This window comes from Sphaerisporangium album, from assembly GCF_003323745.1.
Classification (GTDB): domain Bacteria; phylum Actinomycetota; class Actinomycetes; order Streptosporangiales; family Streptosporangiaceae; genus Sphaerisporangium; species Sphaerisporangium album.
In genome coordinates this window covers 1-57,671 of the sequence record NZ_QOIL01000021.1, presented here as the reverse complement: position 1 = coordinate 57,671, position 57,671 = coordinate 1, and the positions used below count along the sequence as shown (strand labels likewise).

Annotated in this window: 41 protein-coding genes (1 of these 41 running past the window's edge); 13 read left to right on the top strand and 28 right to left on the bottom strand. The window is 70.3% G+C overall.

Annotated elements, in window-relative coordinates:
* Positions 1-197 carry the 3' portion of an aminopeptidase N gene (gene pepN, locus DQ384_RS30585; protein WP_114032358.1) on the top strand. 2,305 nt of this gene lie to the left of the window's left edge, so 197 of the gene's 2,502 nt are visible here — the last part of the coding sequence; its start codon lies beyond the left edge, outside the window; its stop codon occupies positions 195-197.
* Between the two features lie 1,385 nt (positions 198-1,582).
* Here the strand turns inward: pepN and DQ384_RS30580 are convergent.
* The 10 genes from DQ384_RS30580 to DQ384_RS30535 form a co-directional block, all read right to left on the bottom strand.
* Positions 1,583-2,806 carry an NAD(P)/FAD-dependent oxidoreductase gene (locus DQ384_RS30580; protein ID WP_114032357.1) on the bottom strand — a complete coding sequence of 408 codons (1,224 nt, stop codon included), beginning with the start codon at positions 2,804-2,806 and terminating at the stop codon, positions 1,583-1,585.
* A gap of 15 nt (positions 2,807-2,821) precedes the next feature.
* Entirely contained in the window at positions 2,822-4,159 is a 1,338-nt protein-coding gene (locus DQ384_RS30575; RefSeq protein ID WP_181871508.1) for a metallopeptidase TldD-related protein, read from the bottom strand.
* Complete coding sequence (locus DQ384_RS30570) at positions 4,143-5,522, bottom strand: TldD/PmbA family protein (RefSeq protein WP_181871507.1); 1,380 nt, start codon at positions 5,520-5,522, stop codon at positions 4,143-4,145. Before DQ384_RS30570 ends, DQ384_RS30575 begins: the two co-directional genes overlap by 17 nt.
* A complete protein-coding gene (locus DQ384_RS30565; RefSeq protein WP_147268948.1) occupies positions 5,513-6,406 on the bottom strand; it encodes a methyltransferase domain-containing protein in 894 nt (297 codons plus the stop codon). Before DQ384_RS30565 ends, DQ384_RS30570 begins: the two co-directional genes overlap by 10 nt.
* Complete coding sequence (locus DQ384_RS30560; protein WP_114032353.1) at positions 6,361-7,884, bottom strand: radical SAM/SPASM domain-containing protein; 1,524 nt, start codon at positions 7,882-7,884, stop codon at positions 6,361-6,363. The genes DQ384_RS30565 and DQ384_RS30560 overlap by 46 nt, the downstream gene beginning before the upstream one ends.
* A 100-nt stretch (positions 7,885-7,984) precedes the next feature.
* A complete protein-coding gene (locus DQ384_RS43785) occupies positions 7,985-8,119 on the bottom strand; it encodes a hypothetical protein (protein WP_281274132.1) in 135 nt (44 codons plus the stop codon).
* Between the two features lie 111 nt (positions 8,120-8,230).
* Entirely contained in the window at positions 8,231-9,931 is a 1,701-nt protein-coding gene (locus tag DQ384_RS30550; RefSeq protein WP_114032351.1) for an OPT/YSL family transporter, read from the bottom strand.
* 237 nt (positions 9,932-10,168) lie between these two features.
* Positions 10,169-10,900, bottom strand: a complete 732-nt coding sequence (locus tag DQ384_RS30545) for an aquaporin (protein ID WP_114032350.1) — start codon at positions 10,898-10,900, stop codon at positions 10,169-10,171.
* Positions 10,901-11,553: 653 nt separating this feature from the next.
* Complete coding sequence (locus DQ384_RS43255) at positions 11,554-11,724, bottom strand: DUF2637 domain-containing protein (protein WP_281274131.1); 171 nt, start codon at positions 11,722-11,724, stop codon at positions 11,554-11,556.
* A gap of 202 nt (positions 11,725-11,926) precedes the next feature.
* Positions 11,927-12,919, bottom strand: coding sequence for an aldo/keto reductase (locus tag DQ384_RS30535; RefSeq protein WP_114032349.1), 993 nt, complete (start codon positions 12,917-12,919; stop codon positions 11,927-11,929).
* A 645-nt stretch (positions 12,920-13,564) separates the two neighbouring features.
* Between DQ384_RS30535 and DQ384_RS30530 the strand changes: the two genes are divergently transcribed.
* The 4 genes from DQ384_RS30530 (at position 13,565) to DQ384_RS30510 (ending at position 18,148) form a co-directional block, all read left to right on the top strand.
* A complete protein-coding gene (locus DQ384_RS30530; RefSeq protein ID WP_147268947.1) occupies positions 13,565-15,100 on the top strand; it encodes an SWIM zinc finger family protein in 1,536 nt (511 codons plus the stop codon).
* Positions 15,034-15,606: a hypothetical protein gene (locus DQ384_RS40565; RefSeq protein ID WP_147268946.1), complete on the top strand. Its 573-nt coding sequence runs from the start codon at positions 15,034-15,036 to the stop codon at positions 15,604-15,606. Before DQ384_RS30530 ends, DQ384_RS40565 begins: the two co-directional genes overlap by 67 nt.
* 518 nt (positions 15,607-16,124) lie before the next feature.
* Positions 16,125-17,711 carry a GMC family oxidoreductase gene (locus tag DQ384_RS30515; protein WP_114032346.1) on the top strand — a complete coding sequence of 529 codons (1,587 nt, stop codon included), beginning with the start codon at positions 16,125-16,127 and terminating at the stop codon, positions 17,709-17,711.
* Positions 17,708-18,148, top strand: coding sequence for a hypothetical protein (locus tag DQ384_RS30510; protein ID WP_114032345.1), 441 nt, complete (start codon positions 17,708-17,710; stop codon positions 18,146-18,148). Before DQ384_RS30515 ends, DQ384_RS30510 begins: the two co-directional genes overlap by 4 nt.
* 174 nt (positions 18,149-18,322) lie before the next feature.
* Here DQ384_RS30510 and DQ384_RS30505 read toward each other — a convergent pair whose 3' ends face one another.
* From DQ384_RS30505 to DQ384_RS30450, 12 genes are all read right to left on the bottom strand, one after another.
* Positions 18,323-19,033 carry an SDR family oxidoreductase gene (locus tag DQ384_RS30505; RefSeq protein WP_114032344.1) on the bottom strand — a complete coding sequence of 237 codons (711 nt, stop codon included), beginning with the start codon at positions 19,031-19,033 and terminating at the stop codon, positions 18,323-18,325.
* Between the two features lie 45 nt (positions 19,034-19,078).
* Positions 19,079-20,215, bottom strand: coding sequence for a Gfo/Idh/MocA family protein (locus DQ384_RS30500; RefSeq protein ID WP_220183229.1), 1,137 nt, complete (start codon positions 20,213-20,215; stop codon positions 19,079-19,081).
* Positions 20,216-20,256: 41 nt separating this feature from the next.
* Positions 20,257-21,261, bottom strand: coding sequence for an alcohol dehydrogenase catalytic domain-containing protein (locus tag DQ384_RS30495; protein ID WP_114032343.1), 1,005 nt, complete (start codon positions 21,259-21,261; stop codon positions 20,257-20,259).
* Between the two features lie 203 nt (positions 21,262-21,464).
* Complete coding sequence (locus DQ384_RS30490; RefSeq protein WP_220183228.1) at positions 21,465-22,502, bottom strand: nitrilase-related carbon-nitrogen hydrolase; 1,038 nt, start codon at positions 22,500-22,502, stop codon at positions 21,465-21,467.
* A gap of 496 nt (positions 22,503-22,998) precedes the next feature.
* The gene (locus DQ384_RS30485) at positions 22,999-24,027 is read right to left on the bottom strand and encodes a LacI family DNA-binding transcriptional regulator (protein WP_114032341.1); all 1,029 of its coding nucleotides are present in this window, start codon (positions 24,025-24,027) and stop codon (positions 22,999-23,001) included.
* Positions 24,028-24,152: 125 nt separating this feature from the next.
* Positions 24,153-24,848, bottom strand: coding sequence for a gluconate 2-dehydrogenase subunit 3 family protein (locus tag DQ384_RS30480; RefSeq protein WP_114032340.1), 696 nt, complete (start codon positions 24,846-24,848; stop codon positions 24,153-24,155).
* A gap of 19 nt (positions 24,849-24,867) precedes the next feature.
* Entirely contained in the window at positions 24,868-26,565 is a 1,698-nt protein-coding gene (locus DQ384_RS30475; RefSeq protein WP_114032339.1) for a GMC family oxidoreductase, read from the bottom strand.
* Between the two features lie 55 nt (positions 26,566-26,620).
* The gene (locus DQ384_RS30470) at positions 26,621-27,697 is read right to left on the bottom strand and encodes an ABC transporter permease (RefSeq protein ID WP_114032338.1); all 1,077 of its coding nucleotides are present in this window, start codon (positions 27,695-27,697) and stop codon (positions 26,621-26,623) included.
* Positions 27,698-27,747: 50 nt separating this feature from the next.
* Entirely contained in the window at positions 27,748-28,788 is a 1,041-nt protein-coding gene (locus tag DQ384_RS30465; protein ID WP_220183226.1) for an ABC transporter permease, read from the bottom strand.
* Positions 28,785-30,353, bottom strand: coding sequence for a sugar ABC transporter ATP-binding protein (locus DQ384_RS30460; protein ID WP_114032337.1), 1,569 nt, complete (start codon positions 30,351-30,353; stop codon positions 28,785-28,787). The genes DQ384_RS30465 and DQ384_RS30460 overlap by 4 nt, the downstream gene beginning before the upstream one ends.
* A gap of 111 nt (positions 30,354-30,464) precedes the next feature.
* Positions 30,465-31,466, bottom strand: a complete 1,002-nt coding sequence (locus DQ384_RS30455) for a substrate-binding domain-containing protein (protein WP_220183225.1) — start codon at positions 31,464-31,466, stop codon at positions 30,465-30,467.
* A 519-nt stretch (positions 31,467-31,985) separates the two neighbouring features.
* Positions 31,986-32,843, bottom strand: a complete 858-nt coding sequence (locus tag DQ384_RS30450) for a class II fructose-bisphosphate aldolase (RefSeq protein ID WP_114032335.1) — start codon at positions 32,841-32,843, stop codon at positions 31,986-31,988.
* A gap of 151 nt (positions 32,844-32,994) precedes the next feature.
* On the opposite strand from DQ384_RS30450, the gene DQ384_RS30445 reads away from it, so the two are divergent.
* From DQ384_RS30445 to pfkB, 3 genes are read left to right on the top strand one after another with little or no spacing between them, the layout of a single operon-like run.
* The gene (locus tag DQ384_RS30445; RefSeq protein ID WP_114032334.1) at positions 32,995-34,347 is read left to right on the top strand and encodes an FGGY-family carbohydrate kinase; all 1,353 of its coding nucleotides are present in this window, start codon (positions 32,995-32,997) and stop codon (positions 34,345-34,347) included.
* Positions 34,344-35,132 (top strand): DeoR/GlpR family DNA-binding transcription regulator, encoded by a 789-nt coding sequence (locus tag DQ384_RS30440; RefSeq protein WP_181871506.1) that lies wholly within the window; start codon positions 34,344-34,346, stop codon positions 35,130-35,132. The genes DQ384_RS30445 and DQ384_RS30440 overlap by 4 nt, the downstream gene beginning before the upstream one ends.
* On the top strand, positions 35,129-36,067 hold the full coding sequence (pfkB, locus tag DQ384_RS30435; protein WP_114032333.1) for a 1-phosphofructokinase: 939 nt from the start codon (positions 35,129-35,131) through the stop codon (positions 36,065-36,067). Before DQ384_RS30440 ends, pfkB begins: the two co-directional genes overlap by 4 nt.
* 240 nt (positions 36,068-36,307) lie before the next feature.
* Here pfkB and DQ384_RS30430 read toward each other — a convergent pair whose 3' ends face one another.
* Positions 36,308-37,720 (bottom strand): non-reducing end alpha-L-arabinofuranosidase family hydrolase, encoded by a 1,413-nt coding sequence (locus DQ384_RS30430; protein ID WP_245966898.1) that lies wholly within the window; start codon positions 37,718-37,720, stop codon positions 36,308-36,310.
* Positions 37,721-38,622: 902 nt separating this feature from the next.
* Between DQ384_RS30430 and DQ384_RS30425 the strand changes: the two genes are divergently transcribed.
* The 3 genes from DQ384_RS30425 (at position 38,623) to DQ384_RS30415 (ending at position 41,016) form a co-directional block, all read left to right on the top strand.
* Positions 38,623-39,654, top strand: coding sequence for a hypothetical protein (locus tag DQ384_RS30425; protein ID WP_114032331.1), 1,032 nt, complete (start codon positions 38,623-38,625; stop codon positions 39,652-39,654).
* Positions 39,655-39,917: 263 nt separating this feature from the next.
* Positions 39,918-40,559 (top strand): response regulator transcription factor, encoded by a 642-nt coding sequence (locus tag DQ384_RS30420; RefSeq protein ID WP_114032330.1) that lies wholly within the window; start codon positions 39,918-39,920, stop codon positions 40,557-40,559.
* Between the two features lie 52 nt (positions 40,560-40,611).
* Complete coding sequence (locus tag DQ384_RS30415) at positions 40,612-41,016, top strand: pyridoxamine 5'-phosphate oxidase family protein (protein ID WP_114032329.1); 405 nt, start codon at positions 40,612-40,614, stop codon at positions 41,014-41,016.
* Here DQ384_RS30415 and DQ384_RS30410 read toward each other — a convergent pair.
* The 3 genes from DQ384_RS30410 to DQ384_RS30400 all read right to left on the bottom strand — a co-directional run bounded on the left by DQ384_RS30410 (position 41,009) and on the right by DQ384_RS30400 (position 50,150).
* Complete coding sequence (locus tag DQ384_RS30410; protein WP_114032328.1) at positions 41,009-42,715, bottom strand: sensor histidine kinase; 1,707 nt, start codon at positions 42,713-42,715, stop codon at positions 41,009-41,011. The two genes, DQ384_RS30415 and DQ384_RS30410, sit on opposite strands and share 8 nt — an antisense overlap.
* Before the next feature lie 77 nt (positions 42,716-42,792).
* On the bottom strand, positions 42,793-43,347 hold the full coding sequence (locus DQ384_RS30405; protein ID WP_245966897.1) for a hypothetical protein: 555 nt from the start codon (positions 43,345-43,347) through the stop codon (positions 42,793-42,795).
* A 560-nt stretch (positions 43,348-43,907) separates the two neighbouring features.
* A complete protein-coding gene (locus tag DQ384_RS30400; RefSeq protein ID WP_181871505.1) occupies positions 43,908-50,150 on the bottom strand; it encodes an Ig-like domain-containing protein in 6,243 nt (2,080 codons plus the stop codon).
* Between the two features lie 256 nt (positions 50,151-50,406).
* Here DQ384_RS30400 and DQ384_RS30395 point away from each other — a divergent pair, with 256 nt between their 5' ends.
* Together DQ384_RS30395 and DQ384_RS30390 are read left to right on the top strand one after the other, a co-directional pair.
* Positions 50,407-53,685, top strand: coding sequence for an ATP-binding protein (locus DQ384_RS30395; protein WP_114032326.1), 3,279 nt, complete (start codon positions 50,407-50,409; stop codon positions 53,683-53,685).
* 168 nt (positions 53,686-53,853) lie between these two features.
* Entirely contained in the window at positions 53,854-54,486 is a 633-nt protein-coding gene (locus DQ384_RS30390) for a hemerythrin domain-containing protein (protein ID WP_114032325.1), read from the top strand.
* Positions 54,487-54,937: 451 nt separating this feature from the next.
* Here DQ384_RS30390 and DQ384_RS30385 read toward each other — a convergent pair whose 3' ends face one another.
* Both DQ384_RS30385 and DQ384_RS43780 read right to left on the bottom strand, forming a co-directional pair.
* Positions 54,938-56,854: a multicopper oxidase family protein gene (locus DQ384_RS30385; protein WP_114032324.1), complete on the bottom strand. Its 1,917-nt coding sequence runs from the start codon at positions 56,852-56,854 to the stop codon at positions 54,938-54,940.
* A gap of 323 nt (positions 56,855-57,177) precedes the next feature.
* The coding region (locus DQ384_RS43780; RefSeq protein ID WP_181871504.1) for a cellulose binding domain-containing protein at positions 57,178-57,671 on the bottom strand (494 nt) is incomplete at its 5' end.

Genomic DNA, 57,671 nt, shown 5'->3' with positions numbered 1-57,671 from the left:
CCGATGCCGGCGACGCGGAGCCGGCCCGGACCATCGCGATCCGGATGTTCCCCGCCTGGTCGGTCTCACCCCGGACGCTGACCGAGGTCGACCGCCTTCTGGACGGCGGCCCGCCCGTGCTGCCCAGGCTGATCGGCCCGGCCAGGGCCGAACTCACCCTCGCCGTGGACCTGACCGCGCTCGACCGCGCAGGGTGAGCGATCGAACCACTCCCACACATCGGCGGTGGCGCCGAACCGGCCGAACAGCGTCCGCAGAGCGGGGCCCGCGTCCGCTCCCAGGTACCAGCGCTCCCCCGCGAGCTGCACCAGATCATCCTGCAATACCCCCGCCAGCGCGAACGCCTGGTGGTACACCAGCGGGTAGCAGGGCTTGCCCTCCAGGTACGTCTGCAGTCGATCCCACGCGGCCCGGCCGTCGACCGTAACCCCGAACTCGGTCTCGTACACGCGCACGTACTCGGCGGCCGGATCGAGGTGGCCGTCGTGCACGGTCATCTCGTAGCAAAGGCTTGCCGCGACCACGCGCCGCACGTGCTCCCGGGCGAACGAGGCGCGCTCGACGGCCTCGGCGCCCACCATGACCCCGAGGTGGTGCCTCTGCCAGTCCGGCCGCCGCACCACCGGTTCCACGGCGAAGCCGAACGCCTCGGTCAGCGCCGGGGGAGTGCGCCACAGGTCGGCGGGGTGCCGGGTGCCCGCGGTGAAGTGGAGGGCGTGACCCATCTCGTGCAGCACCGTGACGTAGTGTCCGAGCGTCCTGCCCGGAGCGATGGACACCCGCACGTCGGCCGGCGGCGCCACCGGCGAGCAGAAGGCGGTCCCCGACTTGCCCGGCCGTACGGCGTCGTCGACGCGGATGCGCGCTAGGAGCTCGCCCAGCCCCCACGCGCGGACGGCCGAGCGGACGCTTTCGAGCGGTCCGGCCGCGCCTTCGGGCACGATGGCGCGGGCGGCGACCAGGCGGGCATCGCCCAGTGCCGGCGCGGACAGCCCGTCGTGCTCGCGCCAGCCGCGCGACCGCTCCAGGAACCCGGCGCGGGTGGCGTCCAGCCAGTTCCGGGCGTGCGCGACGAACCGGTCCACCTCCGGATGCAGCGCCCGGACCAGCGCGGCGTGCGTCGCGAAGCCCAGCCCGGCGCGCGCCTCGGCGTAGTCGTCGAGCCATCGCCGCCGGGCGTCGCGGAGCCGCTCACCGACGTCCGCCAGCGCGGATCGCACCTGGCCGCGGAGCCGCCTGTCGGTGGCGGTCCGGGAAAGCGCGGCCAGCTCTCCGTGTGTGAGCGCCCGGCCGCCGACGTCGGCGGTGACGGTGCGCTGGAGCGCCCGCAGGCGCGCGGTCGCGCCGATCAGCCGAACCCGGAAGTACCACAGGACGAGTTCCTCGGCGTAGTGCAGATCTCCGCACTCCAGCGCCCGCGCGACGAGCTCGCCGCCGGTCAGCCAGGCGTGACCCTCCTCGGACGGGATCGGGTCGTCCGCGCTCTGCCCCGTGGCGGCCAGCCAGCGGGCGTGCGCCACCCACGCCTGCAGGGCCACGAGGTCGTCGACGTGGCCGGACAGGTAACCGGGCACGGCCAGGTTCACGACGGGTCCACCCGGGCCGCGGGCGGCAGGTCCAGAATGTCGGCGGCGCCGTCGGCGACCCGCTGCCAAAAGGCCCGGCGGTCCTCCGGCAGCCCGGCGAACAGCTCCGAGCAGCGGCGGGCCATCTCCAGGGCCAGGCCGGGGTGGGCGAGCACTCCGCGGATCCAGGCGAGCTGGCCAGGCTGGGGCGGGTCGACACGCAGTCCCGCCAGGCCTGTGCGGACTTTCTGTCCCACGTGGTCGTCCAGGGCTGCCGCGTAGCTCTCCCGCGCCTCCCGCGAGTCGCCGTCGGGCGGCATCGTGTCGGCCAGGGCCCGCGCCGCCGCGCACCCGTCGGCGATACCTGCGCCGAACAGCGGATCCTTGTGGCAGTAGGCGTCACCGGCCAGGCGCCACCCTGGCCCCGCGGGATCGCGATGGAAGTTGCGCAGGGTCTTGGACCCGTACACGGGCGAGACCCGGCGCGCGCCGCGCAGCCGGTCGGCCATGGCGGGGATCGCACGGAGCCGGGCTTCGTACCCGGTGCTCGCGCCGCTGCGGAGCATGTCGTACTGCTCGATGGGGGCGGACAGCATCACCACCCAGCGGCCGCCGTCGCACGGGCCGACCTGGAGCACGTGCCCGCCGTCGTGCCACAGCTCCAGGGCCGGCGCGGGCAACGGGACGACGCCTTCCCAGTAGGCGTGGAAGGTGCAGCGCATGACCCCGGCGTCGAAGGTGGTGGCGGCCCCGGTCCGGCGGGCGACCTGGGACCCGCGTCCGTCGGCGCCGACGACGATCCTGGCCTTCTCCGACCAGCCGTCCCCCTCCACCCCGGTGACCTGGTCGCCGTCCCGGCGCAGCGACCGGACCGGGCTGCGTTCCCTGATCTCGGCTCCGTGCCGGCTCGCGGCGCGCAGCAGGATCGCGCTCAGCGTCTCGCGGCGCACGCACAGGTTGTAGTGGTACGGCGAGCGGGGCAGCATGGGCGCCCCGTAGTAGCCGCCCTCGACCTCCAGATGCCAGCGCCGCAGCGGTGGCGCCCCGGTCGCGAGCACCTCGTCCAGCACCCCGAGGCCGTGCAGGAAGGACAGCACGGAGGGGCCGAAGAAGTGGGTGGAAACGGCGGGCGCGGGCAGGCCGGTGCGGTCGCAGAGCATGACCCGCAGACCTTGCCGAGCCAGCAGGGCGGCGCTCGCGGCACCGGTCACGCCGCCACCGACCACGATGACGTCATACATCGGTCCCTCCTCGCCTCATGCTCCGCCGGCCAGCACGAACGGCAGTCGGCCCGTCCAGACACGGCTCACGGCCCATGGGCGGTCGCCGGCCGCGCGGAAGCGGGTGCCGAGCACTTCGCGCAGGTCCAGGGCGATCGGATACGGACGCAGGACGCCGGCCACCCGGCCGTTCCTGATCAGGAAGCCGAGCCGCACCCTGGCCTCGACGACCGGGGACGACCCGGCGCGCTGCTGGCCGCCCATGAGCGATTCGATCAGCACCCCCTCGCGCACGCCGCCGAGCAATTCGTCGAAGGAGCCGGTGTCGGCGGGTCCGGCGGACAGCGTGGCCCCGTTCAGCACTGGTGTCACCGGTTTCAGCACCGTGCGGCGCAGCGCGTTCCCACGGAAACCGTGCCCGGTGGGCGCCTCCCCGCACGCGGCCGCCGTCCGGCGGCTGTGGTAGATCCCGACCGGGACGCCTCGGTCGACCAGCGTCAGCCCGGCGCAGGGCACGCCGTCGTCGTCGCCGACCGGCCAGGCCAGCCCTCCCGTTCCCTCCGCGTCTCCGTCTCCGTCCGCGGAGGGGTGGTCGCACAGGCTGATCGAGGGGTGCAGGAGGCGCTCCCCCAGGCGCCCGGCGGCGAAGGACCGGCCGGCCGTGACGGCGGTGCCGCTCAGCGCGGTGACCAGCGGAGTGAGCAGGGTGTGCACCGCCGAGGGCGCCAGCAGCACATCGTGACCCCGCTGCGGCGCCTCGGCGGACGGCAGTCCATCCCACTCGGCCGCCGCGCGCAACCACGCGGTGAGCGCGGCCGGCAGCGTCGCAGAGCGGGTCCAACCGGTCCAGGGCAACTGCGCGACGGCGCCTTCGGCCAAGGCGGCGATGTGGAAGAAGCCGTCGCCGGTCTCCGTCCGTCCCTCCGGAGCCGCGCGGTGGACCGTTTGCTCGGTCCTCGTGACCGTGCCGTGCACCATCAGCCCCACGGCGTGTTGCAGCGCTCCCAATCGCTCGGCGAGCAGACGAACGGATCGCACGTCGCCGTCGAAGACGGTGGCGGGCATTGCGGGTGGCGCGAAGCCGGGCGGGGCGATATCCGTGGGCGCGGGGGGCCCGTGCGCCGCGTTCCGCACCGCATCGCCGACCAGTTCCTCCACGTCGCCGGGACGCGTCGTGCAGGCGGTGCCCACCCTGCCGTCGCGGTACACGCGCAGGCACAGCGCGGTCTCATGGGACGACCTGACCGCGTCCGGGACACCCGAGCCGACCTCCACCACGGTGTCGTCGCGCTCGACGCCGAGCACTACCCAGCGCTCGGCGTGCGCCGCGACGGCCTCGCCGATCCGTTCCACCCCCTCAGCCAGGGTGGACACGTATACCTCGCAACCGGAGCGGAGGCGCCCAGGAGCTGACCGGCAAGGGATGCTGCCCCTGCTTGCCGCAGCTCGCCGAGGTGTCGCCGCGCCACTGCTCCCCGCCGACCGCGTCGATGGCCTCGAAGGCGCCGAGCACCTCTCCGGACAGCACCACGCCTCTGACCAGCCGGCCGACCTCACCGTCACGGATCTCCCGGCATTCGGCCGGCATGAACGTGAACCCGGCCCGGTCGGTTTGGCCGCCGAGGACGCCGCGCGCCAGCAGCCCGCGGCCCACTCCGCCGATCAGTTCCTCTTCGGACGCGGCACCCGGGGCGATCGCGATGGTCCGCAGCCGGGGCAGCGGCGGGTGGCGGAAGCTCAGGGCGCGCGCGTTCCCGGTGGGCGTCTCACCGAAGGCCGCGGCGGTCGAGCGGTCGTGCAGCCGGGGACGGGCCACGACTCCCTCGCGCAGCAGGGCGACCGGCTCTCCACCGGTTCCCTCGTCGTCCACGGGGACGAACCCCCGCGCGCCCGGCCGTCCCGGGTGATCGGTGATGGTGAGGACGGGCGGGCCGAGCCTGCAGCCGGCGGCCAGCGACCGCTGCAGGCCGGCGTCCCCGAGATGATGGTCGGCCTCGGCCAGGTGCCCGATCGTCTCGTGCGCCCAGATGCCGGACAGCGGGCCGTCGCAGACGACGTCGTAGGTCCCGGCTTCGAGGACGGGCGCGTCGCGCAGGTCCACGGCGGTCGCGACGGCCGACTCCACGCGGGCGGCGAGGTCGCGCACCACGGAGAAGTCGCCGCCGCTGCCCACGGACACCGACCCCGCGGTCCGCGCGGCGCCTCCGTCGGCGTAGACCGTGATCTGCAGGGTCAGGTCCCTGCGCCGGTAGCCGATGCCGGTTCCCTCGCTGGTGACGAGCTCGACGTCCGCCACGCGTTCCCGGTAGTAGACCAGCGCCCCGGTGACGGACGGGTGCGCGGCCAATGCCATCGCGTGGTAGGAACCGAGCAGTTCGGTCTTCTCCGCCACGCCGACCCGCTCCGCCGGCTCGCCGAACTCCACGACGGGTTCTTCCCGGTAGGGCCGGTGTCCGGCGAGGCGTCCCGTCGCGGCACCCAGCGCGGAGGCGTCGCGTTTGGCCCGGCGCAGCACCGCCGCCGCGTCCAGCACGGTGGACGACGCGAACGAGGACCCGGCCGGGCCGATCACCCGGGCGCAGCAGCCCTCGTCCCGGCTGGTCACGCTGCTTTCCAGGCCGTCGCCGCGCCACACCAGGTCGGTCATCCGGGCCCGTTCGACACGGATCTCCGCGTAGTCGGCGGCGCGTAGACCCGCGACCCGGAAGGCCGCGGGCGAGCCGTCGGTCAGCAGCACGGTTGCGCGGGGCTGTCGTCCCGGTAGGCGAAGATCATCGCGCTGGTGACCTCCGCGCCGTCCCGGTAGGGAACGAGCCCGTCGCTGCGCATCTCCACACGCCCGAACCCCGCGCCGAGGACCAGGTCCCGGTACTGGCTTTCGGTCATGCCGACCACGCATCTGGCGAAGTCCTCGGCCCCAGCCGACTCGCCGACCGCCACGTCCGGCGGGGGCGGGCCGCCGTCGGAGTAGACGACGTCGGAGATCACGGCGACGCCGCCCGGGCGCAGGACCCCGGCAACGGCCCTCAGCACCTCCTGCTTGTCCGGGAACATGCCGAGGACGCAGTTGCTCATCACCACGTCCACGGTGGCCTCGCGCACCGGCGGCCGGCGGATGTCGCCGACGCGCACGTCGACGTTGGACAGCCCCATTTCCCTGGCCGCGCGGCGTGCCGTTCTGACCATCTGCATCGACGCGTCGACCCCGATGACCCGGCCCGTCTCGCCCACCCTGCGCGCGGCGATCAGCAGATCCAGCCCGGCGCCGCAGCCGAAGTCCACGACCGTCTGGCCCGGCCGCAGAGCGATCGCGTTCATCGGCGAACCGCAGCCGCTGGACAGCTCCAGGACCCACTCGGGAACCGCGGCCAGTTCCTCGGGTGTGTACACCGAGGTGGGAGAGCAGCACAGCGTGCTCGCGCCCTGCACCGCTAGCGCGTCATAGCGTTGCTTGACATGCGTCTCGACGGGCACGAACGCGGCGGCGGGCGTGGGCGCGCAGCACCCGGCCGCCTGATCCGCGGACTCCGGGGCACACCCGCAGGCATCCGGCTCGGCGACGGTCCGTGGCCGGATCAGCTCATCCAGGGAAATGAACCCACGCGCGTCATCTGCTCCCACGTTCCCTCTTCTCCTTCGGATCTCGTGACCTGGTCCCGCCGCTGGCGCAGAGCCATCGGCAGCAGGTAGGAAAGCTCGGTCTCGACCCGCGTCCTGATGCTGGACACCTTCGGGCAGAAGCACGTGTTGAAGTCGCCGCCACTGGCCGCCCACGCCTTGATGGGGCAGCCACCGCCCCCGCAGAACAGCTTGACGTTGCACTCGCGACACATGGGCACGGTGTCCACGTGGCGGTGCCGCCAGGGGTCGCGGTAGCCGCCCGCGTAGCGGAACTCGGGGAAGAACGTCCCGCACGAGTGCTGCGGGCGCCCCACGGTCTCCGGGCAGCCATAGACCCTGCCGTTGGGGTCGAAGGCGACGACGCTGGTACCCGCGCTGCATCCCTGCAAGTTGGGCCGCACCCGGTCGCCTTCGAGGACAGCCGCCCGGATCCGGGCCGGGTCCGGCCTGAGCATCCGGTCGACCAGCGGGTTGGCCTTCAGCATCTGGAAGAAGGCGTCCTGGAGTCCGGGCTTCACGTCGCCCCTGACCATGCGCCGGCGCTTCTCCTCCGGATGGTCGGGCGTCACGTACAGGAAGGTCGTCGCCTTGGTGAAGCCGTTGAACAGCCGGATCTTCGGATGGTCGATCCACCCCTTGGCCTGCGCGAACTCGGCGAAGCGCGGCATGGATTCCACGCTGTGCTCGTCGACCAGCACCCGGATCAGCACCCGCAGGCCCGCCTCGGCGGCCACGTCGATGCCGCGCTCGATGAGCTCGAAGGTCGGCTTTCCATTGCGGAAGACGCGGCGGCTGTCGTGGATCTCGGGGGTACCGTCCAGGCTGACCTGGACCTCCTCGCAGCCGTACCGCAACAGCATCGGCACGTACGTGTCTAGCGCCACGCCGTTGGTGATCGCCGTGACCGGGTAGCCACGGTCGTACGACCCGCGCAGGATCTGCTCGACCGCGCCGCGCTGGTAGGCCGTGTCAAGCAACGGCTCCCCGCCGAACAGCGTGATGTACGGAGGGCCCGAGTTCTCGTGCAGGTCCTGGATCATCGGGATCGCGTCGAACGCGGCCTCGATCATCTCCTCGTCCATGCGCGGGCTCTTGGTGGTCAGCTCGCCCTCGAAGCAGTACGGGCAGGCGAGGTTGCACACGTACGACGGAATGAACATGAACTGGAACGGCGCCTGCTGGATCGCCTCGAAGTAGCCGTCGACGATCGAGCGGTACCTGTGCTCCTCCTCGGCCGCGTCCGTGCAGACGTACCCGCGTTCGAGCAGGCCGGTCAGGAGTTCGCCGTCGACTCCGACGGCGTCTCCCGCGCGCAGCCGTTCGAGCGCGGCGACCTCGGCGGGGGTGACGATGTCCATGGATCCGGACACCGCGTTGGCCAGGACGCTGACCTTGCCACTCTCGTCGAGGTAAGCGGGGTCCAGGGTGCCTTCGGGGAGCGCCACCGAGAAGGTGACGGTGTTCGGGCTGACTAGCATTGGGTCTCTCCCAGAAACGGTGTCCATGGAGTTGCCGGGAATTGGAGAGCGCGGCAGGCGGCACACATGTGGAACGGGTTCTTCGGTACATCCGGGGCTGTCAGTCGCAGCCGTCCGGGTCGTCCACCATCACGCTGGTCAGGACGTCGAGGTTCTTCCGGCCGCGCATGGCGGTGCAGCAGTCGGGCTGCTTCTCGGACACATCGGCGCTTTCGATCATGGAAATCGCGATCATAGGTATCACCTCCTCCGCCGTGATCTCTGCCGCGCTCTCCGGCCCGCTCCCCACCGCCAGGCGGAAGGGAGAGTCGATGGTGGGGCGCACGCCCCTGGCGAAGGTCCCGGATCACCTCAGGACCTCCCGCACGACGAGCACCGCCACGGTGATCAGGCCCTCCCCGATGATCAGACCGGAGGCGACGATCTCCGTCGCGCTGCGCCGGCCGGGATTACGGCGGGTGAGCAGCCACTGCGTCAGCCCTCCGGCGGCGAGGGTCAGCGAGTAGGCCGGGGGCAGCAGGACGCCGAGGCCGATCATCGTGGGCATGGCCGAGGTGAAGGCCAGCCCCACCCCCAGCGGACCCGTGATGGCCATGGCGAGGGCCACGGTGGCCGGGTAGTCCGACGAACCGCGAACGGTGGCGTCCACGAACCGGACCGCGGTGGCGACGGGGGCCGGGAACGCGCCCCCGCCGATCACGCCGGCGCGGGTGAGGACCGCGATCACCAGCACGCCGATCGCAGCGCCGGCCAGCCCGCCGACGAGCTGCGTCCACCCCGTCAAACGCCTGGGCGGCTCTGTCAGGGTCTCCGGGCGATCGTGCACCACCTTCGCCGAATAGGTGAAGTACACCGCCGCGATGGCGGCGCAACAGATGGTCGACGCCACGAGCACCGCCGTCGCCGAGTCGGCCCCGGCCACCGCGAACACCACGACACTGAAGTAGAGGGCCGGCGCCAGCGGCACCAGGCCGATCTCCCCTCCGGCCCGGGTGAGGAACACGGTCACCACGACCAGCAGCGCCAGACCGAGCACCCCGAATCCCAGATATCGGAGCACCGGAGGATACAGCGCCGCGAACAGCGCCAGCACGACCAGGGCGGCCACGGCCCACCAGCGAGCATGGCCACCGATCAGGCGGTTCGCGAAGTCGCCGCGGAGCGCCCGCAGCAGCGGGCCGCGCACCCGCGCGATCGCGGCGAGGGAGTACCCGAGAATCAGTCCGACGCCTGCGGCGAGCACCCACGGATAGGAGAGATGGGCGGTGTAATCCGCGGGCTGGGCCGACGAGCGGTCCTGCAGGAACCACACGACGACGGTGTACGCCGACCCGACCGCCAGCCACGCGCACGCGCGCGGGCCGATGAGAAAACCCACCCCGTACAGCAGGGGCGACAATGCCAGGGCCACATGCGTGCCCGAGCCGAAAAGCTCCGGCGTGGCCTCATGGCCCCACAGAGCCACTCCCAGGGCGCAGGCGGCACCCACGGCCGCGGCCACCGGCAGCGTCCGGCCGAGCCGGTTGCCCTCCTGTCCCGCCCTGGTGCTGAGCGACGCCATCAAGGTGATGGCCGGCTTCAGGGTCGGATAGGGCAGGCTCTCGGCGACCACCAGCGTCCGCGCGACGAGCCCGCCGAGGCCGATCCCCACGGCGTTCGAGGCCATCGCCAGCAGCACCAGGATCCCCCAGGCCGGCAGGTCACCGCCGTCCAGCACCACGGCCCCGATGCCGGTGTCGAGCGCGGCGGTTGCCACGTAGCCGCTGGAGGCGATGGAGAAGACCACGAAGAGCGCCTGCCAGCTCAACGCGCCGGTGACCCGCAGCAACGCGGCGCCCAGCGCGGCGACCAGAGCCGACCCGCCGAACGACGTGCCCGTCCTGAACAGGACCAGAACGTTGAGCACGCACAGCAGCACACCGATCGCCAGGCCGATGAGCGTGGCGGACACGTACGACTCGCGCCAGTCGTGTGGTTTCGACGTCTCATTCGAGGTGTCGATGGAATCGGGCGAGGAGGGGGAGACGGTGCGCTCGTTTCCTCCCACAGAGCGCCCTCCATCTCATTCGATTCGCTACATCGATAGATATCAATGTGGCCGTCGAGTGCTCACACTAAAATGGCCGCCGATGCCGGTCAAGACCTTTTACAAGATCCCACGGCGACGCGATAGCAGGGCACGCGAGAGGCCGGAACGTCACACGTTTCACCTGCATGACGAAGGTTTTTCCGCCTCCGCGGCGGCATTTACGCGTGCCCGCGATTCTCTGCGGGCACGGCGTTCTCACGTCAGGGTGCGGTCCACGAGACGCGGTTCGGCGTCCGCACGGTCCGCCGCTTCATGCCTCAAGGGTCCGCCGTACAAGCCGGCGACGAGGGCCAGCCCGATCGCCCCGCCGACCAGTTGAGCGACGACGAAGCCCGGCACGGAGGACGGAGCGATCCCGGCGAACGTGTCGGAGAACGCGCGTCCGATCGTGACGGCGGGGTTCGCGAAGCTGGTGGAGGAGGTGAACCAGTAGGCGGCACCGATATAGGAGGCGACCGCGACGGGCGCCACACGCGCGTTCCCGGCCCGAGTGAGCAGGAAAATGACCAGCGCCAGCCCGGCCGTGGCCACCACCTCCCCGAGCAGCAGATGCCCGGCGGAACGATCGTGTGTCGACCAGCCGACAGCGGGCTTGTCGAACATCGCGTTGGCCAAGATCGCCCCGGCGATGGCGCCGGCGATCTGCGAGACGAGGTAGATGCCCACGTCGGACCCGGTCAGCTTCCGATGCAGGAACCAGTCGGCCAGCGTCACCACAGGATTGAAGTGCGCGCCCGAGATGGGGCCGAGCATGACGATCAGCACGCCCAAGCCGAAAACGGTCGCCGTGGAGTTCTCCAGGAGCTGGAGTCCGACGTCATTGGGCGAGAGCTCCTGCGCCATGATCCCCGACCCGACCACCACCGTCACCAGCAGCAGCGTGCCCAGAAACTCAGCCAGCGCGCGGCGCGGCAATGCCGCGCTCACCGAAGGCCCCCGATTCGCGCCGACCCGACACCTTCGGCCACCCGAAGTCCGTCACCGACCACGGAAAGTTCGTCACCGACCGTGGATTGGAAAAGTCTCCCGCAGGCTACCGAGTCGCGCACGCGGCCTCCCATTCATGTGACCGGCACCCATCACCATGGCGCCCAGCCGTCCAGGACCGGCGAGCGCCTTTGCTCGCGATGGACGCACCAGCCGCGCGTCCCGAGCCGCCGTCTCACCAGGCGAGGACCGATCCCCCGCCCGACCAGCCGCACTCGTCACCCGTCTGCCGCCATCCGCATCGATATTGACAGATATCAATGCAAACGGGAAGCGGCCAATGAGCGCCCATTGGATGCATGTACAATCAGCGCCCCCAATAAAACCCCCACCCGAAAGCCACACCCCCAGCCACATCACCACACCGATCAGACCTCACACGCCACTCCCGACCACGCCGACGAACAACAGCCCCGCGGACGCTCCTCACGTGCGCGAGGAGCCCGGTTTGCGCGAGGAAAACCAGCCCAGCCTATTGGGACCATCCCGCGTGCGCGGGGAGCACATTTTCCTGAGCGACTGCTCCGCCTCGTCGTAGGAACCATCCCCGCCGCGTCGGCTGGCGAGAAGCAGCGACATGGTAGCGGCGACGATCAGCCGTCGACGGACAGAGGGATCAGGGCCGCCCCCCACGGGCTCTCTCCGTGGCGGAGCACCAGTTCGTGCATGTGGGCATAGGAGACCACTGCCGCGATTGCAGCGAGCACGACGACGCCGGCGGTCGTGGTACGCCGGATCCACTGATCTGCCCGAGGAGCTCCCATGCCCGCTCACCCCTGTCCCAGCAAGAACCTGGTGGTGAGGACGAAGGAATGTGCAATTGGTACGGCTCCGCCCTCGGACACGCACTCTGGTACATGCTGGGCCTGGCCTCGACTAGGACAACCCTCTCCATGGGGTCGTAGACGAGGTACAGGCCCATCTGCGTGTAGAGGTCGTTCTTAGGATGCCGAATGTGGTGGAGTGTCAGTACGCGGCGTCGAGCTTCGCCTGCTGTTCCGCCGTCAACTCCAGGTCCACTGCAGCCAGGCTCTCCTCCAGCTGCTCGACCGAGGAGGCTCCAACCAGCGGGATCATCGGAATATCGCCGCCGATGAGCCAGGCGAGCACCACCTGGTTGACGGTCGCTCCCGTCTCCTTCGCCACTTCCCGCAGTGCCGCGAGACGCTGGGGTGTGCCTGGGTGGTCGAACGCGGCATCGAGCGGCTTGTCTTCACGCACGTAGCCGCCGCCCAGCAAGGGCGAGTAGGCGACCAGCGTGAGTGCGGGCTCGGCTCTCAGATAGCTGAGCAGGTTCCCGCCGACCACACCGAGGTTTCCGTCCTTGGAGCGCAGCGTCGGCAGATCGGTGCGCGGACGCAGGTAGGAGTGGTGGTACTGCAGGACTTCATAGCCGGGCAGCCCCGCCGTGGCCGCCAGGTTCCGGGCCCGCTCGAGTCGCCAGGCCCAGTGGTTGCTCGCCCCGAGGAGACCCACGGTGCCTTCCTGGACCAAACCTGCGAATGCCTCGACGGTCTCCTCCAGCGGCACCTTGGAACCTTCGAGGTATACGTGTGCGTACAGGAGGTCCAGCTTGTCCACGCCGAGCCGTTCCCTGCTCCGCTCCGAGGATTCCCGGATCACCTGGGCGGACAAGCCCTCAAGGTCGTGGCTGAGGCCGGTCGCCGGAGCGTTGGGCCGCCCTCCGAGCTTGGTGGCGATGACGATCTCATCGGTGACGTTGCGGCTGCGTCGCCAGCGGCCGAGCAGGGTTTCGCTTTCACCCCCCTGAGTGCCATTGACCCAGTAGGCGTAGTTATTGGCGGTGTCGATGAAATTCCCGCCGGCCTCGACGAAGCGGTCGAGGATGGCGAACGACGTCGCCTCGTCGGTGGCGGTACCGAACAGCATCGCGCCAAGGCTCAGCACGCTGACATCACGGCGAGTCATCGGATCGCTGCCAATCGTGCGGTACTTCATGTTGAATCATCTCCTGGCTATCCATGTCGCGTACTTAAGGCGCCACTCAAGGCCGGGCTGGACTGGTACGAGCAATGTCGCGCGGGGAGGGGACGGAGGTGCCAACTTGGGGAGGGTAGCCGATTCAAGGTCACGATGGGCTGGGACTACCACCGCTACATCCACAGCCACCGGGGCACGAAACCCGGGCTGTTGGTGGACCTGGACCACACCTCGCCTTACACCCCGGACCTCGACGACGTGGCCCCTTACCCGCCGGCGGACGAGGGATTCTGGACGGAAGTGGAGCCTCTGGCGGCCCGAACGGGTGAGGAGCTCCCTTGCTCGGGATGTGGGCGGGCAACGCCGGGCGCCGGCACCTGGGGACCCGTACGGCTGCCGGGGATCGCCGACCGCGCCGAACATCATGGCACCCAGAAAGCGGTACGATCCCCAGCTCGATGCCGTATTCCCCTCCGCCGCTGCGGGATCGGTCCCCAACGTGGGCATCGCACACGCACAAGTCTCTTGTCGGACAGTCCCAGGATCTTGCAGATCTGGGTATGGGTATCGCGCTCCTGGTCCGCGACGCCGGCCTGAGCTGACCGTCCCGCCCTTTCTCGATCAGTACGCGCCCGCGAGGTTATGGCGGCAATATGGCTTGTCGTGGCAGGACGATTAGTGAGCCAGGGGCGATTACGTGAGTGGGCCGGACACTATACCTTCAACAATGGCAAGGCCTATTTCGCCAAGGGACGGGTCGAGGAGCTGACGGTGACGGCGGCCGGTGCGACCGCCACGGTAACCGGCAGGGGGCCGGAGCCGTACCAGGTGCGGCTCGAACTGACCGACACCCGGATGAACGGCCTGTGCTCCTGTCCGCAGGGCAAGAAGGGGTTCTTCTGCAAGCACTGCGTGGCGACGGCCCTGGCCTGGATGGCGCAACCGGAGCGGCCACGCATGCCCGACCCCGCGCCCGAAAGCCCTGCGCCGAAAATTCCCGCATCGAAGGTTCGCGCGCCGAAGATTCCCGCGCCGAAGATTCCCCCGCCGAAGGTCTCTGACGCGCGGCTGCGCGCTTTCCTCTCCACCCGGGACGTCACGTGGCTGGTCGAGGAGCTGATAGGCGCCGCCGGAACGGTGCCTGCGCTGCGCGCCCGGCTGGAGGGAGCGGCCTTCTTGGAGGTGGGCGCCGTGCCGGAGGCCGAGGATCTGCGCCGCCGTCTCACGGAGGCGGCCGAGGGGGCACGCGCCGATCCCCTCGAGGAGAAAGCCGAGTGGTTCGGCGCGTTCGAGGCGACTCTGGCCGAAGTGGCCGTCCTAGCCACGAACGGGTTGGTCCCAGCCGCGATCGAGCTGGCCGAGTACGCGATCGACTTGCTCGTCCCGTACGCGGAGGGACACGGGTTCCTGGTCGGCCTCGCGCTCGCCCGCGCCTGGGGGATCCACATGACGATCTGCGCGAACGTCCATCCCGACCCGGTGGCGCTCGCCGACCGCCTGGTGGACCTGGCACTGGTGACGGGCGAGCCGCCCGCGGACATGGTCTGCGGCTACGCCGTGCCGCTCGGCGAGGTGGGCGCGGACCGCCTCCGCAACCGCGTCGAACGCGCCTGGCGTTTCCTGCGCTCGGAGCCGGACGAGTTCACCGAGGACGACCTGGCGACGCTCATGCGCCTGCGGGAGCAGACGGCCGCGCACGAGGGCGGATCCAAGGCGCTCATCGCGCTGCTGGGAGCGGACGAGCCCTCGAAGCAGGACATCCTGCGCATCGCGTGGGCGCTCGTGGTCGAACGCAAGGACAAGAAGGTCGTGGAGTGGATCAGGCGTGGCCTGGAGGAGCGCGATGGCGACGCCGACCTGCGCGATCTCGGCGCACGATGTCTGCTCCGGATGGACGAGCGCAGAGAGGCCGTCAAAATGTTGTGGCCGGTGTTCATCGACACCCCCTCCCTGGCGAGCTACCGGTCGCTCGCCGAGGCCGCCGGCGAACACTGGCCACGCTGGCGCGGCCGGGCCCTGGACCTCCTGCGCGACCGGCTCGCCGGGTCGGGCGACCGCGACCGCAACGCCGTGCTGGTCGAGATCCTGCTGTGGGAGGGGGACATCGAAGGCGCCCGGGAGGCCGCCGAGGGGTGCGATCTCAGCGAGTACCTGCGGCTGCGGCTGCGACAGGCGAGGGAAGGCGCAGCGGGAACGTAGAGACAGCAGCGGACGCCGGGCCCGGCCCTGAACACCATGGCCAGCCCACCCTCGCTGACGGCGCGGCACTGTACGGTGACCAGATCATCGACGCCTTCGACCTCGGGACGCTCAAGGGTCTGGTCGCCACCGCGTCCAGCAACAAGCAAGGATCGACGGTCTTCGACGCCGACGACCGTGCGGTCAAGAAGACGTGGAGCTACCGCGGCACGACGACCTTCGGCAAGCTGTTCGCAATGTCCAAGCCGTTCCGGACCATGCTCGGCGGGCGGCTGGACCCCCGGTTCAAAGGCATCACCGTCATGTGGGGGATCGCCACCGACATGACAGGAAAGCCGATCGTGGTCCAGGCGGTCTGGCGGCCCGGCGAGGGGTACCCGGTGGAGTCCGTGGCCGTCGCCACCCGGTTCAGCTGGGACGTGAAAACCTCCATCAGCGCTCCGCGCGCCCATGGAACCGCGAAGGATCCCCACGGGGACGACCTGATCGACGCGTACCGTTCCTGAGATCCTCTGGCGGGACGCTCACGCCATCGCCCGTCCTGCCGCGGCGATGATGTCCGCCGCGACCTCGGGCGCCGCCGCAGATTCCGGCGTCCCGCAGCAGATCCAGGGCCTCGCGTGCGCCGGCGAAGGGGCGTACCCGGCGGGGAGCAGCGTTGTAGGGCACGTTCTCGATGAGGGTGCCGTCGCGGTCGAACAGCACGGCGCCAGGGCAGCGAACGTCCGGCATCGGGCAGCTCCGGCGCGAAGACTTCCCTGATCTGCACCCGGTGGACCTGCTGGTTCGGGCGGATCGGTCATGAGCCGATCTGCACCTTGCTGTGGAAGTTGGGAGGGTTGACAGAACTCCAACGAGTTGCAACACTTCCCAACAGTTTACAAGTGGACTCGCATCGGCTTGCAAGTCGGGCGGGCGCTTGTGACCGGGGTTCCCTTCAGGGGCTTTGGCGCCGTGAAGGACGCAAGGCCGCATAGGAGTGGTTCGGTTGGGTTCCAGGAAAGATCCCGCAGATGTTCTGATCGTGGGAGGGGGGACCTCGGCGGGCGTCGCGGCCAAGCACCTCGCCGGGGCCGGATTCAAGGTGGTCTGCCTTGAGCAGGGTACCTGGGTGGATCCGGGAGAATTGCCAGGTAACAAGCCCGAGTACGAGGTGCTCGGGTCCAAGGACTGGCATCCGAGCCCGAACGTCCGCGGGCGTCGCGAGGACTACCCGGTGGACACCACCGACGCCGACCTGCCGGTGTGGATGTACAACGGCGTGGGCGGCTCGAGCGTGCTCTACGGCGGCATCTGGGCGAGGCCGCTACCGGCCGACTTCCGGGTGCGCACTCTCGATGGTGTCGCCGATGACTGGCCCATTGCCTACGACGAACTGCTCCCCTACTACCAGGCGGTCGAGCGCGAGATGAGCGTCGCCGGCCTCGCGGGGAACCCCGCCTACCCGCCGGGCTTCGAACCGCCGCTCCCGGCCGCGCCGATCCACCGGACCGGCCTCCTCATGGCCGAGGGCATGAACCGGCTGGGCTGGCACTGGTGGCCCGGCACCAACGCCATTCCGACGGAGAGCCGCGGCCATGAGGGCAAGTGCGTCCGCTACGCCATCTGCCGGATGGGCTGCCCGGAAGGCGCCAAGTCCTCCACCGACGTCACTCACTGGCGGGACGCCGAGTCGCTGGGGGCCAAGGTGATCACCCGGGCGCGGGTCGCGCGGGTGACGCTGGACGAACGCGGCCGCGCCAACGGGGCCGTCTACCTGCGGGACGGCCGCGAGTACTTCCAGGCCGCGTCGATGGTCCTCATGGCCGCCGGCGGCATCGGTACGCCCCGGTTGCTCCTCATGTCCGCCTCCGACCGCTTCCCGGACGGCCTGGCGAACTCCTCCGGGCTGGTCGGAAAGCGCCTGATGCTCCACCCGTACGCCGTGTCCGTCGGCGTCTACGACGACGACCTGGAGAACTGGCTGGGGCCCGCGGGAGAGCACATCGGTTCGATGCAGTTCTACGAGACCGACACCTCACGCGGCTTCGTCCGCGGCGCGAAGTGGTCGCTGCTGCCCATCGCCGGGCCTCTGGAAGCGGCGGAGAAGTGGACGGACAGGAGCAGCCTCAGCGGCGAGGAGCTTTGGGGAGAAGGCTCGGCCGACCGGATGAAGTCCTTCGTCCGCATGCTGCAGTGGCACGTCGTTCCGGAGGACCTTCCGGAGGAGACGAACTTCGTCGCGTTGCACCCGTCCCTCACCGACTCCGACGGCCTGCCGGCCGCCAAGGTCCGCTACCGGGTCTCCGACAACACCAACAAGATCATCGACTTCCACCTGGCCAGGACACTGGAGGCGCACGAGGCCGCGGGCGCCCAGAAGACCTGGATCGCGGGGCGCAACTTCATGACCGGCCACAACACCGGCACCGCCAAGATGGGCGACGACCCGGCCACCTCGGTGGTCGACCGCTTCGGCCGCGCCCACGACGTGCCGAACCTGTACGTCATCGACGCGAGCGTGTTCACCACCTCGACCGGGGTGAACCCGACCGCGACGATCTGCGCGCTGGCCAAGCGCACCGCCACCTACATCGCTTCCAACGCTCGGGAACTGGAGGTCGCCTCGTGAGCGTGCCCAACCTTCCGGATGAACTGGGTGACGCGTCGAGGGCCCGCCTCGCCGCGCTGGCCGACGTCCTGATCCCCGGCGGGTCCGGCCTCCCGTCCGCCGGTGAGGCCGACGTGGCGGGTCCGTGGATCGAGCGCGTGCTCGGCGCGAACCCCGACCTCACCGGCCCGGTCTCGCACGTGCTGGGCATCGACGGTGCGCCTGACGAGGTGCTGGCCAAGCTGCGGTCGCAGGACCGGGAGGTCTTCGACGGTTTCGCGTTCGCCGTCGGCGGCGCCTACTTCATGAACCCGGCGGTTCGCCGCGCCCTCGGCTACCCGGGTGTCGCGCCGCGCCGGATGCCGGCCGCCGAAGGGGAAGCCGAGTACTACCTCGACGACGACATCCTGGGGCCGGTCGTCGAGCGCGGCTCCATCTACCGCGAGGTGCCCGCGTAGTCCGAGGCAGCGGCGTTGATCCGGCGCAGGGCCGGACGACGCTTCGGCCCGTGCGCGGAATCCCGCGCACGGGCCGAAGGACCCTGCGGTGGCTCGGTTGCATCCACGCAAAGGGCGCATGGCGGCGAGGTAATCGATGTCAACGCCGTCATGCGCCCCCTGTGTGGCGTCGGCTCAGCCCCAGGACTGCTCGGTCATCGAGCGGAACGCGACTTCCAGCAGCCGGTAGTGGCGCGGCCGGGTGAGGGCGAAGACCACCATCTCGGCCACGTCCTCCGGGCGCATCATGTCCGCCAGTTCCGGCATGCCGGGCGTGCGCAGGCCCCGGCCCATGCCGAAGCCGGTGGCGACGCCGCCGGGGCAGATGTTGGTGCACCGGATGCCGCTGCCGCGCAACTCGTGGTCGAGCGACCGGGTGAACCCCACGGAGGCGAACTTGGTCGCCACATAGGCGGCCTCGTCCGGGAGGCCGCGCCGGCCCGCCTCGGAGGCCACGGTGATGACGTCACCGGCTCCGCGCGCCTTGAGGTGCGGCAACGTCGCCCGGACGGTGTGGAAAAGGCCGCGGACGTTGACGTCCACCATCTCGTCGAGGTCCGCGACCGGGGTGCTCTCGAACGGCCCCCAGGAGCCGACGCCCGCGTTCGCCACGACGATGTCCAGGCCGCCGAAGCGGTCGGTCGTGGCGGCCACGGCCGCCTCCACCTGGGCGAGGTCCCGGACGTCGCAGGCCGTGCCCACGCAGTCCGGCAGGCCGAGTTCCGTCCCTGAACGCGACGCCACGCCGAGCCGCACGCCCTCCGCCGCCAGGGCGTGCGCCACCGCGGCGCCGATGCCGCCGCTCGCCCCGGTGATGAAGGCCACCTTTCCGCTGAGCGATGTCATGCCACGCTTCCCTTCCCATAGGCGATCAAAACGGGGGTCGAGGGTTCACGCGACCCGGACGGCGTCGGCCCACGGTTCGGTGGCGGTCGTCACCGGCTCGCCCCGTTCGGCGGCCGCGTGGACGCTCAGCGCCAGCAGGTGGTCCTGGCAGGCGTCGGCCAGCGGGTACGGCGCGGGGCCCTCGCCGCGCCGCCAGAGCACCGTCCGCTCCAGGCAGGTCGCGATGGCGATCTCCTCGTCGGACATCCGCGCGCCCGGGTACGGGTTGCGGTAGAGCACCCTGCCCGCCCAGGTCAGCGTGTCGAGGTCCGCGCCCTCGAGGTTGCCGTCCAGCCCGGTGTGGCGGCGTACGATGGGCGCGCTCAGCGGCGTGCCATCGTCCCCGGCCCAGGTGACCTGGTCGCCGACCACCTCACCGTGGCTGCCCCGCACGATCAGGCGCCGCCGGCGCAGCGGGTTGAACCACTGCCCCTCCGTGAAGTCGTAGACGCCGGTGCGGCCGGCCATCTCCAGGATTGACAGGGTGTGCCCGGCCGCCCGTACCTTCTGGACGTCCGGCCATCCGCCGCGGTCGGGTCCCTCCAGCACCGGCCCGGTGGTGTGAACGGCGTGCACCCGCGCCGGCTCGCCGCGGACCCCGAGCAGGGTCCGCAGCAGCGCGATGGCGTGGTAGTCGTGCGTCCAGGAGACCTCTGCGGAGGTGACCTCGCCGAGTACGCCGTGGTCGATGAGGCCGCGCACCGCCGCCACGATGGGAAGGTAGGGGTGCTGCTCGGCCACCTGGACCAGGTCGGCGGCCCCCAGGTCGGCCCACAGCCGACGCAGGCCGTCGACGTCCTCGGCCGGCGGCGTCTCCGACAGGACGGCCACGTCGAGACCGACGAGCGTCCGCAGAACGCCGGGGTTGGCGGTCCTCGGCACCGAGGTGACGACGACCTCCGGGGCGCCGGCCGCGACGAGGTCCTCCGGTCGCCGGTACGTCGGGATGTCCCATTCCCGTTCCAGCCCCGCGCCGGCCTCGGGGCGTCGCGTCACCGCGCCGACGCACTGGAACCGGTCCGGGGCCTGCCGGGCCAGGCGGAGGTAGAAGTCCGCCCGCCATCCGTGGCCGACCACCCCGAACCGCACCGGCTCCCGCCGTGGCGCCTCGGCGGAGGACGGGGACGCCTCATCGCTCAGCACGCTGGAACTCCTTGTCGTGACGGGGGTGGTCACCGCACAGGTCAGGGGACGAGGACGGCGCGGGCGCGGATCTGGCCGGACTTCAGGAGGCCGAGCACCTCGTTGGCCTCGGCCAGGGGGTAGTCGGCGTGGACGGCGCGCAGCTTGCCGGCCGCGGCGAGGTCGAGGACCTCGCGCATCTGCCGGCGGTTGCCGAGGACGGAGCCGAGGACGATCTTCTCGTCGCCGATGTCGACCGGGCCGACGGTCTCGGACACGCCGAGGACGATCCGGCCGCCGGGCTTGGTGATGCGCATCGCCTCGGCCACCGACGCGGCGGACGGCGCGAAGACGATGGCGGCGTCCAGCGTGGCGTCGGCGACGAAACCGCCGCCCTCGCCCTTCGGGCTGTAGGACTTCAGCGCGCCCAGCTCCTCGGCCACGGACCGGTGGACGGCGCTGCGGGTCACCGCGTACACCTCGGCGCCGGTGAGCACTGCCATCTGGATGACCATGTGTCCGACGCCGCCGACGCCGAGGACGGCGACCTTCTTGCCCGGCGACAGATCGGCCTTGGTCACCGAGCCGTACGCGGTGATGCCGGGGCAGAACAGCGGCGCCGCCTCGGTGTCGGTGATGTTGTCCGGGATCGGGTAGGTGTACGCGGACTCGGCGAGCATGTACTCGGCGTAGCCGCCGTTCAGGGTCTCGCCGGTGATCTGCCGCTTGCGGCACAGCTGCTCGCGCCCCGAGAAGCAGTACTCGCACACGCCGCACGTCGCCCAGATCGGCTGCACGCCGACCCGGTCGCCGACGGCCAGGTGGGTGACGGCCGAGCCGACCGACGCGACCGTGCCCACGACCTCGTGGCCGGGGATGATGGGGAACGAGGCCGGGGTGCCGGGCAGCCAGTCGCCTTCGACCATGTGCAGGTTGGACCGGCAGACGCCGCACGCGGTCACCTTGATGACGATCTGCGTCGCCGACGGGGTGGGCTCGGCGACCTCGCGAAGCCGCAGGGGCTTGTCCTCGATCGGGGCGGCTTGTTCGAGCAGGACTGCCTTCATGTACGCGCTTTCTCTGAGAGGACCACACCGGTGGGCGGGGACCCACCGAAGGCGCGCTCGGCCCTTGACGTGGGCCGAGCGGCACCGTCGGGAAACGTGACCGGCCGCGACCGGCCGGTGTCCGGTACGCGGCGGAGCCGAGCCGGAGACCTTTGGAAGCGGTCAGGTCCGGACGGGCCCGCCGTGCGCCGGGCGTGCTGGGATCAGGCCGAGGGAGGCGTGAGGATGCCGCGCGCCACCAGCTGCTCGATGTTGTCGCCGCAGCGGGCGGCCTCGCGGGCGAGCCAGCCCTCCTGGGGCAGTTCCTTGGCGTACTGGTTCTTCTCGTAGATCGGCTTCTCGTAGATCGCCGCGTACTGCTCGGTGCGCAGGTCCTTGAACCAGTTGGTCACGCCGTTGAGCATGCGGTTGCGGCGCAGCGCCTCGATGTCGACGACCGTGCTGATGAACGAGTCGCCCGGGATCACGCCCTCCTGCCGGGTGACGATGCGGCCCTTGTTGTCCACGATCATGGAGCGGCCGCCGAACAGGTCGAACATGTGCCCGTCGTCGTTCATCTGCGGGCCGAGGTTCGGGGAGATGACGTACACCTGGTTGAACATGGCGTGGGCGCGGTTCTGCAGCTCCCACATGCCGTGGCTGACCTGCGGGTCGATCAGCGTGGAGCGGATGATGATCTCCGCGCCGTTCATCGCCAGGCCACGGGAGATCTCGGGGTAGGCGCCCTCGTGGCAGATGATGTAGCCGATGTTGCCGATCTCGGTCTTGGCGACCGGGAAGATGGCGTCCAGCGCGTTGCCGTTGCCCTTCTTCTCCACCCACTCGTCGTAGATGTCGTGCGGGTTGGTGGTGCCGAGCGCGCCGCCCTCGTAGGCGTCGCTCGTGGCCTTGGCCCGCTTGTAGACGACCTCGCCCTCGGGGCTGATGATGAACGCGACGTTGAACAGGTGCCCCGGGAAGTCGGGGTCGCGCACCATCAGCAGTTCGGCCGCGATGTAGGTGTTGAGCTGACGGGCCTTCTGGGCCAGTACCTCGGTCTCGGGACCGGGGATGTCCAGGGCGAAAGCCTCGTGCGCCGCCCGGTTGCCGGCCGGGAAGTCCATGGGCATGCCCTGGATCGCCATCTCCGGCAGAACGATCAGCTTGACGGGCGCGCCCTCGGTGGCGGCGACCTGAACCGCTGGGTCCATGAAGTCACAGATCCGCTTGGCGCTCTCCAGAGCGTCCTCGCGCTTCTTCATCGTGACAATGCGCGGCGAGATCGCAACCACTGCGTACGGGTCGACCACAGTCGATTCCTCCTGATTCATGCGCCTCGGCGGGATGCCGCTCGGCACTTCTCTTACAAAGCGGGTCTTTGCTCGCGCGGGGGTGCGGGTCACACCGGGGACGGAGCATGACGTGGATGGGTGATGACGACCGATTACGGCGCGCGGAGGGCAGCGTCGCCCCTGCCTTGGCGCTCGGGGGTTAGGTAATCGATGTCACAACATTAGAGCACAACCGTAAACACCCTCTCTGTTAGGTGTCAAGCAGTTCGGCCGAAGGATCCAACAGCGGTAAAAGCGCAGGTCAACACGTTGGGCCGCCAGGAACAGCGGTCAGCCCGCACCGTTTTCGGGCCCCGGTCGGCGGCGGGTACGAAAGCCACACCCGGCGGCGTCCTCGGGCACGGGCGCCACCCGCCCACGTGCCGCCTCGGGCACCGGACCACGGCCGCGCCGAGCCCGGCGGTCATCACGATCCGGCGACGGCCGCCGTCTCCGCGTCCCCGCCCGGGATGATCTCTCCCGAGCCGCGGGGCACCAGACGCACCGGGATGACCGTGTTGACCGGATCACTCCGGTCCCCGTCCAACCGGGCGAACAGCCGTTCCGCCGCCAGCCGTCCGAGCAGCTCGGGGGACTGCTCCAGCACCGTGATCGCGGGCGACAGGACGTCCGCCAGCGCGAAGTCGCCGAACGACACCATGGCGATGTCGGTGCGCTTGCGGTCGTGGAGCATCTTCACCACCCCCAGCGACGTCTCGGAACGGGCGCTGAAGACGGCCGTCGGCGGCTCGTCGAGGTCCAGGAAGTCGCAGGTGCGCCTCCGGGCCACGGCGGCGTCCGCGCAGTCGGTCGCCACCAGCTCGGCCACCACGGGGACGCCGGCCTCCTGCAGCGCGTCGACGTACCCCGCGTGCCGGTTGCGGGAGGTCTCGATCTCCAGGTCGTCGCTGACGAACGCGATCCTCCGGTGACCATAGCGGAGCAGGTGACGCACGGCCGTCCGCGCGCCGCCGCGGTCGTCGAAGGTGACGACGTCCGCCGCGAAGTTCCTGGGATGACGGTCCACGAACACCACCGGCGTCTCGGTGGACGCCAGGTACGACAGGTCCGAGGCGTGCGGCGTGATGATCATGCCGGCGACCCGGCGCTGCCGCAGGCCGTCCACGATCGCGACCTCGCGGTTCGGCAGCCGCCTGTTGCTGGTCACGATGACGTTCAGCCCGCGCCGCAGGGCCGCGAGCTCGATCTCGCTGATCACCGCCGCGAAGAACGGGTCGGCGATCGACTCCACGACCACGCCGATCGTGTCGTCCACGCCCCGGCGGAGCGACCTGGCCAGCAGGTCGACGCGGTATCCGAGCCGGACGACCGCCTCCTGCACCCGGAGGCGGGTCTCCGCGGACACCCGCGGGTCGCCGTTGATCACCCGCGAGGCGGTCTTGGCGCTGGTGTTGGCCGCCGCGGCGACGTCACTGAGCCGTACCAGTTTCTTCATCGCGACACCCGGCCGGGCAGCACGACGGACAGCGGACTGTCGTTCATCAACCGGCTCGCCGTCCTCTCAGTCGATGCGGGCTCACGGCCCGCAACCGGCGACACACCGGACCGACGCTGATCGAATCACGCCCTGCCCACTCCTCTCAAGTGCGGAATGAGCCGGCCCCAGTCATAGTCCTGTACGTAGTACTCGCGCACGCTGTACGTCCCGTCGATGGTGTCCTTGAGCGACTCCGGACCGGGGAAGCCGATCACCCGCCAGCCGACCCGGTCGCGGTTGCCGCCGTAGACGGGATCGCCGTAGAAACCCTGCCGGGTGTGCGCCACCAGGGCGTCGAAGAACGACAGCCCGTCGTCGAAGGCGTACACCTGGATCGTGGGATTGCCGTCCTCGCCGGTGAGCCCGACGGGTGCCGGCCTCGGCCGGCCGGACACCTGCTCCAGCACGGCGTCCTGCTCGGGGTCGCCGAGCGAGACGAAGTCCGCGCCGAACCGCTCGCGGGCGATCGCGTCCAGGTCGCGCACCCCCTGCCGGTAGGTCTCCCGCAGGTCCTCGATGCGGGCGCGCCAGGCGTCGGCCAGCTTGCCGCTCATCCGCAGGAACCCGCTGCCGTCCGCGGCGGCGTACACGTAACCGATGCCGGACAGGTACCGGTCGATGAAGCGCACGGCGCCCGCCTCACGCGCGCCGGGATCGTGGTCGGTCGGGATGACACGCGCGGTCGCCGCCTCGATCGTGTCCCACTCGTGGTCGTCGAAGAAGAGCCGCTCGCCGGTGTCCGGATCCGCCGGCGGGTGAACGACCGGCCAGTCTGCCATCGATGTCACAGTCTCCTCCTCAGCTCGTCGGCGCCGCGGCCCGGCCGGAGCGTCCCTGCGGCAGACGTTCGGTACGCCCCTTCGCGTGGACGCCCGCGATGTGGTCGGCGCACCGCCAGGCGTTGGCCATGATGGTGAGCGTCGGGTTCACCCCGGTCGCCGTGGGGAAGCTCGCGCCGTCCAGGACGTAGAGGTTGTCGACGTCGTGCGCCTGGCACCACTCGTTGAGGACGGTGGTGGCGGGGTCGGTGCCCATGCGGGCCGTGCCGTGCTGGTGGCAGGTGTTCCCGCTGGCCCGGCCGCGTTCGAGGTACACCGGGATCGTCTTCCACGCGCCCGCGGCCTGCAGGATCTCCACGTTCTTGTCGACCTGCCACTTGGCCAGGCGGATGTCGTTGGGGTGCGCCTTGTGGGTGATCCTGGCCACCGGCAGGCCCCAGGCGTCCTTGACCGTGGGGTCGAGGTCCACCCGGTTGGAGGCCACGGGCATGTCGTGCAGCGTGTGCCCGATCTTCATGGCGTGGTTGTAGAAGTCGCGGTCGGCGTCCTTGGCGGCGCCGCCCCACTGCGGCCGTCCCGGGAAGTTCCAGTTGATCGGCTGGCCGACGTGTGACGCGCCGATCAGCGCGCCGCCGATGTGCCCGCGGTCATGGTCGGTCTCGTAGAACTGGAAGGACCCGCCGCTGATGTAGTTGCCCGGGAACCCGTACAGCGGTTCCGCGTCGTCGAACAGGCCGACGGCGAACAGGTACTCGTGGAAGGTGGCGTTGCGCCCGACCTGCCCGCTGCTGTTGGCGAGGCCGTCGGGGTGCTGCCGGGACTTCGACAGCAGCATGAGCCGCGCCGACTCCACGGCCCCCAGGCACAGCAGGACCACCGCGGCCTCCTGCTCGACCTCCCTGCCGTCGGCGTCGATGTACAGCACACCACGGGCCCGGCCGTCCGGCCCGACGGTCACCTCGCGGACGTAGGACTCCGGCCGCAGTTCGAGGTTGCCGGTCGCCAGCGCCTCCGGCACGAAGGTGTCCAGCGTCGAGGAGCGCATGCCGCTGGGGTCCCCGTACCCGTTCCAGAAGCTCGTCCAGTTCGAGGGAGTACGCCCCCGGTACGGCTTGGTGACGATCGCCTGCGGGATCGGCATGGCGTTGATGCCGAGCTTCTCGCACGCCTCGTAGAACCGTTTGCCCGCCCGGGTCGGCGGCAGCGGCGGGGTCGGGTACGGCCTGCTGCGGTACGGCTCGTGGGCGTCCGCGCCGTCCAGGCCCGCGCAGCCGAAAGCCCACTCCACCTTGGACAGGTACGGTTCCAGGTCGTCGTAGCCGATCGGCCAGTCGGCGAGGCTGGCGCCCTCGATGTCACCGTGCAGCGTGCGCATGCGGAAGTCGGACGGGCGCGGGCGCGGCAGCCAGCCCGCCCAGTGCACCGTCCCGCCGCCGACCATCTGCGGGACCATCGAAAACGGCGTCGGGACGGCGGTCTCGTTCTCCTCCGTCCGGACGGTGCGCGGGTTGACCCGCGGGTCGGACCACAGGTACGTCCGGTTGAGGAACTTGATCTCGTCGCCGGAGAAGTGCTCGCGCGGCCGTAGCCACGGCCCGCGATCCAGGCCGACGACCTTCAGGCCGGCCTCGCACAGCACCTTCGCGGCGGTCGCGCCCGAGGCCCCCATTCCGACGATGAGGACGTCGACCGGGTCGGGTTTCCTTGCGTACTGCATGCAGCTCACCTCTCAAAGCGCGGGCCGGGGCTTTCGCCCTGGCCTGCTCGCCACATCACGCGGTCTGCACCAACTTCCGGTTGCTTCGCGCCTGGTACACCTTGTCCATCACCACGGCCACGACGAGGATGGTGCCCTTGATCAGGTACTGGTTGAACGAGGGCACGTTCATCATGTCCAGGCCGGTGTCGATCTCGCTGACCAGGATCGCGGCGAGGACGGTGCCGAGGATCGAACCCCGGCCGCCGGACAGGCTGGTGCCGCCGATGACCGCGACCATGATCACTTCGAGCTCGTAGCCGTTCGCCGCCAGCGGTGAGGCCGACGACAGGCGGCCGGTCAGGATGAGCCCGCCGAGCCCGGCGAGCAGCCCGCTGATCGCGAACACGATCACGATGGTCCGCCGGACGTTGATGCCGGCCAGCCGCGCGTTCTCCGCGTTGCCGCCCAGCACGAACAGGCGGCGCCCGAACGGGGTGGCCTTGAGCACGAACGCGATCAGCGCCGCGAGCACCAGGAACAGGACGGTGACCGCCGGGACCGGGCCGATGTTGGTCAGGCCGAACCAGTCGAACAGCGGGTCGGAGAACGTGATGCCCGCGGTGTTCGAGCTTCCGATCGCGAAGGCGACCATCAGGTAGGTCAGGCCGCGGGCCACGCTCATCATGCCGAGCGTGACGGCGAACGGCGCGAGCTTCAGCCGCGATATCAGCAGGCCGCTGGCGGCGCCGAGCAGCGCCGTCACCAGCAGGGCGATGAGCACGGTGAGGACCGCGGGCAGCTGGACCGGGTTGGCGGCGGTGAACGCCGTGCCGAGGAGGCCGGCGCCGATCGCGCCGCCGAGGGCCATCATCGAGCCCACCGACAGGTCGATGCCGCCGAGCGAGCCGCAGCTGATGATGACGACCGTCATGCCGAGGCCGACGATGCCGAACATCGAGGCGCTGCGCAGCAGGTTCTCGATGCTGTCCAAGGACAGGAACTCCGGCGCCCGGCTGGTGAACCCGGCCGCCAGCAGGGCGATCAGCAGGACGAGCGCGAGTTGCTGCCCCTGCACGGGGAGCCGGCGGACGGCTCCGGACGCGCTCGCTCCACGTCGGCGGCCGGGAATCTGTGCTGGCAACGACGACATCTAACCGAACCTGCTCTCTGCGCGTCCGAACCGAAGCGACCTGTGCGTCCTCATGTCCGCCTCCGGAGCCGCGCGATGCCGTCGAGGCTGATGGCGAGCAGCAGCACCAGGCCGGTGACGACGTACTGGATCGGCGTCGAGGCGCCGAACAGGTTGAGCGCGTTCTGGATGACCCCGACGGTGAAGACGCCGATGAGGCTGCCGATGACCGAGCCCCGGCCGCCGACCAGGCTGGTGCCGCCGATCACGACCCCGGAGATCGCGATCAGCTCGTACCCCACGCCGTTGACGGTGTCGGCGCTGGCCAGCCGCGAGGTGAGGATGATCCCCGCCAGGCCGGCGAGGAAGCCCAGCAGCGTGTACACGAGGATCTTCGTCCGGTCGACCTTCAGGCCGCTGAGCCGTGCCGCCTCCGGGTTGCCGCCGATGGCGTAGATGGCGCGGCCGACCGACATGCGCCGGGACGCCCACCAGAGCGTGGCGACGACGATCGCGAACAGCCAGACCGGCGTGGGGATGGCGAACAGCGCGCCCTGTCCGATGAACGCGAAGTCGCGCGGCATGGGCTCGAAGTGGATCGGGTACCCGCCGGTGAACAGGTACACCAGGCCGCGCACGAAGATCATGGTGCCGAGGGTGGCCATGAATGGCTCGATGTGCGTCTTGGTGATGATCAGGCCGTTGACGAAGCCGATCGCGGCGCCGACGGCCAGGCCGACCAGGACGGCGAGTGGCACCGGAAGCTTGAAGTCGGTGACGAACGAGGAGTTGCTGGCCGATCCCGCCACCAGCGAGGCGGTCACCGCGCCCACCAGGCCGACGGTGGAGCCGACCGACAGGTCGATGCCGCCGGTGATGATGACCAGGGTCATGCCCGCGGCGATGATGCCGGTGATGGCCACGACCCGGGCGATGTCCAGGAAGTTGGAGAACGACAGGAAGGCCGGCGAGACGCCGCTCAGCACGATCACCAGGCCGAGCAGCACGACGCCGCTCGCCAGGTTCTCGGCACGGATGTTCGGTCTGGCCCAGCGGCCCTTCTTCGGCGCGTCGGCGTCGACCGGGCGGTCCATCTGCGCGGTGGAGCTCACGCCTTCGACCCTTCTTTCGTTGGCTTGCGTCCAGAGACGGGGGACGGCGAGGCGGCCGGCCGGAGCCCGGAGGCGTACATCACGATCGCCTCCTCGCTGAAGTCCTCGCGGGCGAGTTCACCGGCGATCCGTCCCTCGTGCATGACGAGGATGCGGTCGCTCATCCCCATCACCTCGGGGAGGTCCGACGAGATCATGATGATCGTGGCGCCCTGCCCGGCGAGGTCGTCGAGCAGCCCGTGGATGGCGGCCCGCGCGCCGACGTCGACGCCGCGGGTGGGCTCGTCCACGATGAGGATGTCGGAGCCGGCGAACAGCCACTTGGCCAGCACGACCTTCTGCTGGTTGCCGCCGCTCAGCCGGCCGGTCTCCTGCTCGATGCGCGAGGGGTGGACCCGCAGGTCCTGGATGAGCCGCTTGGCCGCCTGCCGCTCCGCGCCGCGGTCGAGCTGTCCCCACCGGCTCACCTTGGCCAGGCGGGCCAGGGTGATGTTGTGCGCGTTGGTCATCGGCAGCACCGCGCCCTGGAGCTTTCGGTCCTCGGGCACCAGGCCGATGCCGTGCCGGATGGCGGTGCCCGGCGAGTCGACGGTGACCGCCTCGCCGTTGACGAACACCTCGCCGGAGCCGATCGGGTCGGCGCCGAAGACGGCGCGGGCCAGTTCGGTGCGGCCGGAGCCGACGAGCCCGGCGATGCCGAGGATCTCGCCGGCGTGGGCGGTGAAGCTGACGTCGTTCAGCTTGGCGTTCGACAGGTTCGACACCCGGAGCGTCTCGCGGCCGCGCTCGTGCTCGGTCTTGGGGAACAGCTCCGACAGCTCGCGGCCCACCATCATCGTGGCCAGGGCGTGGGAGTCGGTGGTCTTGGCGTCGACGGTGGTCACGATCTTGCCGTCCCGCAGGATGGTGGCCCGGTCGCAGATCTCGCCTACCTCGTCCAGGCGGTGTGAGACGTAGAGCACCGAGACGCCGTCGGCCTTGAGCGCGCGCATCAGCGTGAACAGGCGCTCGATCTCCGACTCGGTGAGCGACGCCGTCGGCTCGTCCATGGTGATGATGCGGGCGTTCATCGACAGCGCCTTGGCGATCTCGACGAGTTCCTGCTCGGCGGTGCCGAGGCGGCCGACCAGAGTCCGCGGGTCGATCTTCAGCGAGAGGCGCTCGAGGATCTCGCCTGCCTGCCGGTGGCAGGCCGCCCAGTCCACCAGCCAGGGGGCGCCCCTGCGGCGGGGCAGGCGGTTGAGGAAGACGTTCTCGGCGACGCTGAGGTAGGGCAGCACGCTGAGTTCCTGGTGGATGAAGGCCAGGCCGGCCTCCTGCGCCTGCTTGGGCCCGGTGAACTCGACCGGCGCGCCGTCGATGACGATTGACCCGGTGTCCCGCGGGATCACCCCGTTGAGGATGTTCAGCAGCGTCGACTTGCCGGCGCCGTTCTCGCCCAGCAGTCCCAGGACCTCACCGCGCCCGACCGACAGGTCGACGCCGTGGAGCACCTGGACGCTGCCGTACGACTTGGTTATGCCCTCCATGCGCAGGAGGGGCTGTGGAGTCGATGAAGCGACCATGGCACGCCCCCTTTCTCGTACTCCCCGTTGGCCTTTCGGTGGGGCCCTTCCCGCTCGCCGGCGGCGGGCGGGAAGGGCCGGGTGCGGAGCGCGCTCCGCGAGCCGGGGCTGTTACCAGCCGACGAACTGCTTGTCGTTCATGTTGCCGGGGTCGACTCCGAAGAAGTCCGGCTTGACCCACGGCATGCCCTCGTGCTGGACGAGGGCGGCCTTGCGGCCCTCGAACTCCTGGTTGGCGAAGTCGGGCTTCTGGCCCTTGAGCTGCTGGGCCATCAGCCGGGTGCCGATGACGCCCTCGTCCTTGGGGAAGAAGATGCCGTCGTAGTCGATGTCGCCCTTGCGCAGCAGGTCCAGGGCGTTCTTGTCGCCATCACAGCTGATGATCTTGAGGTCGTCGCGGCGGCCGGCGTTCTTGATGGCCTGGATGCCGCCGAACAGCATCTCGTCGGCCATGAAGTAGATGGCGTCGAGCTGGCCCTTGGGGAAGCGCTGCAGGATGGCCTCGGTCACCTGCTGGCCACCGCTTCGGGTGAAGTTGCCGTCCGCCTTGTAGACCACCTGGATGCCGGGGTTCTGCGCGATCACCTTGTAGAACGCGCCGCCTCGGTCGACAGTGGAGCCCGCGCCCGCGGTGCCCTCGACCACCGCGATCTTGCCCTTGCCGTTCAGCGCCTTGACGACCTGCTCACCGCCGACCGTGCCGGACTTCACCATGTCCCAGCTGACCAGGAAGTCCCACTTGATGCCGGAGCCCTTGGTCTCCATCCGCCGGTCGACGATGGCGAACGGCACCTTGGCGGCGTTGACCCTCTTCACCGCCGGGATCATCGGGTCGGAGACGGCCGGGGTGAGGATGATGCCGTCGACCTTCTGCGCCAGGAAGTTGTTGAGCTGCTGCGTCTGGATGGCGGGGTCGTTCTTGCCGTCCGCGAAGATGATCTTCACGCCCTCTTTGGCGGCCTCCTCCTTGGCGCCCTCCATCATCAACTGGTAGACGGGGTGGTCGAAGTAGGCGACCGACCAGCCGATCGTGATCTCTTTCTTGGCCGAGCCGGACTCGGCCCCGGACGACGAGCCACATGCCGCCGCCGTGATGAGAAGGGCTGTCGCCACCAGAGCCACTGACGCGCGTCGCGTCATCGCGGCGAATCTTCGCATGCGGGGGTACCTTTCGATTCCGAGGTGTTTCGCGCTATAGGGGAGCCTCATGACCGGCCGATTCGCCGCCGTTGCCGGCTACCTTCGCCCGGGGGGCCTTGCGGATATGGGTCACATGCCGTCGGTTCGGGGAGCGCGGGCTGTTTCCGGTTGCCCATGGCCGCTACGGCTGCCAGAAGGTAAACGATGTCACGAAGAAGCGAACTCACGCTAGGTAATGCGTACCGGCATGTCAACGCTCTCCCAAAAGGCAATTCTTCGGGTACACCGTCAGGGGAATCGAAGCAGTGCGGTTTTCCCACAGGGTCGAGTCGGCACTGCTCACAACGGGTCGCCATCCGTCAAGATCTCTGTCGTCCGGCGAGGTAATCGATGTCACATCAGGGTGGTTAGAACTTAGACACCGCGTTTTAACCTGTCAAGGGTTGTTCCCGACTGTTCGTCCAGCTTGCCGGATCGGCGCCGCGACGGACCTCAGGACGCGGCCGCGCCGGCGTCGTCGCTGGTCAGAACGGTGAGCATGTGCCGGACCACGGCGGTCATCCGCGTGCGCGCCGGGGCCAGGTACTTGCGGGGGTCCACCAACGACGGCTCCCGCAGGGTCTCGCGCACCGCCCCGGTGAAGGCGACGTTCAAGATCGTGCCGATGTTCACCTTGACGATGCCGGCCCGCACGGCGGCGCTCAGCTCGTCGTCGGCCACGCCGGAGGAGCCGTGCAGCACCAGCGGCACGGGCACGGCCTCGCGGAGCTTGACGATCAGGTCGTGGTCGAGCCTGGCGGTGCGGGTCGTCATGGCGTGGGAGCTGCCGACCGCGACCGCGAGGGCGTCAACCCCGGTGGCCGCGACGAAGGCCGCCGCCTCCGCCGGGTCGGTGCGCACGCCCGGAGCGTGCGCGCCGTCCTTGCCGCCGACCTCCCCCAGTTCCGCCTCAAGGTGCAGGCCGCGCTCGTGCGCCCAGTCCGCGGCTGCGCGGGTGGCCGCGACGTTGGCCTGGTAGTCCAGCTTGGAGGCGTCGAACATGACCGAGCTCATCCCCGCATCGGCGGCCTGGTACAGCAGTTCGGTGTTCTCGACGTGGTCCAGGTGCAGGGAGACCGGCACGGCCGCCGCCCCGGCCACCGCCGCCGCGGCGGCGGCGATGGGCGCGAGCCGGCCGCCATGGAACTTCACCGCGTTCTCACTGATCTGCAGGATCACCGGGGTGCCCGCCTGTTCCGCGCCCGCGACGATGGCCTCGGCGTGCTCCAGGGTGATGACGTTGAACGCCCCCACCCCGACGCCTCGGGCCCGCGCGGAGTCCACGATCTGCTGAGTACTGACGAGCGGCATCCACTGCCTCCGAGAATGTTCGGCGCGAGGCGTCTCGCGATCCGGGATCGGTGCTTCGAGCGTTGGGTTCCCTTGACACTCCCCCAACGAAACGCAACGATATCCATCGACCCACAACCCAGCAACGGGTCGTTACCGAAGGCGGGGGTGCATGGATCCACTGATCGTCGGCTTGGACGTGGGAACGACCACGAGCAAGGCCGTCGTCTTCACCACGCAGGGGCGGCCCGTCGGCGAGGGCAAGGCCGTCACCCCCTGGGTCGTGACCCCGCACGGTGCGCAGATGGACGCCGGTGAGCTGCTGGACTCCGCCCGGGAGGCCCTGCGGCAGGCCCTGGCCTCGGCCCCGGACGGGCCGGTGCTCGCCGTCGGCGTGACAAGTATGGGCGAGTCCGGCGTGCTGCTCAACGGGCACGGCGTCCCGCTGGCGCCCGTCATCGCCTGGCACGACACCCGCGACGGGGCCGAGGTCCGCGACCTGTCGACGACGCTGGGCGAGGACCGCTTCGCCGGCCGCACCGGCCTGCCGCTTCGCGGCCAGTGGTCGCTCACCAAGCACCGCTGGCTGCTCGCGCACCACCCCGAGACAAAGGAGGCGGTCCGCCGGCTCAACATCGCCGAATGGGTGGTGCGGGGCCTGGGCGGCGAGGAGTCCGCCGAACAGTCACTGGCCTCGCGCACCGGCTGGCTGGAGCTGGCCACGCGAAGCTGGTGGCCCGAGGCCCTGGAGTGGTCCGGCGCCGGCCGTTCGCTCATGCCGGACCTGGTCACGGCCGGCACGCCGCTCGGCACGGTCGGCGCCGAGGTCGGCATTCCCCGGCTGACCGGCGCGGTGCTCACCGTGGCCGGCCACGACCACCAGGCCGCCACCGTGGGCGCGGACGCGGCGGGGCCCGGAGACGAGCTCGACTCGTGCGGCACCGCCGAGGCGCTGGTCCGCACGGTCCCGGCCGGCCTGGTGAACACCGCCGACGTCGCGACGCTCGCCAAGGGCGGGATCACCACCGGCTGGCACGTCCTGTCCGACCAGTGGTGCCTGCTCGGCGGCACCCAGGGCGGCCTCGCCCTGCAACGGGTCCTCGGCCTGCTCGGGCTCAGCTCCGGCCACCTCGCCGAACTGGACCGGCAGGCGCTGGCCCGCGACGCGTGCACCGTGACCGTCACCGGCGTGGAGGCCGAAGAGCTGCGGATCGCCGGGGTCGCCAACGGCACCGGCCCGGCCGACCTCTGGCGCGCCACGCTGGAGGCGGTCGTCGCGCAGGCGGAGCAGGTCCACGCGGCGATGTCCGCGGTCGTCGGCGCCCACCAGGCGCTCGTCGTCACCGGGGGCTGGTCGCGCAGCCGGGCGCTGCTGGAGGTGAAGCGCCGGGTGCTCGGCCCGCTGCGCAACCCCGGCGTCTCCGAGGCGGGCGCCCGCGGCGCGGCGCTGCTCGGCGGCATGGCCGCGGGCGTGTACGCCGGACCGCGGGAGTTCCCGCCGCTCGAACCGGGAGGCGCTTCGTGAGCACGCCCACGCCGCCCGACCGGGTGCCGTACGCCTCGCAGCGCAAGCAGGCGATCGTCACGTGCCTTCGCGCGAACGGGCGGGTCGACGCCGCCGACATCGCCGTCCAGCTCGGGGTCACCAAGGAGACCGTGCGCAAGGACCTCATCGACCTCGAACGGCAGGGCGTGCTGCAGCGGGTGCACGGCGGCGCGGTCCCCGTGGAACAGCTGTCCTTCGAGCCCGCCGTGCCCACCCGCACGTACTACTCGGAGGAGAAGACCCGCATCGCGATGGCGGCGCTCGCCCATCTGCCGGTCCGCGGGTCCGTCCTCATCGACGCCGGTTCCACGACCGGACGGCTCGCCGAGCTGTTCCCGGCGGACCGGGAGCTCACCGTGTACACCAACACGCTGTCGATCGCGTTGACGCTCATCACCCGTCCCCGGCTCACGGTCATCACCCTCGGCGGCCGCGTCCGCCCGCTGACCCTCGCCGGAGTCGACGACTGGGCGGCACGGGCGCTCAGCGAGATCAATGTCGACGTGGCGTTCCTCGGCACCAACGCGATCTCGGCGGAGCGCGGGCTCACCACCCCTGACCGTGCCGAGGCGGCCGTCAAACGCCTCATGCTCGCCAGCGCCCGTCGGCGGATCCTGCTCGCCGACCACAGCAAGGTCGGCGCCGTCAGCCTCTGCAAACACGCGGACCTGTCCGATATCGACCTGCTCATCACCGACACCGGCCTGCCCGAGGCCCAGCTGAAGGCACTGCGGGCCGCGGGCCTCGAAGTGGAGCAGACGTGATCGTCACCGTCACCCCGAACCCCAGCGTCGACCGCACCGTCTTCGTCGACGCGCTGCCGAGAGGCGCCGTCGTCCGCAGCCGGCGCACCCACAGCGAACCGAGCGGCAAGGGGGTCAACGTCGCGCTGGCTCTGCGGGCGCACGGCCACGACGTCGTGGCCGTGCTGCCGGTCGGCGGCGCCGTCGGTTCACAGATCATGACGATGCTCAAGGACGCCGACGTTCCGGTCATCGCGGTTCCCATCGCCGGCGAGATCCGCATCAACATCAGCCTGGTCGAACCCGACGGCACCGTGACCAAGGTCAACGAACCCGGGCCGACGCTGGACCCGGCCGAGGCCGCGGCGCTGACCGCCGCCGCGTTCGAGCACACCGGCGGCGCGGGCTGGCTGGCCGGCTGCGGCAGCCTGCCCACCGGCCTGCCGGAGGACTTCTACGCGCGGCTGGCCGCGGAGGCGCACCGCCATGGGGTCAAGGTGGCGATCGACACGTCGGGCGCCACGCTGCGTACCGCGCTTCCCGGCGGGCCCGACCTGGTCAAGCCCAACGCCCACGAACTGGCCGAGGTGGTCGGACGGCCGCTCAAGACCCTGGGAGACGCCGTGGACGCGGCCGCCGTGCTCCGGCAGCGGGGCGCCCGGTCCGTCCTCGCCAGCCTCGGCGCCGACGGCGCGATCCTGGTCGAGGACGACGGCGTGCTGCACGGTCGGGCGGTGGTGCCCCGGGTGGTCAGCGCCGTGGGGGCCGGGGACGCCCTGCTCGCCGGCTTCCTGGCGGCGGGAGGAAGCGGCCGTGACGCCCTGCGTCACGCACTGGCCTGGGCGGCGGCCGCGGTCGGCCACGAAGGCACGCTTTTGTCCGGCGCCGATCCCGGCGTGACCGTGACCATCACCGACGTCGTCGACCGCGACCACCCGCTCGCCGAACCGGTCTGACGCCGATCCCGGAATTCCGCGGCCCCCGCGCCTGAACCCCCATGAGGCGCCGGGCCTGGCCCCAGGTCTGTGACGTCAGATCTCGCAGGGTGTCAGACAGTGATTCGGGCGGGCTCGGCCTTGCGCCGAGCCCGCCGCTGCATCCGGTCCTGATCGCGTGCCGTGTTAACGCTCACCCGATTCGGCGTACGCCTTTGCCGTGAGCGTCGGGAACACCCGAGCCGGACCCGCGTCACGCCATTAGCGCTGCAGTGTCAGCACACCCGGCCGGTAGGGCAGGAGGCCGTAGTCGCCGCCGGAGCTGGGGCTGCGTCCTTGGTAGAGCAACTGCAGATTGCAGGGGTCGACGGTCTTGGTCTGATCGGGGTTGCTGCGAACCAGATCACCGTGGCTGATGTCGTTGGTCCAGGTGGCGCCGCTGTTGGCCTTGCCGGCGAAGGGATTGCCCTCGGTCGCGGCCTGCGGCGTCCACGAACCGCCCAGGCTGGTGGCCGTGAACGAGCGGAAGTAGCGGCCCTGCGCGCCGATCGCCTCGACGAGCATGAGGTACTTGTTCTGGCCCTGGAGCTTGTAGACCTCGACCCCTTCGAACAGGTTGTTCGTCGTGTCGCTCATGATCACCGTCGAGGTCGTGCCGAAACTGCCCGGGAAGTTCCCGATGGGCATGCTCGCCCGGTAGATCTTGCCGTTGTCCCCGGCGAAGAACAGGTACATGTTCGTGCCGTCACCGATGAGCGTCTGGTCGATGGGGCCTGTTCCGGAGCCGGAGATGCTTCCGGAGAACAGCACCTGCTGCGACGACCAGCCATTGGGATTGGTGGGGTCGCTGGAGGTCCGGTAGGAGAAGGCGGTCCCGCCCCACTGGTAGGCGAGCACCCAGATGTTCTTGGGGGCGAAGTAGAACAGCGTCGGCGCGACAGTGGAGAAGGACATCGTGTTCTGGGTGGCCGAGGCCATGTCGGACCAGTTCGTGAACAGGCCGAAGTTCATCGAACCCCAGCTCGTTCCCGTGTCATGGGTCGTCGCGTAGACCAGATGCCTGCCGTTGTAGACGACGTTGGTGAAGTCCTTGAGCGAGACCCACCCCGACTTCGGGTTCGCCAGGGAGCCCGTCGACGTCCAGCGGTACGTCGACGGAAGATCGCACGTACCGGGCGGCGTCGGGGTCGGCGTCGGGCTCGGGCCGCCTCCGGAGACGCTCCACTTCTGGTTGGTCTGGCCGTTGCAGGTCCACAGGTTGACGGGGGTCCCGTTGGCCGTGCCGAAGCCGTTCACGTCCAGGCACAGACCCGACTGCACGCCCGTGATCGACCCGTCGGCGTTCTGGCGCCACTTCTGGTTGTTCTGCCCGTTGCAGGACCAGATGACCAGCCTGGTGCCGGGCGAGGTGCCCTGGTTGTAGGCGTCCACGCACCGCGTGCCGTTGAACGTCCGCAGCTCACCGGCCGAGGTGAACTCGAACGCCTGGTTGGCCTGCCCGCTGCAGTCCCAGATCTGCAGGCTGGTGCCCTGCGCGTCGGTGTTGCCCGCCACATCCAGGCACCGGCCCGAGTGCGCGCTCACCAGCGGCGCCGCCGCCGCCGACGCGGGCACCGTCCATACCAGCGCCGCCGCCAGCAATGTCACCAACGCGGCGGTCAAACGCACCGCCACGGCAACCGGCGGACACCACCGGCCGGCAGCCGAACGGATGGGGGGTGAATCCATGGTCTACTCCTGGGGGTGAGTACGAGGCAGGTGGTCCTGGGTAATACGGCAGGAAGCGACAGGAGCTGGTACGTCCGGCTGGGCCACCCGCTACCCCTCGGTGGTGGTCAGCGGGGCGGGCAGCGGGCGAACCACTCGTCGCCGCCTGGAGATCCTCGGTCTGGCTGACCGATGACACGCCGGTCCGGAGGCTCCGGTGTCCTACTGCCGGCAACAGTCCCGGGCCCGGGGCGTTCAGGGCGCCCCCTCCCGATGTCGGCCACGCCCGGGACGCCTCTGGGGTGGCGCGCAGCCGCGGACCGCCTCCGATCATGGAGACCCTCCTTCCCGGGGCCGGGGCGTGTTAACGCTCACACATGTCCGCAGCGCGAGAAGTCACGTCCACGGGTGTCGAGGCCGATGGCAATGGGGAGCAAACTAGGACTCACCGGGTTGCGTCAAGAGGAAGACCGAGAGCTCCGGTGGCCCTTCGCCCTCTGGAACGCACCCATCTGGCATTACAGGCCCGGCCCGCACCGTGTGCGAGACGGCTCGTGATGAAACGTTCAACCGAGTGCGCGCTGACGCCGGTGAACAACCTTGCCAAGTCATTGGTCATCCAACTCCTGGGCGAGCAGGGACGGGGGGAGGAGCTACGCGGCCGTCGGCCAGGCGCCGCAGCTCGGCCATGGTCGCGTCGACGACAGGTCGGTCCAGGGCGGTGCAACGGACAGCCGGTGGTCGTGCGCACCGACGCCGACGCCCAGAGCATCTGGTCGGGGCTTTCGTTTCGGGGACGTATCCGGCCCAGACCGAATACGGTGGCCCGTGGACGATCGGCCAAGCCTGCAAGCCTTCGGGAGTCCTCTATGCGTGCTGCGGCGGCAGCCCTCTGCTTCGTTCTCGCCCTCATCAGCGTGCCTGCCCAGCCGGCCGCCGCCACGGTTTCCGCCGTGCGGCTGCCGGGCGGCAAGGCCACCTATGTCGTCTCGCAGGGGCATCTCAAGGGCGCCTCCAGCCAGAACTGGGTACGCCTGGGCAGCTACCGCTTCGCCGCGGACGGCACGGTGACCGCAGCCCTGTACCTGTGGTGGCAGCGTCACCCCGAGGCCAGGCAGCGCACCGGCATCGTCCCCGACCTCGGCTGCACCACCAAGGCCGGCGGTTCCGGATCACGCCCTCGTACCTGCGAAGTGCTCACCGCCGGGGGCTTCACCGGCGCTCCCGACGAGAGCCGCACCGGGACGTTCACCGTGTCGGGGAACGTGCTGACCATCCGGTGGAAGATCGCCCAGACGTGGACGGAGCAGTGGTACGTGCGGCCCTCCCCCGACGGGAGGCTGGCCCGTCTGGACCTCAAGCACAGCACGCTGGCCACTCACGGGTATGGCTATGGCAGCAACGCCGCGCTCGGCACCCGGCGCGCGATGAGCTCGGTCAAGGCGTTCCCCGGCTCGCTCAGGCAGGACCTGACGAGCTGGGCGGGCGGCAAGCTCGTCACCTCCAGCGGCCAGCCGTTCGGCCACTCCGCCTTCCGCGCCTGCGCCACCACCACCTCATGCCTGACCTACCTGCAGCCGTCCTCGCGCGGCGCGTGCCAGAAGTCCGGCGGCTGCCCGAAGTACGGCGGCGGAACGCGCCCCAACATCAGCTCCATCCAGTACTACCTCACGAAGATCTCCAACTCCGACCGCCGTGACACGCTGTGGCACTGGTGCACCTGCCTGGCGATGGAGCGCGGTGAGTTCTGCTACACCGGCAACTCTCACGTGAAGCCGCTCATGCAGATCATCGACGACAAGGGAGCCTTCCGTGGCTGGGTCGGCGCGGAAGCCTCCTTCTCGACCGGTTCCCGGGCGGCGGACATGATGGCGGTGTTCCGCATCACCGACTTTCGCTGACCGGCCGGGACCTGAGCCACCGGGGCCGGGATCGTCCTGAAGATCTGCGGAGCCCGGCCGGCGATCTGGCGCGTTCCCCATGCACAGGGCTGTGGACAGCTCCTATCTCGCCGCCTTGGCCTCACCTGCGGCGGACGGGCGGGCCGGTTGGTGACAAGCGGCCCTGATCACCAGGAACTTGGCCCCTGGGTCTTCGGGGCGGGCGGTCAGGTAGGGACCTTGGTCCCTACCGGGGAGGGCCAAGGAAGCATAAATTCCCGGACATGATTAGCGTTTTTCTTCTCGACGATCACGAGGTCGTCCGGCGTGGCGTCGCGGCGCTGCTGACCTCCGAGGACGACATCGAGGTGATCGGTGAGGCGAGCACGGCGGAGTCGGCGGTCGCGCGCATCCCGGCGCTACGGCCGGACGTGGCGGTGCTGGACGTGCGCCTGCCCGACGGCAGCGGGGTCGATGTGTGCCGCGAGGTGCGTTCGCGGGTGCCGGAGCTGGCGTGCCTGATGCTGACCTCCTTCGCCGACGACGACGCGCTGTTCGACGCGGTCATGGCGGGCGCCTCGGGGTACGTGCTGAAGCAGATCCACGGCTCCGACCTGGTCGGCGCGGTGCGCACGGTCGCCGCCGGCCAGTCGCTGCTGGATCCGCAGACCACCGCGACGATGTTGCGGCGGCTGCGCGACCAGGCCACGCGCAAGGATCCGCTGGGCGCGTTGTCGGACCAGGAGCGGCACATCCTGGAGCTGATCGGCGAAGGCCTGACCAATCGCCAGATCGGCGAGCGGCTGTTCCTGGCGGAGAAGACCGTGAAGAACTACGTGTCCAACCTGCTGAGCAAGCTGAGCATGCAGCGTCGTACGCAGGCCGCCGCGCTGGCGGCGCGGATGAAGGCGGAACGGCACGATTGAGGTGACTTTCGCCCCTCACCCCGATGTCCCCCAGCGGCACAGTCTGAGTGACATGAAACTCGATTCGGCCGGGCTACGGGTGCTGACCCGTGAGGAGTGCCTGCACCTGTTCTCGCTGACGCCGGTCGGGCGGATCGTCTTCACCGACCGCGCCCTGCCCACCGTGCAGCCGGTGAACTACTACCTCGACGGGGAGGACATCGTCATCCGCACCGCCTCCACATCCAAGCTCGCCGCCGCGACCCGCAGCGCCGTGGTGGCCTTCGAGGCCGACCAGATCGACGTGGACACCCGGACCGGCTGGTCGGTCACCGCCATCGGGCACGCCCGGGCCGTGACCGGCACCTGGGAAAGGCAACGTCTGGAGGCGCTGCCGCTGGTGCGCTGGGCTCCGGGCGGTCAGGACCATTTCATCGTGGTCCGGGCCGAGCAGGTCTCCGGGCGCCGGCTCATCTGAGCGGGACGCTCCAGGTGAGCCGTGTCCCCCCCTCGGTCCCCGGTTCGGCGGTGAACTCTCCCCCGAGCTGGGCCGCCCGTTCATGGAGATTGCGCAGTCCGCTGCGGCGTCCGTCGGAGGGGAGGCCGATCCCGTTGTCCTGAACCACGAGTGCGACCCGCCCGTCGGCGACCATGGCCGACACCTCGGCCTTGGACGCCTTGGCGTGCCGCACCAGGTTGGACAGCGCCTCCTGCAGTACGGCCAGCAGATGGTCCGCCACCGGGGGCGGCACTTCGTTGTCGAGCCGTCCCTCCATCCGCAGCCCGGGCATGAAACCCAGATGACCCCGCGCGCCCTCCACCAGGTCGACGATGCGCGCCCGCAGGCCGGGATCCGCGTCGTCCCGGGGCGTCTGGAGGGCGAAGATGGTCGACCGGATCTGGCGGATGGTCTCGTCCAGCTCGTCGATCGCATGTTGCACCCGGGTCGAGGCCTCGGGGCGCTCGACCAGCCGCACGGTGCTCATCAGCGTCATCGCGACCGCGAACAGGCGCTGGATGACCACGTCGTGCAGGTCCTTGGCGATCCGGTCGCGGTCTTCCAGCAGGCCCAGCCGCTCGGCGTCCTGCCGGGCCTCGGCCAGCTCCAGCGCCAGCGCCGCCTGCCCCGCGAAGGCGTGCAGCATCCGCAGCATGGACGGCGTGAACGGCAACCGGCCCGGACGCTTGCCCAGCGCCAGCACCCCGCGCACCGAACCGGCCGCGCCCAGCGGCACCGCCGCCGCCGGACCCCACGACATCGCGCCCTGCGCCGCACCGTCGGCGGCGCCACCGATGCCCGGATCGCCCAGCTCGTTCGCCATCTGAGGTTCTCCGGTGGTGTACGCGGCGCCGGAGAGCGATTCGGCGACGCTCACCTCGGCGCCCCCCAGATCATCGGCGCCCTCGGCGATCCTCACGCGCAACGTCTCGGCGTCTTCGGAGGGGAACAGGATCGTGACGAGGTCGGCGTCGGCCATCTCCCGGACCCGGCGGGCCACCTGGCTCATCACCTCCCCGACCCCCGCGCCCGACAACAGGGCCGTCGTCACCTCCGAGGAGGCCTGGAGCCAGATCTCCCTCAGCCGCGTCTCCTCGTACAACCGGGCGTTCTCGATCGCGACGCCCGCGGCGGTGGCCAGCGCGGTGACGACCGCCTCGTCCTCCTCGTCGAACTCCGCCCCTCCGCGCTTCTCTGTCAGGTAGAGGTTGCCGAAGACCTCGTCACGCACCCGCAGCGGCACCCCGAGGAACGAGCCCATCGGCGGATGGCCCGGCGGGAACCCGTAGGACTCGGGATGATCGGAGATCGACGCCAGCCGTAGCGGGACCGGTTCCTTGATCAGCAGCCCGAGCAGGCCGAGACCATGCGGCCAGTGCTCGATCCGGGCGATCTCCTCCTCGCTCAGCCCCACCGGGATGAACTCCAGCAACGTGCTCTGCTCGCCGACCACCCCGAGCGCGCCGTAACTGGCGTCCACCAGCCGTGTCGCGGTCTCCACGATCCGGCGCAGCACCGTCTCCAGTTGCAGGTCGCTGCCGACCGAGACCACCGCCTCCAACAGCGCGTGGACCCGGTCGCGGGTCGCCAGGACCGCCTCCAGCCTGACCTGGAGCTCCGACAACAGCTCGTCCAGCCGCATGTGCGGGACGAGCGAACGCGAAGAATCAGCGGTCATGCAGCGATATTCGCATAACTCATTGCAGCGCCCATCTGAGAGCGATGGGCGCTGCGCGGGAGACTGCCAGGGACCGGTCACTTGAGGATGGGATATCTCCGCACGATGGCGGTGTCGCCCCACCACCTGCCGATGCCCCAGGTGTCGCCGGCCGAGACCAGGGCCAGGCCGGCCAGCACGACGGCGTAGACGAGGTGCTCGTCGAGGAAGGGGTTGGTGGTCAGCGGCAGTTCGGCGGCCCACATGAGGACCAGCAGCAGTCCGCCGGTCGCCGCGGCGATCCGCAGCCCGGCGCCCGCGACCAGCGCGAGGCCGATGCCGAACAGTCCGATCATGAACAGCCAGTCGACCCACGGCTGCCCGGCCAGGCCCGAGAAGAACCCGCCGAGGGCGTGGTCGCCGGTGCCCGTGAGGAAGCCGGTCGTCGGGCTGCCGCCGTGGATCCAGGCACGGTCGGCGGGGGTGGCGAAGCCCCAGCCGAAGAGCTTGTCGAGGCCGGCCCACAGGAAGATCCAGCCCAGGGCGATCCGCGCCACGGCCCAGACGTGATCGACGGGACCGGTGGCGGCCCGGGGACGGGCATCCGCGGCGGGGGAGGGGGAGACGAAACGCCGTCCTTCGGTGGTGGCCATCATGGGCCCCTTTCAGGCTGTCTTGGCGACTTCTTGTTACGCCTCAAGAACACCGTTTCCGGGGAGCGGATCCGAGTGCTGTACGGCTCGTACCGCCGGTCCGGAGGTCCCCTCGCCGCCGGGACCTTCGGACCGCCGCCGGGACCTTCGGACCCTCGACGCCGCTTCGTCCCCGCGTGACCGGCGCCGCGCAGGGACGCGCGACCTGGCGGGAGCGGCCGGAAGGCCAAAGTCCCCCGCGCATGGGCCGTCCGGCACTGCCGCGGACACCCCGGCGGGCGAGACCGTGGCCATGGATCTCCCACGGAGGACGCGATGACCGGCGTCGGGCTCGGGCACGGCCCGCAGGTTCTGCCTCGTCGTCCCCACCGAACTACGGCGCCATCGCCGTGGACGCCCGCGTCCGGCCGGCTCCCCGCACCCCCTCACCGTCGTCGTACGCCCGCTCCGCTGACGTACGACGCCGAAGTAGCCGATCGATGCCACACTTGGGCCCACCCATCAGGGTGGGCCCAAGTCTTTTCGGCCCGGCTGCAAGCATGCTGGGGAATGGGCCTCTGCTAGTGGCCGGTGTGGATGACGATGTTGCCGCCGCCAAGCGCGGCGCCTGCTTCTCCGATCTGGTTGTCATAGGCGACGTTGCCGCTCGCCTTGTCCCAGATCTTGATCAGGAACCGGTCGTCCTTGCCGCCGTCGACCGCCGTGAGTTCGAACGTGTACTCACCGCTGCCGTTGATCGTCCCCGAGCCCTTGTACTGGACCCGCGTTCCCGACACCACCATCCACTCGTAGGCCGTTGCCTTGAAGTTCACCTTCCCGGCGTGGAACTGGAACTCGGTGTTGCCGGTGGGCGTGGTGGCACCCTCCTTGTACTTGGAGACGAACCCGAAGTTCGCCTTCCCGGTCAGTGCGGGGTCCGCCTTGTAGGCGCCGGCAGGCGAGTTGATCCAGCCGCCGCCGGTGACGAACCCGGCGCTCGGGTCGTAGACCACCACGGCCTGTGCGGTCGCGGTGCCCGAGGCGCCGTCGTCGTCGGTGACGGTGACGGTGGGGTGGTAGATGCCCGCCTTGGCGTAGGTGTGCTTGGCCCTGCACGTGGCGTCGGCCACGGTTCCGGGCGAGGTGCTGCCGTCGTTCCAGTCGACCGAGCAGGTATGCGTGTCAGCGCCCGGATCGGTGAACCTGACCGACAGCTCGATCTCCGTACCGACGGCCTGCGGGGCCAGCGGTGTCGAGACCTCACCTGCCACGGGAGCGCGGTTGTTGACGTGCACTGTGGCGGTGCCGGTGGCCTTCTCCCGGCCATCGCCGACCTCCACGGTGATGTGCGCATCGGCCGGGCCATCGCCGACCACGAGCTTCACGGTGTCGCCGTCTCCCGACAGCGTGCCGACATCGCTGCTCCAGTTCCAGGTGAGCTTGTCGCCGTCCGGGTCGGTCGCCGGGGCCTTCAGCTCCACCGTCGCTCCCTCGTCCGCGCTTTCCGGTGCCGTGATCGACACCGTCGGCGGGCGGTTCACCGGAGTCACGGTGATGGTGGCCGTAGCCGGGGCGGCCTCCTCCTTGCCGTCGGATGCGGTCCAGGTGAACGTGTCCGTTCCCGACCAGCCCTTCTCGGGCGTGTAGGTCAGATCCGGGCCGGTCCCCGACACGGTGCCGTGGGCGGGGGCTTGGACGACGCGGTAGCTCAGCGCGTCGCCGTCGGCGTCCTCGGCCTTGAGGGTCACCTTGACCGGGGTGGACTCCGGCGTGGTCGCCGCCACGTCGTGCACCGTCGGCGCCTGGCCGGTCCCGGGGTCGATCTTCACCGTGACGACAGCCGGCGCGGACACCAGGTCACCGTCGTCGGCGACGTAACCGAAGGCGTCGGTTCCGGTGAAGCCGGCGGCCGGGGTGTAGGTCACGTGCCCGTCCTTCACGGCCGAGACCGTGCCGTGGGCCGGGCCCTGCCCCGCCCCGTCGAGCACCCGCAGAGTGAGGGTGTCGAGGACATCGGGGTCGAACGCGTCCAGCGCCACATCCACCGCATGCCCTCTGGTCGTGGCCGCCGCCACGTCCTGGGCCAGCGGAGCGTGCTTGACGGTCATCAGGAAACCACGCGGCTCACCCTTAAGACGACCGACCCCGGTGATCTGCCCGAACTCGTTGATGTCGTTGGCCCTCACCAGCTCCCAGCCGCTGCCCGAAGGCAGCAGCGTGTTCAGGTCCACGGCCAGCTCGCCCGGCTCGGCCAGGAAGGCATGAGTCGTCCCGCCGTTGGTGGTGAACTCGCCGACGATCGCGCCCTGGTCGTTCACGGCCTTCGGCAATGTGGTTCTCGCACCGGTGTAGAAGGTCTCCAGCGGCTTCATCGCCCCGTCGGCATAGACGAAGCCGTAGGTACGGTCGCCCTGTCCCACGGCTCCAGGTAGGACGCTGGTGCCGACCACGACACCGAGGTCGTTGACCGCGGTCGCCGTGCTCTCCCTGTGACCGGGCAATGTGCCGAGGTTGCGCACCTGACCGCCGGACCAGATCACCGCCCGCGCACGGTCGGGATACCAGTCCCCGCGGATGTACTGGGTGCCGACGATGACCCCGGCCGTGTTCGCACCGGTCGCCACGCCGCTGGTGGCCTCCTTCAACAGCGGCAGCGCCGCCACGGCCGTGCCCGACCAGCGGACCGGCTGCTTGTCGCTCCTGCCAACCGCCGTCTTGCCGTCACGGCTGACTCCCATGACGCCGGCTTGAGTGTGGGAGGCCAACGACTGCAGCACGCTGGGAGTCCCGGATGGGTCCCATCGCACCGGGAGGGTGCGCTGGGAATCGTCCGCCTGCCCGTACACCGACCCGTCGTCGTCCACGGCGACGACACCGGCACTCGTCGTACCTGTGGGCAGGTCGAGTTTCGCGGTCTTGCCCGCGGACCAGCGAATCGGTTGAGAACCCCCTGCGCCCCCTCGCACGCCCGCGATGACGCCGCGGTTGTTCAGGGCGACGGCGTTGGTGTTCCTTGACAGATCGGTATCACTGGCAAGCTCGAAGACGACTCGCTTGGCATCGGGTGCCACCGTGAAGGTGCTGGTCCCACCGGGCACCTCGCGGCCGGCTTCGTCGCTCACCAACGTACGCACCCGGTACCCGCCCGGCGGCAGCTCATCGCCGCTCGGCAGGCCGGTGGTGCGGGCCCAGGTCGTCGATCCCGCCGTCGGCAGCCAGGTCTGGGCGGTCGTCCAGGTCTTGCCGTCCCAGTAGCGGCCCTTACCGTCGCGCAGTTCGACCCGCACCCGGGCGACTCCGGAGGCGTCGTCGGCCGCGGTACCGGCCAGCTTTTCGATCTTGGACACCACGGAGGCGTCGGCCGGAGCCTTCACCTGCGCCGTCGGGTCGGCCTTGTCGACCCGGACCTGCACAGTGCGCTTGCGCTCAGTGGTCCCGTCCTCGGCGGTGGCCCAGAACGTGACCGTCGTCGAACCGGGCGCCGTGATGGTCAGCGACGCCTGCGCGCCGTCCCCCGACGTCTCCGGCACACTCTGCGCCCCTGACGCCTGGTAGGTCACCTTCGCCACCTGGCTGCCACCCGTGGAGGCCGTGGCCTTCAGCGTGACCTTCACGTCACCCGCGCTCCACCCGGCACCACTCGGGGCCGGATCCAGCGTGGCCGTGGTGACCATGCTCGGCTTCAGCTCTGCGAGCTTCACCTCGACGGGCGCCGAACGGTTGCCCGCGCGGTCCTGGGCAAAGACGGTCAGCGTGGGCGTCGCGGCGGGGTCCAGCGACAGCGGCGCCTCGTAGCGGTTGAACAGGCTGCCGTCGGTGGACCACGCGATGTCGGCCACCCCGCTACCCGTGTCGGACGCCGACACCACGTACCTGGTCGAGCCGTTCGCGGCCACCGCATCGACCGTCACCGCGGGCGCCGTGACATCGGCCGCGTCGGCGCCCGCCAGCCGGACCGTCGGGGGGATGACCTTCTCCGGCTCTCCGTCGCCGTCCGCGTCGGCGCGCAGCACATCGGTGCCGTCCGGGCGAGTGGTCAGCTCGACCACCGTGCCCTTGTCGAGGGGAATGTCGATCCAGCGGGTCGCCGCGGTCGGGTGCTGTTGTGTGCCCTCCAGCAGGGTCAGCCGCAGCGGCGTCCCGGTCGCGGTGACCCGCGTCCGGTAGGACTCCTCCGTGTCGGCAGGCATGGTGGCCATACCCGCATCGTCCTGGTCGGAGGCGAACAGCGTGACATCATCGACATATCCCGCTGTGCCACCCTCAGGGTCGGTGGTGTGCCCGTGACCGTCGATGACGGTCAGCGCGGTCCCACCAAGCACCGACACATACCGCAGGCCCATGCCCGGCGCGGGAGTGGCCGTGCCCGCACCCCCCGCCATGGCGTTCGCCGGCCCGAGGTTCGAGACCCCGCCCGTGATGCAGGAGTCCATGTCGGCTCCCGGACGGCCCAGACCACTGTGATCGGCGGGGCCCTGCGGATCAAGGGTGAACAGCCGCGCCAGCACCGCGTCGCCGACGGCTTTGTTCCCCGTCATTCCCGTGTGTTCCACCTTGAAGTTGTCCGCCTTGGACGTGGACTTGGACCTGAAGAGCAGCACCTCGGCGTTCTCGGCGTTGTAGTCCACGCCCCGACCGGCCCGCTCGGCGCTGATCAGCGGCACGGTGCCGTCACCGCAGACGAGGTCCTGGCTGATGTATTTCCGCTCCTTGCAGTGCTCGGGCCACGTGCCTTCGCAGACTTTCTCACGGTTGGCCACCACCGTGCCGATCGTGTTCCTGCCCGCCTGCAGCCCCACGACATGGGTGTACTTGATGCCCGAGGTATCCCCGCGCCAGTCGACCTGGCCGGCCCGCGACTGGAATTCGTCCGCGGTGTCACCGGGATGCGTCCCCGTGAACCTGGCGTTCGTGAGGGCCTTCACCTCGTCGTAGTCGTAGGTCTCGTGGTCGCCGTTCTTCCCGTTGAGATCCCAGCCGTTCTCCCGCACCACCGGCACGCTCGCCGCGTCCCCATAGATCCGGCTGGCCATCAGCTGGTGGGCGGCCGGGAAACTACCCGCCACCCGCTTGATGACGTCCTTCGGGCCGTTCACGATCGAACTGTCGATGAAGTCACCGGTCATCAGCACGTTCACCAGCTTCGGCGCGCCCAGCCACGGCGCACCGATGGTCACCACCCGGTCGATGTAGCTCGCGGACGGGTCGTCAAGGATGTACCTCCGGGCGACGATGCCGCCCATTGAGTGCGTCAGGATGTCCACCTTGCGGGTGGGCCAGAACTTCCGCACACAGCCGATGTAGTCCGCCAGACCCCTGGCACTGTCCACATTGCTCTGGCGCCAGTCGTAGGCGTAGACGAACATGTTCGGCATCCGATCGGATTGCGCCATGTCGCATCCGGCCGTGGTGCGGCGGTCGGTGTGTCCGTCGACCTGGTACTCACGGTAACTCTCGGAGCCCCTGACTCTGTCGAGCAGATCACCGTAAATATTCAGATTGGGGGCAATAGTATCGTTTGCCACGTCGCAATGCTCATGCTGCAGCGCGTCGACCGCCCGAATATCGCCAGGCACGTCCCCATTCTGGATGTCTTCCTTGTAGAGGCTGAGCAGGTTACGGTCCACACTGTCGCCGGGTGGGAGATGGCACCCCAGCCACAGTTCCTGGGTCGGCTCGCCGTTTTTGTACACCGACAACCGACTGGCCGCGGCGCCGTGCACGAACACCACGGGATCGACCGGTATCGCGGCCCAGATCATGGGCGCGACGCCGTTCATGCCACGGCCGACGATGACGCCGTTCTTGTTGATGAGCTCCGCGGCGTCAAGTCGCAGGCCCTTGTGGGGGTTGAGCAGGCTGTTCAGCGCGAGTGCGCGGCCATTGCTCCACAGCACCGCGCTGTCCACGCCATCGGCCCGAATAACGCCGACGGCCTCGCCCCGGTCGTTCAGGTCGTACCAGGCCAATTGCGCCCCCACGGGGGTACCCTTCGGGGCGTCCAACTTCGTCCAGGCGCCGGCCTTGCTGCGTATGAAATAGTCGGTCTTCCCCGCTGCGTCATTCGCTCGCACCAGAACATCGCCGGCATTATTGATATCTGTGGCATACGCCACCGGATAGCCCGGCGGGAAGCCGATACGCTGCACCGAACCGCCCTGCCAGATGGCCGGCTCGCTTTCCGACGTACCGTCAGGCCTTTGCTTGGAGAAGAACCCGGCCGCCGTGCCGGATTCGTTCATGTCCAACGCCCACATCTCGCGTGGGAAGAGGTTGAGAGAGCCGTCCTCGGTGAGGATCCCGAACCCACGGGCATCCTCGACGAGGATCTGGCCCCGGCTGTTCGCCGCGATGACCGGGCGCGAGGGGGTCGCCACGACCTCCGGGGCGCTGTACGCGGAACCTTCGCCCGGCCGGGCGCGGTAGACATAGCCGCGATCGTCACTACCGTCACCGGTGCGGCCGTAGACCGTACCGTTCCCGGCGACACCGGTCGGCCAGTGCCTCAGGTCGGGATCGTTCAGCGGCATCAATTCCATGGACGATCCCGGCGCCCAGGCGAAGGGTACCGGGGCGGGGCCGCTCGAAGGGGCGAGCATCGTGCCCACGACCTGGCCCTTGTCGCTGATCCCTTCCAGGGTCTTGACCTCGCCGTCACCGGCGAAGAAGTTCAACAGTCGGTAGCCGGTCATCCCGTAGCCGCCGGTGAGGTCGGTCACGGCCGCGGACTTGGGCTCCCCCTCCACAGCCGACGCGGGCTTGGGCGTCGCCACCGCGGTAAGCGGCGCGCACAGCCCGAGGGTCAGCGCCAGCGTGAGCAGCACGGGGCGCCGCCGCCGTGGCGGTGGACCGGTCTGTTCGCTGGTATTCCGGGTGCGGAGACGAGCCAGTAAGCCTGGCAGGCGCGATAGGGGCATACGATCCCTCCTCGATTGCAGATCGCGCCGATGCTGACATCGCGCCCTAAGCAGCCTCTTGGTCTCCACTTGGCGCCGTGACCTGGTGCACCCGCACGCAGGTTCACGGATTGCGGCACGCCTATATGCGGACAAGGAGTGCGAACCCTATGCTTCTCTGGAAATGGTGCGTTTGCGGGTTCTTGGGCAGTTCCGGGCAGAAGTCGAAGGGCGTCCTGTCGACCTGGGCCCGCCGCTCCAGCGGGCGGTGATCGCCAGACTGGTCTGCGCCGGCGGGCACGTGGTCTCCACGGACCGCTTCATCGACGATCTGTGGCAGGGCCAGCCCCCGCCGAGGGCTCTTGCCGCACTCCAGGTCTACATCTCCAACCTTCGCCGCGTCCTGGAGCCGGACCGGGTACCGCGGACCCCGGCCACCGTCCTGGTGAGCGCCCCGCCCGGATACCTGCTGCGGCTCGACGCCGACGCCGTCGACGCCTGGCGGTTCCCCAAGCTCATGGACGCCGCGGTGGCCCTTCTCAACGAGGGGGAGCCGGCCAAAGCGTTACACATGATCGACGACGCCCTGTCGCTGTGGGGAGGCCCCGCCTTCGCCGAGTTCGTCGGCGAGGAGTGGGCGGTTCCCGAGGCGTCACAGCTGGAAGAGCTGAAAGTCATGGCCGTCGAGTACCGCGCGGAAGCGGGACTCGCGCTCGGCCGTCACGCGGAGATCGTGCCCGAACTGGAGCGCCACGTCGCCGCCCACCCGCTGCGCGAGAACGCGGTGCGGCTCCTCGCCCTCGCCTATTATCGCTCAGCGCGGCAGGCCGAGGCCCTGGCGTCGCTACGCAAGACCCGGGCCACACTCGCCGAAGAGCTGGGCGTGAACCCAGGACCCGCTTTACGAGCTCTCGAGGCCGACATCCTCACCCACAGCGACGCCCTTGACGTGCCCAATGTCGCCTCTGTTCCTGCCCGTCCCGCCGCGCCGCCGCCAGCACCGCCGCCCCGAATGATCGGCCGTACGGCGGAGCTCGCCCGCCTGGTCTCCGCCGCCGAGCAGGCCAAGCGCGGGTTCCGGGTGGCATGGCTCGGCGGAGATCCCGGAGCGGGCAAGAGCACGCTGGCCGACGCCCTGCTGCGGCATCTCAGCGAGCAGGGCTGGCAGGTCACGGTCGGCCGGTGCCCGGAGACGCTTGGCGGGGTGCCGCCCGCGTGGGCGTGGAGCGAGGTCCTCCGCGGCCTGTTCGCCGTCCATCCCCCAGCCCCTGAGACCGAGGCGCGGCTGGCGCCCCTGTTGAGGCAGGACTCTCCTCAGGTCGGGCAGTTCTGGCTGGCTCAGGCCGTGGGGGACTACCTGGAGAACGTACCGGGGCCGCTGCTGGTCGTGCTGGAGGACGTGCACCGCGCCGATGACGCGACCCTCCAGCTGTTGCGTCACCTGGCGGCCAGGCTGGCCGGCATCCCGGTCCTGATGGTCCTGACGCACCGGCCCTCCGAGGCGGGCGACCATCTTGTGGCGGCCGGAGCCGCCCTGGCCGTCCAGGCGGCGGAGAACGTGACCCTGTGTGGCCTCAGCGAGGACGACGTCCGTCGCCTCCTGGTGGAACGGTCCGGCATGGAGGCGGACCCCCACACCGTCCGTACGGTCACCGAACGGACCGGGGGCAATCCGCTGTTCGTGGCCGAAACCGCGCGGCTGCTCGCGACCGAGGGGACGTCGGCGGCTCATTCGCTGCCGCCCGGGGTCCGCGATCTCATCCGCAGGCGGATCGCCCGCCTGCCCGCGACGGCCCAGACCACCCTGCGCAACGCCGCCGTCATGGGCCGGGACGCCGACGCGGATGTGCTGATCGCCGTTCAGGACGCCGACGAGGAGACCGTGATCGACGGCCTTGAAGCGGGCGTGCTCGCCGGGCTGCTCACCGAACCGAGCTCCGGCAAGGTCCGCTTCACACACGTCCTGGTCCGCGACACCCTCTACGAGGACATCCCCCGGCTTCGCCGTACCAGACTGCACACCAAGGTCCTCGCCGCGCTGCAGCGGGTGCGACCAGAAGACGTCGGCGCGCTCGGCTACCACGCACTCGCCGCCGCCACCGCGGCCACCGCCCGCGACGCCGCCGAGTACGCGCGAAGAGCGGCGGCCCAGGCCTCCGGCGTCTACGCCCACAGAGAGGCGGCCACCCTGCTGGAAGGCGCCCTCGACGCCCTCGACCTCGCAGCCGAGCCGGCGGCGGACATCCGGCTGGACGTGCTGTGCCGTCTGGTCTCCGCGCATGCGAGCGCGGGCGACGTCGTACGGGCGGCGGTCAGTCGCCGGCAGGCGCTGGCGATCGCCCGGCGGCTCGGCGACCCCGTCGCGATCGCCCGCGCCGTGGTGGCCAACGACGCGCCCGTGATCTGGATCTCGCAGGCCGGCTTCAACGTCGATGTCGACCTCGTGGAGGCCATCCAGAGCTGTCTGCCCGCCGCGACCGGCGAGCTGCGGTGCCGGCTGCTCGCCACCCTCACCCAGGAGTTGGTGGGCCATGACGACGAGCTCACGGAAGCCGCGAGCGCCGAGGCCGTCGAGATCGCCCGCGGCGTCGGTGACCCCCGGTTGCTGTGCCTGGCGCTCAACGCGCGCTACTTCGTGATGTGCGAGCCCGATCGCCGAGACGGGCTGGAGGCGGTCGGGCACGAGTTACTGCGGGTCTCCGCCCGCGGCGGCATGCTCGGATACCAGACGCTGGGACACTACGCCCTGTGCATGGTCGCGGGCGGGCACAACGACTGGGCGATGGCCCAGTGGCACGCCGGACGGGCGGTGGAGTACTCCACGAGCGGCCAGCTCGGCCTCGCCCTGGCCGTCATCGCGTTCCTCGACGCCACCCAGCTCCTGGTGAAGGGCGAGTTCGAGCAGGCCGAGGCGGCCTACACGGTCATGTCCGACCGGATGGGGGAGGCGGGCGGGGCCAACTCCGTCGTCTTCGGAGCTCTGACCAGGTTCGTGGTGCGACGCGCGTGCGGCCGAGCCCACGAGTCGGTGGCCGAGCTCGCCGCCGCCCGCGACGGCGTGGCGGGGCCGATCGACGAGTTCTACGTCAACGCGCTGGTCTACGCCGGGCGCCTGGGCGAGGCCCGATCCGCCTGGTCCGCCCACCGCCTGCCGAGGCGGGACGTGTTCCGGATGATCAACTTGGCGCTTCGCGCGGACAACGCGATGGCACTCGGTTTCCGCGACGTGGCCGAGGAGTGCTACCGTCTCCTCCTCCCGGCGCAGGAGGAGATGATCGGCCTGCACACCGTGTCGATGACATGTGGGCCCGTCGGCCTCACGCTGGGACATCTGGCGGAGTTCCTGGGCGACCCCGCCCGTGCCACGGAGCACTACGCCACGGCCGCCGATGTCGCGCGGCGACTCGGCTCCCCACATTGGCGGGAACAGGCCCTCCAGGCACTCGCCGCGACGAGATCCTGACTTCGGGCCAGGATCGCTGGGCGCTCGCGGTCCGGCCCCGAGACGAGCGGCGCGGCCGGCCCCGGGTCCCTGAACATGTCCGGCGTTTCGCCAAATAGCCGCCAAGTAGGCGTTTAGCGAGCCGAGTCACGGTGTTCCGAAACCGACTCGGGCATCTGGAGACTCGCCATGGATACCCCCGACCTGACAGGGATCCGTATCATCCACCGTGCGATGCGCGGCGACCTGCACCGGCTCCTCACGCTGGCCGAGGACCTCGATGCGGGACGCCAACGGGCGGACGCCGCCCGTGCCGCCGCCATCGCCCGCTTCACAGAGGACATCTGCGCGGCGATCCACCATCATCACACCAGGGAGGACGAGGCCGTCTGGCCGGTGATCCAGCGGTCGGCGGGCGCCGCCGTGGACCTTACCGACCTGTCCGACGACCATTCCGAACTCGACCCCCTGCTCGACCGAGTCCGTCTGGCGGCGCGGGCCTTCACAAGCGGCCGGGACGGTATCTCCGAGTTGGAGGCCACGGTCCGCACGCTATCCGAGCACCTCGACGAGCACATCGAGGAGGAGGAGCGGAGGATCTTCCCGATCATCGAGCAGTACGTCTCCGCCGTCGACTGGAAGGCGTTGGAGAAATCGCTCCAGAGCGGAAACGTGCGCTTCGAACTCGCATGGGTCGACCAGTACGCCGACCCGGACGAGATGGCGCACATCCGCAAGATCGCCGGGCCGATCCTCGGCCTGCTGCTGACCCTGGTCAGACCCGGCCATCGACGCCGCCGGCGGCTCATTTTCGGGAGCTGAACAATTATGCGCGGGGTGCTTCCGCACGCCGGCGGCCACGACACCTGCGCGCGCCAGCGCCACGGGAGACGGTGGATGCCTTTCCGCTTGAGCGGCCATGTCGCCGCCCCGGTTGGTCAGGGTCGAATGTCCCCGAGATGAGGGTCCACGTCGGCCGCGCTCGCTCCGGCCAGATCGGCCTGCCGCGCGGCTGTGGAGGCGGCGGCACGGCACACCGCCGCTCTCAGGGCCGCTCAGGTCGTGGAGGCGGAGGTCATGTGGACACGACGGCGGATTCGCGCGCTGCGCGAGCGGTGGATCCCGGCCCTGGAGGCGGCGCTGGCGGGGCGACTTCGCCATGGGCGGCCATATCAGCCCGCCCGTCCAGGAGGCGGTGGAGCGCACGACCGAGATGCTGCGCGCGCGGCCGGCCGTGGCCGGGTGAACCCGGAGCCTCGCCGGCTCGCGAAGATCAGGTACCGACGCGGTAGGGGCGCATCATCTCGTTGTCCTCGTGTTCCAGCAGGTGGCAGTGCCAGACGAACAGGCCCGCGCGGTCGAAGTGCGCCACGATGCGGGTGATCTGGTGTGGATAGGCGATCACCGTGTCCTTGTACCCCCGCTCCCACGGCTCGGGGGGCCGTGGTCCGCCGTCGAAGCGCCTGCGGTCGAGGACGTGGAACATGATCTCGTGCACGTGGATGGGATGGGCGTCCGGGGTGAAGTTGTGGATCTCCCATACCTCGGTGGCGCCCACGACCGGGTTCTCGGTGATCGGGTCGGACCACATGCGGGACGAGGGTTTTCCCCGTCCGTCTACGGTGCCGAGCAGGACCGCCGTGGGGCCGGCGCCGCGCACGACCGTCGAGTCCCGTTCCAGCAGGGCGAGCCTCCGGGTCCGGCCGGCCGGGCCGAGCCGCGTGAGCGGGGGCAGGGTGAGCCGGTCGGGCGGCACGCTCGGGTCGGGTCCCCGCGCGTCCCGCACGACGAACTTCATCACCTGCCCGGTGGTGGACGGGTCGGCCGGCGCCGCGTGGGGGTCCCCGTTGAACGCGCCGTCCGGCCCCTCGTTGATCAGGTACAGCTCCGTGCCGGGCCGCACGCCGGTGAAGTCCACGATCACATCGGCCCGCTCGGCCGGGGCGATCAGCACGCGGCCGAGTTCCACCGGAGCGGGCAGGAAGCCGCCCTCCGAGCCGATGTGCCAGAAGGGCAGGGCGGCCGGCGCCGGACGCCTGGCCAGCGGGTCGGTCACGATCTTCAGGTCCAGGACACGGCCGTTGCACCCGTTGAGGAAGCGGAAGCGGAACCTGCGCGGCTCGACCTCCAGGAACGGCCATGTCCGGCCGTTGACCATCATCGCCGTGCCGAAGAACTCCGGGTTCCAGATGGGCGGGATGTCACTGCGCGGGACGTACGGCCCATGGAAGTGGTCGAAGAAGGCACGGCCGCCGGGGTAGAAGAGCGCGCCGTCGGCGGCGAACGACCGGTCCTGGATCACGATCGGGATCTCGTGGTAGGGGCCGCGCCCGCCGTCCCCGGCCGAGGGCGCCGGGCCGGGCAGCACGCCCGGCGGGAGGTCGGCGGGGCCGCCGCGCAGCAGGTAGAAGCCGGCGAGACCCGCGTAGGTGTTCAGCCGGGTGATGCCCAGCGCGTGGTCGTGGTACCACATGGTGGCGGCCCGCTGGTCGTTGCGGTAGTGGAACACCGCCGACCCCGGGCTCCACGACCCGCCGTGCGCGGCGGCGTACCGGGCGGCGAACTCCGCGTACCAGGATCCCTCGGTCGCGTAGCCCGCGGGGGTGTTCCCGGCCCGGGGCAGGTACCACGCCTCGGGGAACCCGTCGCTGTGGTCGGCGCTGTGCCCGCCGTGCAGGTGGGTGACCAGCGGAACCGGCCCGCCGTAGTGGCCGGGGGTCTGGCGGGGGCCGGGGTGCCGGTCCCGCCCGGTGGGGCCGCCCTCGGGGTCGGCCCAGTGCAGGGTGGGATCGACGGGCAGCAGGTGCGGCAGGTAACCGCCGTCGTCGTCGACCAGTTCGTTGGACCACTTGACGCGGACCGGGCGGCCGGCGATCGCCTCGACGGTGAAGCCGGGGCTGGCGAAGGTCCGCGGGTCCTGCACGGCTCCGTACCCCCAGACCGTGGTGGGCGGGTGGCCCCGTGGCAGGATCCGCTGCCGGAGCCTGCGCACCCCGATCGCGTACCGGTCGACGGGCTCGCCCTGGCCGGCCAGCGGCGGCATCACCGGCGGGACGGCCAGCGGCATGGTGTACTTGGCGACCTCGCGAGCGTTCAGCAAGGCCAGGGGGCGCGCGCCCCTTCCGAGGTCGTAGAGCAGGACGGCCGTCCCGCCGATCGTGGCCTTCAGGAACTCCCGTCTCGTGAACACCCTCGGCCTCCCCTCACCGGCCCGGGTACGAGGGGGGGCGTGGACCGCGGCGGCGCGGTATGGCAGGGCGCACGCCGATCGGATGAACTCGCGCGGCCCACAAAGCCCCGTATATGCATATATCTACCAGCGAGCCGGGCATCATCCTGACGTGGGGCCACGCCCACGGGACCAGCGCCCCTGACGACGGGCAACGTTCGAATCCTGGCGGCGGATCGCGGCATCGGCCGAGGGCGGGACGATGACGCAGCCCGTCGACGAGGGACGCGATGTCCCACGTGCACAGGCCGGGCGGTGGAGGACACCGCCCGGCCCGGATGGAATCAAGGGCTGGTGCAGGTGGCCGTGGGGGTGGCCGCGGTGCCGTTGGCGGTGAAGCCGAAGGTGGTCGAGGAGCCCGCCGCGATGGAACCGTTGTAGGAGGCGTTGCGGACGGTCACGCTGGAGCCGGACACGGTCTGCTGGCCGTTCCACAGGCTGCTGATCGCCTGCCCGCCGGGCCAGGTCCACTTCACCGTCCACCCGTTGACCGGCGAACCGCCCGCACGGACGGTCACCGTCGACTGGAAGCCTCCCTGCCAGCTGTTGACCGTCTCGATCGTCGCCGAGCACGCCCCCGGAACCGGAGTCGTCGTCGGCGTAGGCGTAGGCGTAGGCGTCACGGTGGGCGTCGGGGTGGGGTTCGGGTCCGCGGCGTTGAGGGCGTTGAGGACGGAGGTGTAGGCGGGCTTCTTGTTGCCGTTGCCGTCGAACAGCAGCGGGGTGTCGCCCGAGCGCCAGGAGTCGCTGTCGCGGACGCCCCATACGGTGATGCCGA

Coding starts and splice junctions, on each gene's coding strand:
- DQ384_RS30580 (WP_114032357.1), bottom strand. CDS start 2,806: ATGTATGACGTCATCGTGGTCGGTGGCGGCGTGACCGGTGCCGCGAGC.
- DQ384_RS30560 (WP_114032353.1), bottom strand. CDS start 7,884: ATGCTAGTCAGCCCGAACACCGTCACCTTCTCGGTGGCGCTCCCCGAA.
- DQ384_RS43785 (WP_281274132.1), bottom strand. CDS start 8,119: ATGATCGCGATTTCCATGATCGAAAGCGCCGATGTGTCCGAGAAGCAG.
- DQ384_RS43255 (WP_281274131.1), bottom strand. CDS start 11,724: ATGGGAGCTCCTCGGGCAGATCAGTGGATCCGGCGTACCACGACCGCC.
- DQ384_RS30535 (WP_114032349.1), bottom strand. CDS start 12,919: ATGAAGTACCGCACGATTGGCAGCGATCCGATGACTCGCCGTGATGTC.
- DQ384_RS30505 (WP_114032344.1), bottom strand. CDS start 19,033: ATGACATCGCTCAGCGGAAAGGTGGCCTTCATCACCGGGGCGAGCGGC.
- DQ384_RS30495 (WP_114032343.1), bottom strand. CDS start 21,261: ATGAAGGCAGTCCTGCTCGAACAAGCCGCCCCGATCGAGGACAAGCCC.
- DQ384_RS30490 (WP_220183228.1), bottom strand. CDS start 22,502: ATGAAGAAGCGCGAGGACGCTCTGGAGAGCGCCAAGCGGATCTGTGAC.
- DQ384_RS30485 (WP_114032341.1), bottom strand. CDS start 24,027: ATGAAGAAACTGGTACGGCTCAGTGACGTCGCCGCGGCGGCCAACACC.
- DQ384_RS30480 (WP_114032340.1), bottom strand. CDS start 24,848: ATGGCAGACTGGCCGGTCGTTCACCCGCCGGCGGATCCGGACACCGGC.
- DQ384_RS30475 (WP_114032339.1), bottom strand. CDS start 26,565: ATGCAGTACGCAAGGAAACCCGACCCGGTCGACGTCCTCATCGTCGGA.
- DQ384_RS30470 (WP_114032338.1), bottom strand. CDS start 27,697: ATGTCGTCGTTGCCAGCACAGATTCCCGGCCGCCGACGTGGAGCGAGC.
- DQ384_RS30460 (WP_114032337.1), bottom strand. CDS start 30,353: ATGGTCGCTTCATCGACTCCACAGCCCCTCCTGCGCATGGAGGGCATA.
- DQ384_RS30450 (WP_114032335.1), bottom strand. CDS start 32,843: ATGCCGCTCGTCAGTACTCAGCAGATCGTGGACTCCGCGCGGGCCCGA.
- DQ384_RS30445 (WP_114032334.1), top strand. CDS start 32,995: ATGGATCCACTGATCGTCGGCTTGGACGTGGGAACGACCACGAGCAAG.
- DQ384_RS30425 (WP_114032331.1), top strand. CDS start 38,623: ATGCGTGCTGCGGCGGCAGCCCTCTGCTTCGTTCTCGCCCTCATCAGC.
- DQ384_RS30420 (WP_114032330.1), top strand. CDS start 39,918: ATGATTAGCGTTTTTCTTCTCGACGATCACGAGGTCGTCCGGCGTGGC.
- DQ384_RS30415 (WP_114032329.1), top strand. CDS start 40,612: ATGAAACTCGATTCGGCCGGGCTACGGGTGCTGACCCGTGAGGAGTGC.
- DQ384_RS30410 (WP_114032328.1), bottom strand. CDS start 42,715: ATGACCGCTGATTCTTCGCGTTCGCTCGTCCCGCACATGCGGCTGGAC.
- DQ384_RS30405 (WP_245966897.1), bottom strand. CDS start 43,347: ATGGCCACCACCGAAGGACGGCGTTTCGTCTCCCCCTCCCCCGCCGCG.
- DQ384_RS30395 (WP_114032326.1), top strand. CDS start 50,407: ATGGTGCGTTTGCGGGTTCTTGGGCAGTTCCGGGCAGAAGTCGAAGGG.
- DQ384_RS30390 (WP_114032325.1), top strand. CDS start 53,854: ATGGATACCCCCGACCTGACAGGGATCCGTATCATCCACCGTGCGATG.